Origin of the sequence: Aneurinibacillus sp. REN35 (assembly GCF_041379945.2) — a bacterium.
In the GTDB taxonomy this organism is placed as follows: Bacteria; Bacillota; Bacilli; order Aneurinibacillales; family Aneurinibacillaceae; genus Aneurinibacillus.
Map to the genome: position 1 here is coordinate 1 of NZ_JBFTXJ020000009.1, position 57671 is coordinate 57671.

Annotated in this window: 63 protein-coding genes (1 of these 63 running past the window's edge); 2 read left to right on the forward strand and 61 right to left on the reverse strand. The window is 47.4% G+C overall.

The genetic code is table 11. The annotated features are described in order from the left end of the window. The 28 genes from AB3351_RS16005 to AB3351_RS16140 form a co-directional block, all read right to left on the reverse strand. A partial coding sequence (locus tag AB3351_RS16005) for an aminotransferase class I/II-fold pyridoxal phosphate-dependent enzyme (protein WP_371148159.1) occupies positions 1 to 370 on the reverse strand: 370 nt, incomplete at its 3' end. Positions 371 to 389: 19 nt separating this feature from the next. After that, entirely contained in the window at positions 390 to 1442 is a 1053-nt protein-coding gene (locus tag AB3351_RS16010; RefSeq protein WP_371148160.1) for a Gfo/Idh/MocA family protein, read from the reverse strand. A gap of 106 nt (positions 1443 to 1548) precedes the next feature. Next, positions 1549 to 2337, reverse strand: coding sequence for a tyrosine-protein phosphatase (locus AB3351_RS16015; RefSeq protein WP_371148161.1), 789 nt, complete (start codon positions 2335 to 2337; stop codon positions 1549 to 1551). Positions 2338 to 2373: 36 nt separating this feature from the next. Next, the gene (locus AB3351_RS16020) at positions 2374 to 3066 is read right to left on the reverse strand and encodes a CpsD/CapB family tyrosine-protein kinase (protein WP_371148162.1); all 693 of its coding nucleotides are present in this window, start codon (positions 3064 to 3066) and stop codon (positions 2374 to 2376) included. Then, on the reverse strand, positions 3063 to 3824 hold the full coding sequence (locus tag AB3351_RS16025; RefSeq protein WP_371148163.1) for a YveK family protein: 762 nt from the start codon (positions 3822 to 3824) through the stop codon (positions 3063 to 3065). The genes AB3351_RS16020 and AB3351_RS16025 overlap by 4 nt, the downstream gene beginning before the upstream one ends. Before the next feature lie 570 nt (positions 3825 to 4394). Continuing rightward, a complete protein-coding gene (locus tag AB3351_RS16030; protein ID WP_371148164.1) occupies positions 4395 to 5573 on the reverse strand; it encodes an aminotransferase in 1179 nt (392 codons plus the stop codon). Continuing rightward, on the reverse strand, positions 5570 to 6067 hold the full coding sequence (locus AB3351_RS16035) for an Lrp/AsnC family transcriptional regulator (protein ID WP_371148165.1): 498 nt from the start codon (positions 6065 to 6067) through the stop codon (positions 5570 to 5572). Before AB3351_RS16035 ends, AB3351_RS16030 begins: the two co-directional genes overlap by 4 nt. A gap of 82 nt (positions 6068 to 6149) precedes the next feature. Continuing rightward, complete coding sequence (locus AB3351_RS16040) at positions 6150 to 6419, reverse strand: DNA-directed RNA polymerase subunit beta (protein ID WP_371148166.1); 270 nt, start codon at positions 6417 to 6419, stop codon at positions 6150 to 6152. Between the two features lie 4 nt (positions 6420 to 6423). Then, entirely contained in the window at positions 6424 to 7257 is an 834-nt protein-coding gene (locus tag AB3351_RS16045; protein WP_371148167.1) for a flagellar hook-basal body protein, read from the reverse strand. A gap of 16 nt (positions 7258 to 7273) precedes the next feature. Then, a complete protein-coding gene (locus tag AB3351_RS16050) occupies positions 7274 to 8158 on the reverse strand; it encodes a flagellar hook-basal body protein (RefSeq protein ID WP_371148168.1) in 885 nt (294 codons plus the stop codon). Positions 8159 to 8265: 107 nt separating this feature from the next. After that, positions 8266 to 9291: a rod shape-determining protein gene (mreB, locus tag AB3351_RS16055; protein ID WP_371148169.1), complete on the reverse strand. Its 1026-nt coding sequence runs from the start codon at positions 9289 to 9291 to the stop codon at positions 8266 to 8268. A gap of 77 nt (positions 9292 to 9368) precedes the next feature. Further along, positions 9369 to 9656, reverse strand: a complete 288-nt coding sequence (gene spoIIID / locus AB3351_RS16060) for a sporulation transcriptional regulator SpoIIID (protein ID WP_040304706.1) — start codon at positions 9654 to 9656, stop codon at positions 9369 to 9371. Positions 9657 to 9787: 131 nt separating this feature from the next. Further along, positions 9788 to 10525, reverse strand: coding sequence for a peptidoglycan DD-metalloendopeptidase family protein (locus AB3351_RS16065; protein WP_371148170.1), 738 nt, complete (start codon positions 10523 to 10525; stop codon positions 9788 to 9790). A gap of 139 nt (positions 10526 to 10664) precedes the next feature. Beyond that, positions 10665 to 11687 (reverse strand): stage II sporulation protein D, encoded by a 1023-nt coding sequence (gene spoIID, locus AB3351_RS16070; protein WP_371148171.1) that lies wholly within the window; start codon positions 11685 to 11687, stop codon positions 10665 to 10667. Between the two features lie 159 nt (positions 11688 to 11846). Continuing rightward, on the reverse strand, positions 11847 to 13190 hold the full coding sequence (gene murA / locus AB3351_RS16075) for a UDP-N-acetylglucosamine 1-carboxyvinyltransferase (RefSeq protein ID WP_371148172.1): 1344 nt from the start codon (positions 13188 to 13190) through the stop codon (positions 11847 to 11849). Positions 13191 to 13213: 23 nt separating this feature from the next. Beyond that, positions 13214 to 14008 carry a YwmB family TATA-box binding protein gene (locus AB3351_RS16080; RefSeq protein ID WP_371148173.1) on the reverse strand — a complete coding sequence of 265 codons (795 nt, stop codon included), beginning with the start codon at positions 14006 to 14008 and terminating at the stop codon, positions 13214 to 13216. A 75-nt stretch (positions 14009 to 14083) separates the two neighbouring features. Further along, entirely contained in the window at positions 14084 to 14305 is a 222-nt protein-coding gene (locus AB3351_RS16085) for a DUF1146 family protein (RefSeq protein ID WP_371148174.1), read from the reverse strand. A 96-nt stretch (positions 14306 to 14401) separates the two neighbouring features. Then, the gene (nuoN, locus tag AB3351_RS16090; RefSeq protein ID WP_371148175.1) at positions 14402 to 15943 is read right to left on the reverse strand and encodes an NADH-quinone oxidoreductase subunit NuoN; all 1542 of its coding nucleotides are present in this window, start codon (positions 15941 to 15943) and stop codon (positions 14402 to 14404) included. Positions 15944 to 15949: 6 nt separating this feature from the next. After that, positions 15950 to 17470, reverse strand: a complete 1521-nt coding sequence (locus tag AB3351_RS16095; RefSeq protein ID WP_371148176.1) for a complex I subunit 4 family protein — start codon at positions 17468 to 17470, stop codon at positions 15950 to 15952. Then, positions 17443 to 19344, reverse strand: coding sequence for an NADH-quinone oxidoreductase subunit L (nuoL, locus tag AB3351_RS16100; protein WP_415708684.1), 1902 nt, complete (start codon positions 19342 to 19344; stop codon positions 17443 to 17445). Before nuoL ends, AB3351_RS16095 begins: the two co-directional genes overlap by 28 nt. An 18-nt stretch (positions 19345 to 19362) precedes the next feature. Then, positions 19363 to 19674: an NADH-quinone oxidoreductase subunit NuoK gene (gene nuoK / locus AB3351_RS16105; RefSeq protein WP_371148177.1), complete on the reverse strand. Its 312-nt coding sequence runs from the start codon at positions 19672 to 19674 to the stop codon at positions 19363 to 19365. Continuing rightward, the gene (locus tag AB3351_RS16110) at positions 19671 to 20177 is read right to left on the reverse strand and encodes an NADH-quinone oxidoreductase subunit J (RefSeq protein ID WP_371148178.1); all 507 of its coding nucleotides are present in this window, start codon (positions 20175 to 20177) and stop codon (positions 19671 to 19673) included. The genes nuoK and AB3351_RS16110 overlap by 4 nt, the downstream gene beginning before the upstream one ends. Further along, positions 20177 to 20593: an NADH-quinone oxidoreductase subunit NuoI gene (gene nuoI, locus AB3351_RS16115; RefSeq protein WP_371148179.1), complete on the reverse strand. Its 417-nt coding sequence runs from the start codon at positions 20591 to 20593 to the stop codon at positions 20177 to 20179. Before nuoI ends, AB3351_RS16110 begins: the two co-directional genes overlap by 1 nt. A 12-nt stretch (positions 20594 to 20605) precedes the next feature. Next, positions 20606 to 21607: an NADH-quinone oxidoreductase subunit NuoH gene (gene nuoH / locus AB3351_RS16120; protein ID WP_371148180.1), complete on the reverse strand. Its 1002-nt coding sequence runs from the start codon at positions 21605 to 21607 to the stop codon at positions 20606 to 20608. Next, the gene (locus AB3351_RS16125) at positions 21607 to 22722 is read right to left on the reverse strand and encodes an NADH-quinone oxidoreductase subunit D (RefSeq protein ID WP_371148181.1); all 1116 of its coding nucleotides are present in this window, start codon (positions 22720 to 22722) and stop codon (positions 21607 to 21609) included. The genes nuoH and AB3351_RS16125 overlap by 1 nt, the downstream gene beginning before the upstream one ends. Before the next feature lie 4 nt (positions 22723 to 22726). Then, positions 22727 to 23860, reverse strand: a complete 1134-nt coding sequence (locus AB3351_RS16130) for an NADH-quinone oxidoreductase subunit C (protein ID WP_371148182.1) — start codon at positions 23858 to 23860, stop codon at positions 22727 to 22729. Beyond that, positions 23857 to 24375, reverse strand: a complete 519-nt coding sequence (locus tag AB3351_RS16135; protein ID WP_371148183.1) for a NuoB/complex I 20 kDa subunit family protein — start codon at positions 24373 to 24375, stop codon at positions 23857 to 23859. Before AB3351_RS16135 ends, AB3351_RS16130 begins: the two co-directional genes overlap by 4 nt. After that, entirely contained in the window at positions 24366 to 24734 is a 369-nt protein-coding gene (locus AB3351_RS16140) for an NADH-quinone oxidoreductase subunit A (RefSeq protein WP_371148184.1), read from the reverse strand. Before AB3351_RS16140 ends, AB3351_RS16135 begins: the two co-directional genes overlap by 10 nt. A 188-nt stretch (positions 24735 to 24922) precedes the next feature. Here AB3351_RS16140 and AB3351_RS16145 point away from each other — a divergent pair, with 188 nt between their 5' ends. Then, entirely contained in the window at positions 24923 to 25408 is a 486-nt protein-coding gene (locus tag AB3351_RS16145; RefSeq protein ID WP_371148185.1) for a low molecular weight protein-tyrosine-phosphatase, read from the forward strand. Positions 25409 to 25575: 167 nt separating this feature from the next. Here the strand turns inward: AB3351_RS16145 and AB3351_RS16150 are convergent, their stop codons facing one another. From AB3351_RS16150 to AB3351_RS16305, 32 genes are all read right to left on the reverse strand, one after another. Further along, complete coding sequence (locus AB3351_RS16150) at positions 25576 to 25980, reverse strand: F0F1 ATP synthase subunit epsilon (protein WP_371148186.1); 405 nt, start codon at positions 25978 to 25980, stop codon at positions 25576 to 25578. A gap of 31 nt (positions 25981 to 26011) precedes the next feature. After that, on the reverse strand, positions 26012 to 27415 hold the full coding sequence (gene atpD, locus AB3351_RS16155) for a F0F1 ATP synthase subunit beta (RefSeq protein ID WP_371148187.1): 1404 nt from the start codon (positions 27413 to 27415) through the stop codon (positions 26012 to 26014). A gap of 30 nt (positions 27416 to 27445) precedes the next feature. Next, entirely contained in the window at positions 27446 to 28306 is an 861-nt protein-coding gene (gene atpG, locus AB3351_RS16160) for an ATP synthase F1 subunit gamma (RefSeq protein ID WP_371148188.1), read from the reverse strand. Between the two features lie 68 nt (positions 28307 to 28374). Then, a complete protein-coding gene (gene atpA / locus AB3351_RS16165) occupies positions 28375 to 29886 on the reverse strand; it encodes a F0F1 ATP synthase subunit alpha (RefSeq protein ID WP_371148189.1) in 1512 nt (503 codons plus the stop codon). A 21-nt stretch (positions 29887 to 29907) separates the two neighbouring features. Then, positions 29908 to 30447, reverse strand: a complete 540-nt coding sequence (locus AB3351_RS16170) for a F0F1 ATP synthase subunit delta (protein WP_371148190.1) — start codon at positions 30445 to 30447, stop codon at positions 29908 to 29910. Further along, a complete protein-coding gene (gene atpF, locus AB3351_RS16175; protein ID WP_371148191.1) occupies positions 30444 to 30929 on the reverse strand; it encodes a F0F1 ATP synthase subunit B in 486 nt (161 codons plus the stop codon). Before atpF ends, AB3351_RS16170 begins: the two co-directional genes overlap by 4 nt. A gap of 114 nt (positions 30930 to 31043) precedes the next feature. After that, positions 31044 to 31262: a F0F1 ATP synthase subunit C gene (gene atpE / locus AB3351_RS16180; RefSeq protein ID WP_206248335.1), complete on the reverse strand. Its 219-nt coding sequence runs from the start codon at positions 31260 to 31262 to the stop codon at positions 31044 to 31046. 75 nt (positions 31263 to 31337) lie between these two features. Then, the gene (gene atpB, locus AB3351_RS16185) at positions 31338 to 32129 is read right to left on the reverse strand and encodes a F0F1 ATP synthase subunit A (protein ID WP_371148192.1); all 792 of its coding nucleotides are present in this window, start codon (positions 32127 to 32129) and stop codon (positions 31338 to 31340) included. A 28-nt stretch (positions 32130 to 32157) separates the two neighbouring features. Then, a complete protein-coding gene (locus AB3351_RS16190) occupies positions 32158 to 32535 on the reverse strand; it encodes an ATP synthase subunit I (RefSeq protein ID WP_371148193.1) in 378 nt (125 codons plus the stop codon). Between the two features lies 1 nt (position 32536). Next, entirely contained in the window at positions 32537 to 32755 is a 219-nt protein-coding gene (locus AB3351_RS16195) for an AtpZ/AtpI family protein (protein ID WP_371148194.1), read from the reverse strand. A 258-nt stretch (positions 32756 to 33013) separates the two neighbouring features. Next, positions 33014 to 34204 carry an acetyl-CoA C-acetyltransferase gene (locus AB3351_RS16200; protein ID WP_371148318.1) on the reverse strand — a complete coding sequence of 397 codons (1191 nt, stop codon included), beginning with the start codon at positions 34202 to 34204 and terminating at the stop codon, positions 33014 to 33016. Positions 34205 to 34301: 97 nt separating this feature from the next. After that, positions 34302 to 37106, reverse strand: a complete 2805-nt coding sequence (locus AB3351_RS16205; RefSeq protein ID WP_371148195.1) for a phosphodiester glycosidase family protein — start codon at positions 37104 to 37106, stop codon at positions 34302 to 34304. Between the two features lie 171 nt (positions 37107 to 37277). After that, positions 37278 to 38006: a CsxC family protein gene (locus AB3351_RS16210; protein ID WP_371148196.1), complete on the reverse strand. Its 729-nt coding sequence runs from the start codon at positions 38004 to 38006 to the stop codon at positions 37278 to 37280. Between the two features lie 150 nt (positions 38007 to 38156). Further along, positions 38157 to 39323: a non-hydrolyzing UDP-N-acetylglucosamine 2-epimerase gene (gene wecB, locus AB3351_RS16215; protein WP_371148197.1), complete on the reverse strand. Its 1167-nt coding sequence runs from the start codon at positions 39321 to 39323 to the stop codon at positions 38157 to 38159. 17 nt (positions 39324 to 39340) lie between these two features. After that, positions 39341 to 39970 (reverse strand): uracil phosphoribosyltransferase, encoded by a 630-nt coding sequence (upp, locus tag AB3351_RS16220; protein WP_371148198.1) that lies wholly within the window; start codon positions 39968 to 39970, stop codon positions 39341 to 39343. A gap of 192 nt (positions 39971 to 40162) precedes the next feature. Then, positions 40163 to 41413: a serine hydroxymethyltransferase gene (locus AB3351_RS16225; protein ID WP_371148199.1), complete on the reverse strand. Its 1251-nt coding sequence runs from the start codon at positions 41411 to 41413 to the stop codon at positions 40163 to 40165. A 35-nt stretch (positions 41414 to 41448) separates the two neighbouring features. Then, on the reverse strand, positions 41449 to 41991 hold the full coding sequence (locus tag AB3351_RS16230) for a TIGR01440 family protein (RefSeq protein ID WP_371148319.1): 543 nt from the start codon (positions 41989 to 41991) through the stop codon (positions 41449 to 41451). A gap of 55 nt (positions 41992 to 42046) precedes the next feature. Further along, positions 42047 to 42490, reverse strand: a complete 444-nt coding sequence (rpiB, locus tag AB3351_RS16235) for a ribose 5-phosphate isomerase B (protein ID WP_371148200.1) — start codon at positions 42488 to 42490, stop codon at positions 42047 to 42049. 253 nt (positions 42491 to 42743) lie between these two features. Continuing rightward, positions 42744 to 43637: an intracellular short-chain-length polyhydroxyalkanoate depolymerase gene (gene phaZ, locus AB3351_RS16240; protein ID WP_371148201.1), complete on the reverse strand. Its 894-nt coding sequence runs from the start codon at positions 43635 to 43637 to the stop codon at positions 42744 to 42746. Between the two features lie 18 nt (positions 43638 to 43655). Continuing rightward, positions 43656 to 44945: a methyl-accepting chemotaxis protein gene (locus AB3351_RS16245; protein ID WP_371148202.1), complete on the reverse strand. Its 1290-nt coding sequence runs from the start codon at positions 44943 to 44945 to the stop codon at positions 43656 to 43658. Positions 44946 to 45036: 91 nt separating this feature from the next. After that, positions 45037 to 45735 (reverse strand): low molecular weight protein arginine phosphatase, encoded by a 699-nt coding sequence (locus tag AB3351_RS16250; RefSeq protein ID WP_371148203.1) that lies wholly within the window; start codon positions 45733 to 45735, stop codon positions 45037 to 45039. A 112-nt stretch (positions 45736 to 45847) separates the two neighbouring features. After that, positions 45848 to 46600 carry a ZIP family metal transporter gene (locus tag AB3351_RS16255; protein ID WP_371148204.1) on the reverse strand — a complete coding sequence of 251 codons (753 nt, stop codon included), beginning with the start codon at positions 46598 to 46600 and terminating at the stop codon, positions 45848 to 45850. 11 nt (positions 46601 to 46611) lie between these two features. Then, positions 46612 to 47175: a manganese efflux pump MntP gene (locus AB3351_RS16260; RefSeq protein WP_371148205.1), complete on the reverse strand. Its 564-nt coding sequence runs from the start codon at positions 47173 to 47175 to the stop codon at positions 46612 to 46614. Positions 47176 to 47253: 78 nt separating this feature from the next. Next, positions 47254 to 48312, reverse strand: a complete 1059-nt coding sequence (locus AB3351_RS16265; protein ID WP_371148206.1) for an L-threonylcarbamoyladenylate synthase — start codon at positions 48310 to 48312, stop codon at positions 47254 to 47256. A gap of 111 nt (positions 48313 to 48423) precedes the next feature. Then, entirely contained in the window at positions 48424 to 49878 is a 1455-nt protein-coding gene (locus AB3351_RS16270) for an MATE family efflux transporter (protein ID WP_371148207.1), read from the reverse strand. Positions 49879 to 49972: 94 nt separating this feature from the next. Further along, on the reverse strand, positions 49973 to 50572 hold the full coding sequence (spoIIR, locus tag AB3351_RS16275; RefSeq protein WP_371148208.1) for a stage II sporulation protein R: 600 nt from the start codon (positions 50570 to 50572) through the stop codon (positions 49973 to 49975). A gap of 111 nt (positions 50573 to 50683) precedes the next feature. After that, complete coding sequence (gene prmC / locus AB3351_RS16280; protein WP_371148209.1) at positions 50684 to 51574, reverse strand: peptide chain release factor N(5)-glutamine methyltransferase; 891 nt, start codon at positions 51572 to 51574, stop codon at positions 50684 to 50686. 2 nt (positions 51575 to 51576) lie between these two features. Then, positions 51577 to 52650, reverse strand: coding sequence for a peptide chain release factor 1 (gene prfA / locus AB3351_RS16285; protein ID WP_371148210.1), 1074 nt, complete (start codon positions 52648 to 52650; stop codon positions 51577 to 51579). Between the two features lie 153 nt (positions 52651 to 52803). Further along, positions 52804 to 53334 (reverse strand): YhcN/YlaJ family sporulation lipoprotein, encoded by a 531-nt coding sequence (locus AB3351_RS16290; RefSeq protein WP_371148211.1) that lies wholly within the window; start codon positions 53332 to 53334, stop codon positions 52804 to 52806. A gap of 72 nt (positions 53335 to 53406) precedes the next feature. Beyond that, complete coding sequence (locus AB3351_RS16295) at positions 53407 to 54003, reverse strand: thymidine kinase (protein ID WP_371148212.1); 597 nt, start codon at positions 54001 to 54003, stop codon at positions 53407 to 53409. Positions 54004 to 54121: 118 nt separating this feature from the next. Next, on the reverse strand, positions 54122 to 54322 hold the full coding sequence (rpmE, locus tag AB3351_RS16300; protein WP_206248427.1) for a 50S ribosomal protein L31: 201 nt from the start codon (positions 54320 to 54322) through the stop codon (positions 54122 to 54124). Positions 54323 to 54435: 113 nt separating this feature from the next. Then, the gene (locus tag AB3351_RS16305; protein WP_371148213.1) at positions 54436 to 55710 is read right to left on the reverse strand and encodes a radical SAM protein; all 1275 of its coding nucleotides are present in this window, start codon (positions 55708 to 55710) and stop codon (positions 54436 to 54438) included. A gap of 178 nt (positions 55711 to 55888) precedes the next feature. Between AB3351_RS16305 and AB3351_RS16310 the strand changes: the two genes are divergently transcribed. After that, positions 55889 to 57256: a TrkH family potassium uptake protein gene (locus AB3351_RS16310; RefSeq protein WP_371148214.1), complete on the forward strand. Its 1368-nt coding sequence runs from the start codon at positions 55889 to 55891 to the stop codon at positions 57254 to 57256. Between the two features lie 65 nt (positions 57257 to 57321). Here AB3351_RS16310 and AB3351_RS16315 read toward each other — a convergent pair whose 3' ends face one another. After that, positions 57322 to 57671 carry the end of an undecaprenyl-diphosphate phosphatase gene (locus AB3351_RS16315; protein WP_371148215.1) on the reverse strand. The gene runs 436 nt beyond the window's last position, so the window shows 350 of its 786 coding nt (coding positions 437-786); the start codon falls outside the window, past its right edge; it ends in the stop codon at positions 57322 to 57324.

Sequence of the window (57671 nt, forward strand, 5' to 3'; positions counted from 1 at the left end):
CTTCTAGCTTCGCGGGGTCGATATTATATGTCTTCGGATCAATATCGGCAAATACCGGTGTGGCACCTACTTGTGAGATGACTTCCGCTGATGCGAAAAACGTAAACGGAGAAGTGATAACTTCGTCCCCCGGTCCGATGCCGAGCGCATCAAGCGTCAGAAGCAGCGCGTCGGTTCCATTGGCGACACCAATCGCATGCTTCGTACCACAGTATTCCGCTACGGCCGCTTCAAAGTTTTTCACATACGGTCCCATAATGTAGTTGCCGCTTTCAAGCACATTATCAATTGCTTGCTTAATTTCCGGCTTGATGTCTTGATATTGAGCGGTTAAATCCAGCAAAGATACTTTTCTCATTGTTTTTTCCATGTTTCCCATGCTCCTCTCACTAGTGCGTACTAACTGCTTCCTTGTTGTCGTCCCATGTAACGGGCGCGTGTCTCTCTGCCGCTTCGTATACGGTTAGGACAAGCTGCAATGCATTGCGGCCATCCTGTCCAGTAACGAGCGGTTCTCTATCTTCGCGAATGGCCTGGGCCATATCGGCGATGATATGTTGGTGTCCTGGCGTACCGAATGGGTCCTGCTCTATCTGATTGATGAGCTGTGCCGTCTCTTCCTCCGACATGCCTTCAAAAATCAGGTGCTTTATCCAATTCGCTGTACGACCGGAGATAACGGCTGTGCCTCTTTCCCCAAAAATACTCAGTGACTCTTCATAGTTTTTCGGGTAGATCGTTGCTGCCGCTTCGATGATGCCAAGTGTACCGTCTTTGAACTTGAGTACAGCAACCGATACATCTTCAGCTTCAATATTGCGCAGGCGCGTAGCATTATAAGCCTGCACTTCCTCCACCGGCCCGGTCAGCCAGTACATCAAGTCCAGGTTATGAATGGCCTGATTCATCAGCACACCGCCGTCCATCTCTTTCGTTCCGCGCCAAGGCGCCTGGTCATAATACGCCTGATCTCGATTCCAGCGCACTGTCGCGTTGACGTGGCTGAGTTTACCGAAATGCCCTGCATCTTTGAGCTTTTTAAGCTCCATTACAGCCGGGCGGAAGCGATTGGGATGCACGACCGATAGCTTGACGCCATTCTCTTCACACGCTGTAATGATACGGTCCGCATCCTCAAGTGTCAGCGCAATCGGCTTTTCCACAATGATATGTTTCTTGGCTGCGGCAGCCTGTACCGCCAACGGCGCATGCAGTCCACTTGGCGTGCAGATGCTTACCACATCAAGCTTGTCTTCTTGCTCCAGCATGTCATCGAGTGATAAATACCCGCGCACACCGTGCTGTTCTGTATACTCGTTCAACCGTGTAGGATTGGTGTCGCAGACTGCGATAAGCTCGGCATTCGGAATATTCCGAATCGCTTCGATGTGCTTATTTGCGATATGCCCGCACCCAACAATAGCAAATGAAATGGTAGACATAGAGCCACTTCCTTCGTCAATAATCTGAATGATTGTAAAGTAATAGGATTGCTTATATAATTAAGTAATACTCTGTATAAATAAGATATAATGGGTGATTTTTTGCCTAAAAAATCCCTAAGAATTTCTTTCGTTTTTTCTTTTTCTCAAACGAGCGCGGAACCGGCGCTGCAATATCCTGACCGGAGACGAGCCGCCGCGCATTCTCTTGAAAAAATCGCGTGTACTCCGGCCCTATCTCCTCATCGATCCAATCATACGCCGCCTGAAGAGCAAACCCTCGGCGCGTAACATTATGTGCATCAGAGGCAATAAAATGTATCAAATCATGTTCAATGAATCTGCGGGAAATCGTGCGGTATTTCGCGCTGAACTCTCCCGCGACGCTTGCCGCCGTCAACTGGGCGAGCGCCCCTTTCTCTACCATGCGGTATAGAATAGACGGGCGTTCCCTTATGTCATGATTGCGCTCCGGGTGTGCAATGATCGGGACGTAGCCTTCGACCTGCAAATCGAACAGAAGCTGCTGTGCATAGGCAGGTACATGATCATACGGGAACTCAAGCAGCACATAGCATTCTGTCTCATTCAATGTCAGAAGCGTCCGTTCTGCCGCCCGAAAATCCGCCACAATATCCCCGTACAGATGCAATTCCATCCCCGGCAATATCGTTAAGTCAATCCCTCGCTCTGTAAGCAGGTGATTCGCTTCTTCTACCCGCTGAAGAATAACGGAAGCGGGATTCTCATATTGGCTATCTTTGTGGTGTGGTGTCGCGATCACATGCGTGATGCCGTTGTGTACCGCATCACGCGCCAGCGCAATCGTATCCTCCGGGCTTTTGGCTCCGTCATCAAGCCCCCACAAAATATGATTATGAATGTCTACATTCATCTCCCGCTCCCCCTTCCTTCGCAGCCTGACATACTCCTATTGCTGGTAGTAATAATAATAGTCTTCGTTCTTCTTTGCCTTCTTGTTGTTGAGCACAATGCCAAGCAGACGGGCATGCGCATTCTCCAACTGCTGCTTCGCTTTCTTCGCCATATCACGGTTCGTCTTACCTGAGTTAACCACCAGGATGCAGCCGTCCACCATCCTTGCCAGGATAGTGGAATCCGCTACAGCCAGCGTAGGCGGCGTATCCAGAATAATGAAATCAAAATGAGTCTGCAGTTCTTCTAAGGCTGCCCGCATCTTCTTCGATCCCAGAAGCTCCGATGGATTCGGGGGAATCGGCCCGGCCGTCATGACGAACAAATTCTCAATGCCCGTCTGCTGTACCGTATTCTCCAATGCGGTCTGTCCGGCGAGAAAGCTTGTCAAGCCGCGACGGTTTGACACATAAAAGGTCTGATGTCCGGTAGGCTTCCGCAGGTCTGCATCAATATACAGCGTACGCTTGCCCGCCTGTGCGGTTACTACCGCTAGATTTGCCGATGTCGTCGACTTCCCTTCTTCCGGAGCAGTACTTGTCACAAGAATGGTTTTGATTTCCTGGTCCACACCTGCGAATTGTATATTCGTACGCAGGGTTCGGTACGCTTCTGATACTGGGGATTTCGGGTCCCAGTGTGCTATTAGCTTTTCATACCGCTTGTTTAATACGCCAATTGTACTCATGATCTCTCACCTGCCGCCGCCACTTGGGCTGTTTTTTCTGCCGCCTTGTGGACGCCTGCCTTCTCATCGGCTTCAATTACAGCAATCGAGCCAATAACCGGAAGACCGAGATGCTTTTCGATGTCCTCTTCCGTCTTCAACGAATTGTCCAAGTATTCAAGCAGGAACGCCAGCGCTACAGAGAAGATAAGACCAACAATGAATGCAACGGCCAAATTCACAAGAGGCTTCGGCTGTACAGGACCGCCGATCGCATTCGCTTTCGCCGTTGTCAGGATCTGTACGTTATCGACTTTCATAATGTTTTTGATCTCTTGTTGAAATGTTTCCGAGACCGTATTGACGACTTTGGCTGCCCGCTGCGGATCTGGATCCTTCGCTTCGATGGAGATGACCTGCGAATCCTTGACGGCTGACACATTAATCTGTCTTGTCAACGCTGCACTTTGATCTGGCTCTCCCATCTTCTGTGCTACCTTATCCATTACACGCGGACTTTTCATGACGACACTATATGTCTCAATTAATTGTAGGTTAGATTCAATATCATTACGGGAAATCGATCCTGCCTTCTCCCCCACTTGGGATTTGTTCACCAATAACTCAGCTTTTGCCTGATAAACAGGGGTCATAAACAGATACGTAATCCCTGCGCTCGCCGCGACAAAGAATAGCGTGACGAGAACAATCATCCAGAATCGCTTACGAAGAGTAGTAACAACTTCTTGTACATTCATTGTTTCTTCTTGTTGTGGCATCCTCCAATTCCTCTCTTAAGTTTTCTGTTGATGTCCTTCACGTACAACACTATATACCAAGGCAATGGAATGAAAAATGATACAAAGATTGTATTTTGTCTTACTGTTGTTGGTCATTTCATACCAACCTATCTTTTTTAATTTTCTATTTATCATTTACAATTTAATTGATTTACTAACGTTCCATTGTTTTTCTATGATCAATTTGTTAAAAATGTATGAAAAGCGTTTTTATGCATTTTCATGCAAAATGCATGTCTAGACTGATATAACAGGCAATTCAACACTTTCGACAACAAATGACAGAAAATACAGAAATATAATTCCTACTTTTTTCCTTGACACCTATTTTTTTATGTAATTTATCCCATTAAAATCCAGGCATAAACAGCCAAAAAAATTTGCGATTTTCTGTGTTTTTTTGGCTGTTTTTGCTTTTATTGTCGATTCTCAACAAAAAAAGAGAGGCGGTATACGCCTCTCTTTTGCCTGGTCCGGGGTAAAAAGCAGGAGATAAGCAGCGAAAAAACTTATACTATCTCCACCCGTTTGACCTTTTCGGTGTTATTTTTACTTGTGTGCTTGAAGAAATGCATCCATGCGATCAATGGCAATTTCCAAGTTTTCTAGCGATGTTGCATACGAGCAGCGGATATGCTTGGCTCCGCCTTCACCAAAGACATGACCTGGTACAACGGCCACTTTCTGTTCGAGAATTAGATTCTCGGCGAATTCCTCCGCTGTCATCCCCGTAGACTCAATAGACGGAAACGCATAGAAAGCACCCTGCGGTTGATGACAGGACAGACCAATCTGCTCAAACGACTTCACAATATAATTCCGCCGCTGACGGTAGCTCTCTACCATGCGGTCTTTCGCTTCCATGCCATGACGCAGCGATTCGAGTGCTGCTACCTGCCCCATAATTGGCGCACACAGCATTGTATATTGATGAATTTTGACCATTGCTTGGATAATATCCTCCGGTCCTGCCGCATATCCAACCCGCCATCCGGTCATTGCGAAGGCTTTAGAGAATCCTGAAAGCAGGATGGTCCGGTCTTTCATACCTGGAAGAGAGGCAAAGCTTGTATGGTTTGTATCATACGTTAACTCCGCATAGATCTCGTCAGAAATTACGATCAGATCATGTTTCTCTACTACACCAGCAAGCGCAGCAAGCTCTTCTCTCGTCATAATCGATCCGGTCGGATTGTTTGGAAAGCAGAAGATAATCGCTTTTGTTCGGTCTGTAATTTTTGCCTCGATATCTTCCGGCTTTAATTTGAACTGCTGCTCGATTGATGTTTGGATCGCAACAGGAACTCCGCCTGCCAAACGAACGGACGGATCGTATGATACATAGCACGGCTCGACCACCAGCACCTCATCACCTGGATCGAGGATTGCGCGCAGTGCGAGATCAATTCCTTCACTGGCTCCAACAGTAACTACTGTTTCGTTATCCGGATTGTAGTGCACATCGAAAGACGATGCTAAATACTGACAAATCGCTTCACGCAGTTCATACATGCCGCTGTTAGACGTATAAGCAGTATATCCCCTCTCAAGTGAAGTGATGGCTGCTTCGCGCGTGCTCCATGGTGTAACGAAGTCCGGCTCCCCTACTCCAAGTGAGACGACACCTTCCATTGAAGATGCCAATTCGAAAAAGCGGCGGATACCGGATGGTGGAATCGATTGAATCGTACGGGACAGACGACTGTTAGCAACGTGAGACATACTCATGGCGTAACAACCATCCTTTTGTCATCTTCCGGCTGTTCTAGAATTACACCGTCATGTTTATATTTTTTTAGAATAAAATGTGTCGTTGTCGAAAGAACGGAATCAAGCGCAGACAGCTTCTCAGATACGAACTGTGCTACCTGACGCATCGTCTTGCCTTCGATGACGACAGACAGATCATAGGCACCAGACATTAAATACACGGATTGTACTTCGGGAAAACGATAGATACGTTCTGCCACGTCATCGAATCCGACTTCACGCTTTGGCGTTACTTTGACATCGATCATAGCCGTAACAAGATCGTCCTCATCAACCTTCTGCCAATTTACGATGGCAGGATACTTGATGATCACCTTCTCTTGCTCTAATTTTGCAACCGTTTCTTTAACCTCTTCTACGCTGGTATCTAGCATCGTCGCAATTGTATCCAAAGAGCGACGGCTGTTTTCTTCTAGAATATGCAGCAGCTCCCGCTGTTTATCTCTCTCCACTTTTATCCATCCTCTCTATTTTCTTTCTACTATGACATTTATATCAATTTTCAGTATATTGCTCATAAAAAAAGGTGTTCATTTACCCGAACACAAGGTTATACATATGCTTCCATGTATTCATATCAAACACGTCAAGAGCTGAACCGTTTCCTACAATGCTGTATCCTGCAATCAGTCCAGCAAGCAGAGCTATAAAAAGCAGAAACGGAACCAGCATAATCTTAAGCAACAGCGGCATTCCGCCTCTTCGCTTTGCTCTCTTTTTTACAGCCGCGTTCTTTTCTTTACCTTCCTGTGCCACCGCACCTGAAGCGGTAGCCCGTTGGGATGTTTTACTCTGTTCCGACATTCTATCAACCTCTAAAAATTCGATTGGTGATGTCCGACATCTGATCATTATACGAAAGAGCACGCGCATTGAATTGAAGGGCGCGCTGCGCTTCGATCAATGTCGTCATTTCTTTACGCAGATCGACATTGGACATCTCAAGTCCTCCTTGATGTACAGCGATACCCTGCGGGATCTGTGCACGCCCCGGATTGCTTAGCTGGGTATATTCCTGAGGAACCTGATAATAATTTTCCCCGACTTGCGACAGCATATTCGGATTCTGGACGCTATATACGCCAATACGTGCACCAAGCTGCTCGCTTCCGTTCAACCGATACAGGATTTGTCCGTCCGCCTTAACCGTGAAGTTAGTGGCTCCAGCCGGAATCGTAACCGGTTGCGGGTTGTCTCCGTTATTCATAACAAAATCGCCTGTCTCAGTAACCAGTTGCAGGGCGCCGTTCATCGGCATGAGCTTGAAATTACCATTTCTTGTGAACAATGATGCCTGTTCGCCGTTCGCCTGCATGCGCTGAATACGAAAAAATGCCTGCTCGCCTTGCAAATAAAGGTCGGTTGGCACATCTGTATTCTTCACTGCGCCCTGATTAAAATCCGTCTGCAGTATCGCTTCCTTCGCTCCAAAACCAGGCCGTGTACCTAATGGAGTAAGCCGGTTCGGTTCCTTTGAAGCATACGGCTGGTTATCGAGGTGACGAACCAGAAGGGAAGCAAACGCTGTATCTTGATTCTTGTATCCTACCGTATCAGAATTGGCGATATTGTTAGCAATCGTATCTACACGCAGCTGCATCGCGCGCATACCGGCGGCGGAGTTAATCATAGAATGGTTCATTGCTTACACCTTCCCGTTACAATTTCCCGACTTCATTTAACTTCTGAAGTGTCATATCATATGCCTGCAGTACGCGCTGATTGGACTCGTAGCTGCGCAGTACCGTCATTAGGTTAATCATCGTCTGTCCGCTATCTACATTAGAACGCTCAATATACCCTTGCCTTATCGATACAGGCGTATCGTTTTGTGGGTTATATAATGCCGGAGCTCCCTGCCCAGTATAGCGGAACGTCGTATCGGCTTCCTTCATAAGCGTGCCAGCCGGATTATCGATACGATGCAGTCCGAGCTGTATAGGAGGTGCGGTCGGATTGCCCGGCGCAATCAACTGTCCAGAAGGTGTCACCTGCAAATTCTGTTTATTCAACGGCGCATTGCCAAGAAGCGCCCGTAAATTAATGGGCTGTCCATTAGCAGCCAGCACGGGATAGCCTTCTAGCGTGGTCAACTGTCCCTGCGCGTTCATTGTCCAGTTACCGCTACGCGTATAGTACGTCCCTTCTTCTCCGGGCTTTTGAATGGCGAAGAACATGCGAGGCTGCACCTGTTCTCCATTCGCTTCCACCATCGGCAGACCTTCATCAACCAGTGCCACGTCAAGCACTTTACCGGTTTCAAGCACATCTCCCTGGAGGAAGTTCGGCACCAGCTCCTGATTGTACACTCCATGGGAGAGGCGTCCAATCATCTGCTTAGGTCCAGGAAATGCAGGCAATCCAGCCACTCCGGCTTCATTGTCGCGAATCCTCTCTAACAGTAGCTCAGGAAACGTACGGAAAGTGGAATGATCGGCTTTATAGCCTGGCGTATTCACGTTCGCCAGATTGTTCGTCAATGCGTCCTGCCGCGCCTGATTGGCAATCATACCAGAGGCAGCAGCATCTAATCCACGCAGCATTTTCTTCACCTTGCTTTCTTAACGTACACATGACCGGCAAAAAATTGGAATCAAAGCTTCTCTCTATTATAGCAACATGATACCAGAAAAAGTAGAGGATAGGATACCTAAGAGAACATCTTTTTCCGTAATTTACGTTGCGCAATTTGTGGGGACTTGTCCAAATTCTCAAGCATAATGCCTGTTCCCATTGCTACGCAGGCCATCGGATTCTCTGCCACAAGCACCGGAACTTTTAACTCGTTGGCAAGCAGATGATCCAATCCGTGCAGCAAAGCTCCGCCGCCCGTAAGCATAATTCCGTGATCAATAATGTCAGCAGACAGCTCAGGCGGCGTACGCTCCAGCACGGACTTTGAAGCAAGAACGATTGCCTGTGCTACCTCCTGCAGTGCTGCGCATACTTCTTCCGAGGTAATCGTAACCGTCTGCGGCAATCCAGTGACCATGTCGCGGCCGCGAATATCGATCTCGTCCTTACGTGATCCATGAAAAACGGTACCGATCTGAACCTTAATATCTTCAGCGGTGCGCTCGCCGATTAGAAGCTTGTACTTGTCTTTAATATACTTCATAATCGCAACATCACACTTGTCCCCGGCCATCTTAATAGAAGAGGCGGTGACGATGTCTCCCATAGAAAGCACGGCTACATCGGTTGTTCCACCGCCCATATCGACCACCATATTGCCGTACGGTTGAAAAATATCCATTCCGGCCCCTACAGCAGCCACTTTAGGTTCTTCTTCCAGGAACACTTCTCGCGCTCCGCATCGCTGTGCCGCTTCCCGAATCGCTTTCTGTTCAACGGACGTAATGTTAGTTGGAGTACAAATCAAGATGCGCGGCCGCGCCATGAACCCTTTTACACCTATTTTCTTCACAAAATGATTCAGCATTGCTTCTGTAATGTCAAAATCCGCAATTACCCCGTCCCGAAGCGGACGAATGGCGACAATATTCCCCGGTGTGCGGCCGACCATACGGCGCGCTTCTTCTCCTACAGCCAACACTCGCTTCGTCATGCTATCAATCGCTACGACCGATGGTTCATCAAGCACAACGCCGCTTCCCTTGACATAGATAACGACGTTGGCCGTTCCCAAATCAATTCCAATATCTTTGCCCAACATGTGAGAGCCTCCCTGTAACTGGTATATCATCAGAATATTGTACTATGCATATTGTCCTGTAACAAGGAGAATTTTACCTATGCAAGCTCTTCCGCTTCCTCCTTCCGATAAGATTTGCTCTTTCTTTTGTACTTAATTTTTGTCGCTTCTCCTCCCCGCAGATGACGGACCGATTTGTGATATTCCAGAATTTCTTTGACTTCGTTCGCCAGCTCGGGATTAATCTCAGGCAGTCGTTCCGTCAAATCCTTGTGCACCGTACTTTTCGACACGCCAAACTCTTTGGCAATCTTGCGAACGGTATTACGGGTTTCCACAATGTAGTGGCCGATTTTCATCGTCCGCTCCTTGATGTAATCGTGCACGCCTCTCGCCTCCTAAGCTAATTGGTCAGTGGTCTGATACATATATATTGGGGCAAGGGCTCATATATGCGAAAAAAGGCTGATAGCATGTACTATTCAGCCTTTTTTCTGCATTTTCTCTTATTTTCGTTTTATTTTGCCTGGGCTGCATTCTCCGCCTGCGGCAAATACTTCTCAGGCTCGACTGCTTCCCCGTTTTTGTGTACCTCAAAATGTAAGTGAATACCAAGATCTTTTTCGAAGACATTGCGGCCGGCCATGCCGAGCACTGCACCACGATCCACGTTGTCACCAACATTCACTTTCGTATCCTCAAGGCTCGCATACACGGTGGAGATTCCATCCTTGTGCTCAATTTCTACCTGATAGCCAAGCATCGGATCGCGCTCTGCCTTAACTACCTTCCCTGCTGCTGAAGCTGTGACTTCAAATGTTTTTTTGTCTTTGGCTGCAATAGCGATACCGGTATTCGGCCAGTAGGAGTTGTCATATTGGACAAGCGCCGCTTCCTGATCCTTCTTATCAGACATATCATCGAAGAAGCCCATTACTTTCTTAGTTGTATCTTGCTTGGCTGGCCATGCCAGCTTATCGTCAGATGCTTGTACCGGAACGGCAGGCTGTTCATTGCCGCCTTGAGCAACTTTCATCGGCTCAGAACTCTGCTGCGGTGCAGCTTGCGGTTTCGCTGGGGTAGTTGAAAAATCCTTGCTGCTCTGATACCACATTACACCCGCGAGAATGATAGCTGCTGCGCCTAGATACATTGCGGGAAAAATCCAAGTCTTACCTAATACACGTCTCCATCCACCGGCCTTCACTTTTTGGACAGGTGAGGAGGATTTAGTTGATTTTTTTTGTTCATCCATTGTTTTATCACCTCAGCAATCAGTGTTGACAGGAAGTGAGCCGGATAAACATAGGAGAATAGTTTTTTGTATAAAAAGTTTATACATAGGGTACAGAAAGAAAAAAAGGGCATACGTCGGCGCGTACCCCTTTCTTTTTTTACTTGAACCACTTCTCTCCGCTTTCGATGGTAATGCCTTTATAGAAATACGCCACAATTTCTTGTGCTGTCTTTCCTTCTTTGGCCATGCCGTTCGCTCCCCACTGACTCATGCCCACTCCATGCCCATATCCAAGCGTACGAATCACAACCTTGCCTTTTTCTACACTCATCGAAAAATGGGAAGAATTCAAACCCAGCTTGGTACGGACTTCCCGTCCAGTAAAGGTTTTATCTCCGATTTTGATTTCTTTCACCCGCTGGCCTACGGTACGTGACAGCACCTTCTGCCATGTGCCGTCTCCTGCGGCAGCCGGTTGTGCAATTTTTGTTTTAAGCCGTTTCTCCAGTTGGTCTACCGTCATCGTGATACTCTCTTGATAGCGCGGTGAAACAGTATCCCACGGTACTTTTACGCTGCGCAAATACGGAATTTTATTTTCCCAGTATTCCTCTGAATTCTCAGTATATCCGTTGCTCGTAGAGAAGAACGTGGCATTGATCGGCTCCTGCTGATAGGTGAGAACTTGTCCGATCGTTTCATCCACCGCCTGCTGGATTCGCGCCTTCTTCCATGTATAGGAACTTCCCCATGCTTCCTTGCGCTGTCGGTCGTCCATATATACTTGGTGCTTGACTGTATCTGTAACATGGGCGCCTTTAGGCACATCAGTAACGTCTTTTTTCAAAAGGCGCAAAGCCAAATACGTTCGCGCAGCGAGCGCTTGCGCTTTCAGCGCTTCTATCTCAAACTCAGCAGGCATCTCTCCCGATACGACTCCTGCCACGTAATCCTCTAAGGGTACCGAGTCGATTTTTCCTGTCTCGACCCGAAACACACGCACCGAGAAATCAATAACATTCCCACTGATCTTTGGCATAGAAACAGGGGGTACGGCCGTCGTAACCACCTGCTGCTGTGGCGGCATTCCGGTTGATTCCGGATAGATCAGTACGAGCACAGACGGAACCACAAGTAAAACTGCAATCATAGCGGCAATCGTATAAAAGATCGGTTTCATACCCAACTCCTCTCAGCTACCTGTTGGACAACTTACTTTATCAATCTATGCTAGGTGAGGGAAGAGTATGCGCACGCACAAAAAAACCTCCCTCGGAGCAACGCTCCCGGGAGGTTTTTTAAAAGACATACATAAATAATATAAATACGAAAAAACACGTTAGGCAAGTGATGCTTTGGAAGAAGAAGCCGTTACAGCCATTTCATCATTTGCCTCATCTTTAACAAGCTGTACAACCGGTGTATTATGACGTTCAATGTCAGCACCCAAACCACGCAGCTTGCTGACGATATCAACATAGCCACGGTCCACATGGTGCAGCTCAGTTACTTCCGTCTCACCGTCCGCAATCAAGCCCGCCAAAATGAGTGCTGCACCTGCACGCAAATCGGTAGCTTTTACTTTAGCCCCAGTCAAACGAGATTGACCGCTAATGATTGAAGTACGTCCCTCAATCTTAATATTAGCACCCATCCGTTTGAATTCATCAACATGCATAAAACGGTTTTCGAATACCGTCTCCGTAATCATGCTGCTGCCTGTTGCTGAAAGCATGACAGCCATGAACTGCGCCTGCATGTCTGTTGGAAAACCTGGATGCGGCAGTGTCTTGACATCCACACATTTAAGTTCAGGACTGCAATATACACGTGCACCGTTTTCCATCTCTTCGATCGTTACACCCATCTCCCGCAGCTTCGCTACAACCGGCTTCAAGTGGTCCGTAATGGCATTCTCGATAAATACATCACCACGCGTAATGGCTGCAGCTACCATGAAAGTTCCCGCTTCAATCCGATCTGGAATTACGCTATGTACGGCCCCAGTCATGCGTTCTACCCCTTCAATGCGAATGGTGTCCGTTCCGGCTCCGCGCACACGCGCTCCCATGGCATTTAAGTAGTTCGCCAAATCAACGATTTCCGGCTCCTGAGCAACATTCTCGATCGTGGTCGTACCTTCAGCAAGCACGGCCGCCATCATAATGTTCTCTGTTGCACCTACACTTGGAATGTCGAGATAAATTTTTGTACCCTTTAATCTTCCCTCTACACTGGCATAAATATAGCCTTGACCGATCTCGACTTTGGCACCCATAGCTTCAAAGCCTTTCAAGTGCTGATCGATGCCTCGCGAACCAATCGCACATCCGCCCGGCAGTGGAATTCGTGCCGCTCCTTTACGTGCCAGAAGTGAGCCCATTACAAGGAAAGAAGCCCGCATTTTGCGAACCCATTCATAAGGCGCCTCTACCTTGGATAAGGCGCTTGCATCCACGGTCAGTGTTTCAGCTTTGCTATCGTATTGTATATTTACATTTAATGCGCGAATCACTTCGCTAATTGTATACACATCATCTAAACCAGGCACTTCATGAATGGTACTCGTGCCTTCTTCTGCCAGAATGGATGCTGCAATAATGGGAAGTACGGCATTTTTTGCGCCGTGTACCCGTACCTTTCCGGATAGACGTCGTCCACCGCGGATAATAATCTTGTCCACGTTACATTTCCCCCCGCGTCCTGCTAGTATTCCGCTGTAATAATTGGTAGTCCTGCTGTTATTACTGTTCCCTGCATATACGTATCGTAATGCGCGGCAACTTGCAAGTTCATGGATCGATGGTTTGTTGCAATAACTGTGTGAAATAGGGGCGAATAAGCTGAATAGCTAAGGACCGTTTCTTCTTCCAGACTTTCAACCATTTTTCCTCCGAGAGAAGCCAATAATTGGTTGGCTTTCTTCTTTTGCAAGTCATTTTCCAGTTTACCATTATAAATTCCTCTAACACAAGAGATAATTTGCGGTAGTTCGGAACTATTTCCAGAAATCCGTGCGTAATTCACAGTTATGCCTTTCATTAACGCCACCTGCTCTTCTTTACCCCGGAACGTGACACCTAAACCACCGGCAATTTCGTCCGTATGTTCAACTGGACGTAGATGTACATAAATTTCCTGTTCGATGCCTGTACGATCTTTCGTTTCCCCACGATAGATATGAATTCCGTTCCGCACTTGTTCTTTCCAGACAGTAATGTTAGCGGCCCTGGCAATGGTTTGCAAAAAAAGCTCTGCTTGCTGCTGATCATGAAAACGAATTGTATCCCACTTTACACGCACCTGTACTTCCTGTACATGGGCCTCTATGCCCTTTACGGCTGCAAGCAGCGTATATGCATCAGCAAATGAATTGTCCAACGCTTCCTTTTGGCTTAATGATGACTGGGTCGTTCCTGCTATTACAGGGTACCCTACAAACAGAATCAGGCCCATTACTGTAAGCAATAGCGCATGCTTCCATGTTTCCTTTATTTTCATTTATATCCCTCTCCCGTTTCTCTCATTTTACTATTCATTCTGTGCGAAAAACGGGAGCCCTATACTGTCATATCCTTAGAAAAATTGTCGCAGCATCTGCGTCCAGCCAAAATAGTCGCTAAAGAATGAAGCGATGCCGTGACCGATAACAATAGATAGAAAAATTTGTAATAACTTAGCCTGCGCTCCCTTCGGATTGACTGTAAAAAGATCAAAGCGGAACGCCTGCAGCGCCCAAAAACTCAATCCAATAAACACAAGCGAAAGTAGAATATTAATCATTCCCGCTACCGCCATTATCGTATTCCTCCTTATTCTCAACAAAAAAATGTTCCCCGCTCATTGTATCACAATCAGCATTGGGGAACATTTTTGAAAGGTAATTCTCTATCCTTACTGTCCGCCTGCCTGGAACATTTGCTGCAGCGGGAAATTGCTGTGAATGTACTGCATAACCGGGTCCGGCATAATTCCAACCGCTACCGTACCAACCAGTGCAATAAGTACCACCAGCATAATCGGGAACGGAACCTTGAGCCGCGTCTCGGTTTTACCTGGCCGCATGTACATCTGGCGAACGATGCCAAAATAGTAGTAATAAGAAACTACGCTCGTTGCCAACATAATACCTGCTAACCAGTAGCTGCTGTGCACAATTGTACTTAAGAAAATGTAAAATTTCCCAAAGAAACCTGCACTGATCGGAATACCGGCCAGCGATAACAGGAAGAACGTCATAGCAATGGCCAGCCACGGAGCACGATGATACAGACCTGCAAACGATTGAATATCTTCTGTATTCTGATCACGATTGACAATCATAATAATCGCAAAGGCGCCCATATTCGCCAGCAGATAAGCGACAAGATAGAAAATCGTCTGCTCGAACATCAATACCGTAAGCGTTGCGAACGGTACAAGCAAATATCCAGCCTGCGCGATACCTGAGTAGGCCATCATCCGCTTTACGTTCACCTGGCGCAGGGCGAGCGTGTTCCCGATAATCATGGAGGCGGCTGCGACAATAGCAATGTACAGCGATAGCGTATCTACAAGCACCGAACTTTGTTGTCCAGATGCCATATCCAGATTCACTAGATTTCCAAAAACAATCAGGAAGATTCGCAGAAGTATCGCAAACCCTGCCGCTTTTGAGACAACAGATAGAAAAGCGGTAATCGGTGTCGGTGCGCCCTGATACACATCTGGCGCCCACATATGATAGGGAACCGCCGAAATCTTAAACGCAAGACCAACGATCAATAAGAAGAATGACAGATAGACTAAGAAATCAAATCCGCCCTGAAATACATCAGACAGCCGCTCTGCAATCACATACAGATTGGTTGAACCTGTCATTCCATAAATGAAGGACATACCATATAACGTAATCGCGGAAGCAATTCCTCCAGAAATCACATATTTGAATGCCGATTCATTTGATTGAATATGTTTCTTCCTTGTCCCAACCAGAATATAAGAAGAAATGGAGAGAAGCTCCAGTCCAACGAATAGGGTAATCAGATCAGAAGAAGAAGCCATAAACATCGCGCCAAGCAGCGCACTAAGAATTAAATAATAATATTCGCCTGAGTACTTAACATTGCGCTCCTCATCCACGTAGCTAAGCGAGATCAGGAATACAAGCGCCACACCGCTGAGGAAAATCAGCTTAAACGCGTTGGCAAAGCCATCTAAGCGATACATATCATGTAAAATGGAAACAACATCTTGACCGGTGTTCTTTACTACAAAATATCCCGCAACAATAATTCCCAAAAGACCGATCCAGGCAAGAATACGCCGATCCGACTTTTCTTTCATTATTAAATCGAGCAGCGAGAGGAGTGTAGCGACACCTAGTATGGTAAATTCAGGGGCCATCACCGACCAATCGTATTGCGCCAGGTTTCCCCATTTATTAACACCATTCATCGGCTTTTACCCTCCTATCCTCGGCACGATATTTTGCAGCGTCGTCTGGAGCGGCTCACTCAATACGGCTGGATATACGCCGATTAAGATAACCAGGCTCAGCAGAACAACCATAGGCACGACCTCGATGGCCTGCGCATCGGAGAGCGATTCATGCTTCTGCTGAATCGGACCGAACGTAGTTCCAAGTGTCGCACGCAGCAAATATACAGCCGTTAGAATAATACCGAGTGCACCGATGGCAGCAATGATTGGTTTTGCGCCGAACAGGCCGACGAATGCAAGGAACTCACTAATAAACCCTGACATCCCCGGAAGGCCGGCAGACGCCATCATCGCTGTCAGAAAAATACCGCTGATAACCGGCATAGACTTCGCAAGTCCACCCAGTTCACGAATGTTGCTCGTGCCGGTACGTTCATGAATAAGTGATACGATATAGAACATCAGCGCGGCAATCAAACCATGTGATACCATCTGGAATATCGCCCCTTGGAACCCTTCGGCATTCATCGCCGCCAGACCCAATAGTACAATTCCCATATGGCTGACACTAGAGTAGGCCAGCATCTGCTTTAATTCATCCTGTGCTAATGCCAGTACAGCACCATACAGAATATTAATCACCCCAAGCACTGCAATCAGCGTCGAGAGTTCATTCATCCACTCCGGAAAAAATCCCGCGTTCATGCGAATGAGTGCATATCCCCCGATTTTAATTAATACGCCTGAAGAAATCATAATCACAGCCGGGTGACCTTCTTGATACGCTTTAAGCATCCACGTATGGAACGGAACGATTGGGATTTTGATCGCAAAAGCCAGAAGCAGCGCGATGAATAATCCAAAGCGAAGTGTATCCGGAATAAAGCCAGGCATACCCGACACATTGCGCGGCGACATCGGGTCCGTCAGCAGCTGACGAATCTCTTCAATATTCAGCGTACCCATGATAATAAACAAAGCGACGAACACAATCAGCATAATCGCTGATCCCACACCGTTATAGAGTAAGAACTTCATGGAAGCCTTCTCGCGATCTTTATATCCCCAGATCCCCATCAAGAAGAACATCGGAATGATCGTAAACTCAAAGAAAATAAAGAATTGGAACAGATTCGCTGATGTAAACACGCCCAGCATGCCCATCTCGACGATAAGAAATAGGATATAAAACTCTTTCCAACGCTTGTTGATAGTCAACCCTGCAACGGAAGCCATCGTAGCGATTACAGTAGTCAACACGAGCAGAGGCATCGATAGCCCATCCACTCCGACTTCGAATTTAATCGGAACCGCTTGCTGACCTACCGGAATGTTAATCCAATTCCACTGCTGTACAAGCTGTAAGCCTTCTGCCGCTGAATTAAAATTAACATACAGCATGATGGCTAGGACAAGCGGAACTAGTGTTGCAAGAATACCGAGAGCTTTCACTGTACCAGGCAGGCTTCTTGGAACAAAGGCGAGCAACAGCACACCTAGAAGCGGTGAAAACGTTAAGATTGTAAGAAAATAGTTCGCCATTGCTCCACGTACCCCCCTGCTATTGTTAAACCGGCAAGCAGAAGCACAAGCCCGATAAAGGCAATCGCTCCATATGTCTGTATCTGCCCGTTCTGCACCCGTGCTCCAACACCACCAATTCCTCGTGTGAAGGCCGCAACAAGGCGCACCAATCCATCCACTACCCATACATCAAATATGTGCAGCCCTTTACCTAACATGCGCAGCGGCTTTACAAACACTGCATCATAGATCTCATCAATATAATACTTGCGGAAGGAAAGACGATACAGCGGACCGCCTTGCCCTTGCGGAACCGTACCTTTTCCATACATGTACCAAGCCAGCGCAATACCTGCAACCGATACACCTACGGCAACAATGGTGACCCAGATTGGGGCAGCATGTTCAGCACCATGCCCACCTGCAAATCCGTTCGTCAGCCATTCGCCGAGCACCGGCTTCCACGGCGTATTGATCAGACCGGCTACAACTGCCAGTACAGCCAATACAAGCATCGGCATCGTCATAACACCAGGCGATTCATGAGCGTCCGCTCCACCGCGCGCCTGTCCGCTAAATGTCAGGAAGAACAGGCGGAACATATAAAATGCGGTAAATGAAGCGGCAACAAGCGCAATGATGAACAAATCAATATGCCCGGAAGCAAGCGTTGCAACAAGAATTTCTTCTTTAGACCAGAAGCCTGCAAACGGTGGTACGCCTGCAATCGCTAAGCACCCGATTAGGAAAACAATGCCTGTGATGCGCATCTTTTTCCATAAGCCGCCCATCTCAAAAATATCCTGCGTGTGCACAGCATGTATAACACTGCCCGCCGCGAGGAATAATAGAGCTTTAAAGAATGCGTGTGTCATTAAATGGAACGTACCCGCTACATAACCTGCAGCGCTTGCTGCGCCAAGCGCCAGCATCATATAACCCAACTGACTTACGGTAGAGTAAGCCAGCACACGCTTAATATCCCGCTGCGTCAAGCCGATTGAGGCAGCAAAAATAGCAGTAAAACCACCTACATACGCGATTACATCCGTTGCTATCGGAGACGCCAGATATAAATCGTACATCCGCGCTACGAGGTATACACCCGCGGCAACCATCGTTGCGGCGTGAATCAGCGCACTGACAGGAGTCGGACCTTCCATGGCATCCGGCAACCATGTATGAAGCGGGAATTGACCGGATTTACCGACGGCTCCAATAAAGACCAGAATACCAACCAGTGTGATCTTCCACTCTTCGACAGTACCTGTTTCGATTTTGTTGAAAATATCGCTATAGTTAAAGCTTCCCATCCACCAGAAGGTCAGTGCAAGTCCGATAAATAGCCCAACGTCACCAATACGTGTGACGATAAAAGCTTTCTTGGCTGCAGCTTTTGCTTCCGGCTTATAGAAATAAAAGCCGACCAGCAAGAATGAGCAGACCCCTACCAGTTCCCAGAATATGTACAACTGCAGGATGTTAGGCGACAGCACGACACCCAGCATAGAGAACGTAAACAGAGCCAGATACTGATAGAATACCGGAAAACGTTCATCGCCCTTCATATAGCCACGCGAGTAGATATTAACCAGCATACTAACTAAAGTAACAATCACAAGCATCATTGCATTCAACTGGTTTACTTCAAAGCCCATTGTAATCTCGCGGCCAGCGAACGTAATCCAGTGGAAATCGTTATTGATATAATCCTTAGCACCTTCGGCAAACCGCTCAAAGAAGATTAGCAGCGCCACCGCAAACGAAGCGGCTGTGGCGAGAATACCGACGTACGCCGCCGATTCTTTCAGCTGGCGTCCGAATGCTACAAGCAGCACGAAAGCTAAAAGCGGAAAGAGCGGCACAAGCCAGGCGTTCGCTATCATTTCCATATTCACCAATCCTTTTCTCTATCGCTTCATTAAATCCATCTCATCCACCTGCACGGTATTACGGTTGCGGTACAGAGAGATTAGAATGGCCAGCCCTACGGCTGCTTCGGCTGCTGCCACCGTAATGGTAAACAACGAGAAGATTTGTCCTGAAATATTAGGAAACATGCCATACTTGGCGAACGCAACAAGATTGATATTGACCGCATTGAGCATCAATTCAATCGACAGGAGAACGACAACAGCGTTACGCTTCGTCAACGCACCATACAATCCGATACAGAACAAAATCAAGGCCACCAACAGATATGAGGTAATGGGTACACTCATTCGTCTTCCGCCTCCTTCTTAGCCAGAATAATCGCACCAATCAGCGCAACCAGCAGAAGGACAGACACCATCTCAAATGGAATCACATAATTGGTAAACATCTGAATCCCGATTTCCTTCACATTATCCTGCTTTGTGAAATCGGCCGCCTGATTATTCCACTGGACACCTTGAATTCCGAAGAAAACGAGAAGAAAGAACACAACAATCCCAATACGAACAAGCCATTTTGCGGGGGTTTTCTTCTCCTGAACTTCCGTAGCATCATGGCGCGTAAGCATGATACCAAATAGCATCAGAATTGAGATTGCACCTGAATACACAAGGATCTGTGTCATACCGACAAACTCGGCCTCAAGCAATATATAGAGACCAGCGATACTCAAGAACGTGAAGGCTAGAGCTACAACCATATGTACGACGCGGGTGAAGCTGATCATGAAGACCGCTCCCCCGATCGTCAGCAGGGCGAGAACGAAAAAGGCAATAAATTCACCGCTCATTATGCTTCTCCTCCCCGTACATTCGTATTGTTCTGATCAAGCCACTCCAAGTTCTTAAACAATTCGTCACGGCTATATGCAGCCAATTCGAAATTCGTCGTCATAACAATCGCTTCTGTCGGGCAGACCTCTGTACATAGATCACACAAAATACAGATCTCGAAGTTAATATCATACGTGTCAATTACTTTTCCTTTTTTGTTCGGATCTTCGCTTTTCTTTCCAACCAAATCAATACAGTTTGTTGGACAAATCCGCGCACACTGGTTACATACAATGCATTTTTCGGGTGCAAAATGCTGAATGCCGCGGAAACGCTCCGGCCAAACCATTTCTTGATCCGGATACATATGGGTAACTTTCTTCTTGGTCAACTGTTTAAATGTATAAGCCATACCCTTGGCAAAGCCTAGCATAGTATCACCTCTTTATAGCACCGTTTTCAACACAGCGGTGACCAGGATATTAATCAGCGAAAGCGGAAGGAGCACTTTCCAGCCCATCTGCATGAGCTGATCAACACGCATCCGCGGGAATGTCGCCTGAAGCCAGAAGATAAAGAAGACAATTGCACAGAATTTCAATCCGAACCAGACAATTCCTGGAATGAACCCGAGGAATTCAAATGGCGGAAGCCAGCCACCTAAGAACAATACTGTCGTTAGAGAGGCCATCGCAAAAATATACACATACTCCGTCAGCATAAAGAACGCCCAGCGGAAGCCGCTATACTCAACGTGATAGCCGGAGATAAGCTCAGACTCGGCTTCCGTTAAGTCGAATGGCGTCCGACTCAATTCGGCGAGCTGTGCAATAATAAAGATAATGAATCCAAGAAACTGCGGAATAAAAAACCACATGCCCATCTCTTTTTGCTTCTCTACGATGTCGATCAAGTTCAAGCTGCCTGTCATTAGAATAACTCCGACAACAGACATAACGAGTGGAATCTCATAGCTTATCATCTGAGCAGCGGAGCGCATGGCACCAATCAGCGCCCATTTATTATTGGAAGCCCAGCCCCCTGTAAGCACACCAAGCACCGTAATGCCAGAGAGCGCAATATAAAACAGCAGGCCGACACCGATATCGGCGAAATGCAGGTTCTCGGTAAACGGCATTACCGCCAGCACGCCGAACGCCGGCATAAAGGCGATCACCGGAGCGATAATAAAGAGCGGTTTATCGGCTGCTTTCGGGATGATATCCTCCTTAATCAAAAGCTTTAATACGTCGGCTACCGTCTGCAGAAGACCGAACGGACCCACCCGATTTGGACCTAGGCGAAGCTGCATCCAACCGAGAATTTTACGCTGGAAATAAATCGCATAGGTTACAAATCCCAGTACGATAGCCAACAGAACAACAGCAGACAGAATAAAAACCAGACTGTTCTGAAGCCCCAAACTTTGTTCGAGATACGCTCCCATTATCCGTCGACCTCCCCTAGCACGATATCAATACTTCCGAGAATCGCGACCATGTCAGCGATATTCTGCCCTTCGACAAGCTTCGGAAGCACCTGTAGGTTGGCAAAGGATGGACGACGGAACTTAATGCGATACGGCTTATCTTTTCCGTTGCTTGAGATATAACAGCCGATCTCTCCACGCGGCGCTTCAATTCTTGTATAAGCTTCCCCTTGCGGCGTACGAAGCACACGAGGTACCTTAGCCATAACTTCACCGTCTTTTGGAAATTGTTCAAGAGCCTGCTCGACAATGTTAAGCGACTCTTCCATCTCTCGGAAGCGAACCTTGTAGCGGGCGAAGCAATCACCTGCCGTCTCCGTAGGAACCTCAAATTGAAAACGATCATAAATAGAGTACGGCATATCTTTACGCAAATCCCATTTGATGCCCGTAGCACGAAGCTGAACGCCACTCAATGAGTAATTAATGGCATCTTCCTGTGTAATGACACCAATGCCTGTGAGTCGATTGATCAGGACTTCATTGCCTGTTACAAGCTTGTGGTAATCTTTAATCTGATTGCGCATATAAGGGACGAATTCTCTTACTTTATCAAGCCAGCCTTCAGGGGCATCCCACTTTACGCCGCCTACGCGCATATAGTTATACGTTAGGCGCGCACCGCTCAGCTCATTAAAGAACCCAAGGATCTTTTCCCTGTCTACAAAAGCATACAGCAGCGGACTTAATGCGCCCAAATCCATCAGGTACGTACCAAACCACAGCAGATGACTTGCCACCCGCTGAAGCTCCAATACCACGATGCGCAAGTATTCCGCACGCTCCGGAATCTCAAGCCCCATCATTGTCTCAACTGTATGCACCATCATGTAGTTGTTCGACATTGCCGAGATATAATCCATGCGGTCTGTATACGGAATAATCTGCGTATAGTTCAGATCTTCGGCCAGCTTTTCTGTGCCGCGGTGTAGATACCCGATCACCGGAATCGCTTCTGTAATCGTTTCGCCGTCGATTTTAACAATCAGGCGAAACACCCCGTGTGTACTCGGGTGTTGAGGACCGACATTGAGCAGCATTTCTTCAGTTCGGAGTTCTGTGCCTGAGCTCATGTCCTCACACCTCCTCATCATATTGTACATAGTCTTTGCGAAGCGGATGACCAACCCAGCTTTCTGGAAGCATAATACGCTTCATATTGGCATGGCCTTCATATGTAATTCCAAGCAGGTCATACGTTTCCCGTTCGAACCAGTCAGCACCCGGCCAAATGTCCATAACAGATGAAACTCTGGCATTATCCCGATCCACTTTTACCTTTACGCATACATTATTGCGATTCTTATAGGAATACAGATACACAAGCGACTCCATATAAGTCTCGTAATCGACACCAAGGCTTAAAGACAGATAGTCAAAAGCCAACTCTTCATGATCATGCATCAGACGGGCAACATCATGCCACTTCTCTCTTTTGACAACCAGCGTGGGTACATGTTCGCTCAGTTCATTAATATACGAGTCTTCCAATACATCAGAACCAAATTTTTCTGTTATAACTTTCACAATCTTATCTAGTACAGGTTGTTTTGGTGATGGCTGTTTCGGTTCTTCCTCAGCTTCCGCACCCGTACCACCAGCCGCTTTCGCTTTTGCCGCAGCAGCGGCAGCAGCTTTCGCCTTGGCAGCTGCAGCAGCCTTTGCTTTAGCATCCGCGTCTCCACCATCTCCACCAGCCGCTTTCGCTTTTGCCGCAGCAGCGGCAGCAGCTTTCGCCTTGGCGGCTGCGGCGGCCTTTGCTTTAGCGACTGCATCCGCATCGCCTGCGGCCGGTTGTTCCTCCGCACCTTCAGTCTCCATACGCTTGCGCTTCGCTTCAGCCGCTGCTTTGGCGGCCGCGGCAGCTTTTGCTTTAGCAGCTGCATCTGCCTTCGCCTTGGCTATATCGTCGGCACCTGCAGCTTCTTTAGGACTGTCTTCTTGTGCCGGCTTGGCACCTTCTGCTTCCATACGCTTGCGCTTCGCTTCAGCCGCTGCTTTAGCCGCTGCGGCAGCCTTTGCTTTAGCGGCTGCATCTGCCTTCGCCTTGGCTACATCAGCAGCACTATCCGCTTCAGGAGGCATGTCTCCCTGAGCTTGCTGGGCTGCCTCGGCTTCCATCCGCTTACGTTTCGCTTCAGCAGCAGCCTTCGCTGCTGCGGCTGCTTTTGCCTTTTCTTCCGGTGTAGGCTTCTTTTTTTCTTCACTCATTCACCGGTCACCTTCTTCCCGGTTTTCGCTTCATATCGAATTTTTTCTTGTAATTTATTAATGCCATAGATTAATGCAGGCGGACTTGGAGGACATCCCGGGATGTACACATCAACCGGTATAATCTGGTCCACTCCTTTTACTACCGCATACGAATTGACATACGGACCACCGGCTGTAGCACAGGAACCCATAGCAATAACCCACTTTGGCTCTGCCATCTGATCATACAGGCGGCGCACAAGCGGGGCCATTTTCTTCGTTACTGTTCCTGAGACAATCATGCAATCAGACTGGCGCGGCGAAGCTCGGTAGAATACGCCAAAACGGTCCGTATCCCAGTTCGCGCCACCTGTCCCCATCATCTCAATCGCACAGCATGCTAAACCGAACGTAAGGGGCCAGATAGAGTTACTGCGCGCCCAGGCTTTCAACTGCTCTAGCGTACTAAAAAATACGCTGCGCTCAAGCTCTCTACGTTCTTCTAAGCTGATATTCTCCAAGTTCAGTTCCATTCCAACACCTTCTTTTTCCAGGCATAGATTAACCCTATTACCAGCAGTACAATAAAAATAAGCATTTCGACTAGTGCGAATAATCCAAGGCTGTCATATGCTACTGCCCACGGGTACAAAAATACGGTTTCTACATCAAATACTACAAACAACAAAGCGAAAATGTAGTATTTTACATTGAACTGTACCCAACTGGAACCAACCGGGTCGACCCCGCTCTCATAGGTTTTTCTCTTTTCCTCTGTCGGATTGTTCGGACGCAGCAGACGTCCCGCTGTAAGCGCAACCACGGGCAAGAGAACACCTAACAAGAGAAAAATGACAACAATCAAATAATTATTTGCATACAATGTCGCCATAACTTTCCCCTACCTTACTCTATGAATTTTTTATGATAAAATTAGTAAAAAACAAGGAACCTATGGAAACCCCACACAATTATACCAAAAGGCTTGGGTACTGTCTAATAGTGGAACCTTGAATTTTATAGTACATTTGTATAGTAAGATGCATTAAAATAACCAACTAAATATAAGGAAGTGATTATTTGAAAACAAAGAAAATTCATGTTATTTTCGTTTGCTTAGGGAATATCTGCCGTTCTCCTCTTGGTGAAGGGATATTCCGGCATCTTGTCAAAGAAAAAGGCTGGGAAGAATACTTCCATATCGACTCCGCAGGTACTGCAGGCTACCATGCTGGAGAGATGCCCGATATCGGCTCCATATCCGTTGCAGAACAATATGGAATTTCATTGGATGGGCAATCTGCCAGACAATTTACCGTAAAGGATAGCAGCCAATGGGATTATATTATTGCTATGGACTCTTCCAACCATAAAAACATTCAAAAATTAGGTGCACTTACAGGAAACATTCACCTTATGCGAGAGTTCGACCCAGAAGGCTGTGGTGATGTACCCGATCCATGGGCGCGCGGCGATGAAGCCTTTTTAGAGACATATACAATTATCCGCCGCTCATGTGAAGGACTGCTGCACCATATTATGCAGAAGCATCCTTTACCTGTATAATTTCCCTCCCTACAGTATAGCATATCGTGTAAACTGAAACGTAAAACATAAAAAAAGGCTCTCTTCGATCATCTCGAAGAGAGCCTTTTCATCGTAGTGGAAAAAAAGAGAGTGTCAAAGACAAAGCAGGAGAAAAAAAGGACTAGCCTTCTCTTCTCTCTCCTTCTTTATTTTCCAGCAACATTAAGACGTGTCATAGCACGCTGCAACGCCAACTGAGCACGATTAAAATCAATATCATCTTTTCCGCTATCAGCCATACGGCGTTCGGCACGTTCTTTGGCCGCTGCAGCACGATTTACGTCAATATCTTCAGCAAGTTCAGCGGATTCAGCAAGGATTGTAATCTTATCCTTACGAACTTCCATCATACCGCCGCTGACTGCAATCTTGTCATCTGCGCCTTCGTGTTTCTTCACCAGAACCGGAGCAATCTTCAGCGGTGTAACCATCGGAATGTGATTCGGCAGAATACCCAAATCCCCTTCAGCACCTCTGGCTACGACGATGCGAGCGTCTCCGCGGTAGACAACCCGTTCTGGAGTAACGATTTCGACTGCAATTGTATTCATTTACGAAACCCTCCCCATCATCAGGGTTGAACTACTGCATGCTCTTCGCTTTTTCAACCGCTTCTTCGATTGTTCCTACAAACAGGAACGCTGCTTCCGGAAGATCATCGTGCTTGCCTTCCAGAATTTCTTTGAAGCTGCGTACTGTTTCTTTTACTGGTACGTATTTTCCAGCGAAGCCTGTAAACTGCTCAGCAACGTGGAACGGCTGGGACATGAAACGTTGGATTTTACGCGCACGGTTAACCGTTTGCTTATCTTCATCAGACAACTCGTCCATACCAAGGATCGCGATAATGTCTTGAAGCTCTTTATAACGCTGCAGGATCGACTGTACGCTACGAGCCACATCGTAATGTTCCTGTCCTACAACCGCAGGAGTCAGGATACGAGAAGTAGAAGCAAGCGGATCTACCGCAGGATAAATACCAAGCTCAGAAATACCACGGTCAAGGTTCGTTGTGGCATCCAAGTGAGCAAACGTTGTTGCAGGCGCCGGGTCAGTGTAGTCATCCGCCGGTACATAGATCGCCTGGATGGATGTTACAGAACCTTTTTTCGTAGATGTAATACGCTCTTGCAGCTGACCCATCTCTGTTGCTAGTGTCGGCTGGTAACCTACTGCGGACGGCATACGTCCAAGCAGTGCGGATACTTCAGAACCGGCCTGTGTGAAACGGAAGATGTTGTCAACGAATAGCAGTACGTCACGGCCCTCTACATCACGGAAATACTCAGCCATCGTCAGACCCGTCAGCGCTACGCGAAGACGCGCGCCCGGCGGCTCATTCATCTGACCGAATACCATAGAAGTTTTGCTGATAACGCCTGACTCTACCATCTCGTGGTACAGGTCATTCCCTTCACGCGTACGCTCACCTACACCTGCGAAGATGGAGTAACCACCATGCTCCTGCGCGATGTTGTTGATAAGCTCCTGAATCAATACGGTTTTACCTACACCGGCACCACCGAACAGACCAATCTTACCACCTTTTGCATACGGTGCAAGCAAGTCTACAACTTTGATACCTGTCTCAAGTACTTCATCTGCTGTAGATTGCTCTTCGAATGCTGGAGCTTGACGATGAATCGGATGATATTCAACATCTGTTGGCGCTTCTTTCAAATCGATTGGCTCACCTAGTACGTTAAATACGCGACCGAGTGTTTTCTCACCAACCGGTACAGAAATAGCTTTGCCTGTGTCGACAGCTTCCACGCCACGTACCAGACCATCTGTTGAGGACATGGCAACCGTACGTACGACGTTGTCTCCTAAGTGAAGAGCAACTTCAAGCGTCAGTTCCATTTTCTTACCGTTCTCAAATGTTTCGTTAATTTTAATAGCGTTATAAATCTCAGGCAGTTGGCCGCGTTCGAACTGAATATCTACGACCGGACCCATAACCTGAAGTACGCGTCCCTTGCTCATCTGTTTCCCTCCTATCAAACGCATCGAATCCTATTCGAGCGCGCTGGCTCCGCCAACGATTTCCGCAATCTCTTGTGTAATCGCCGCCTGGCGGGCACGGTTATAGAACAGTGTATAACGTTCAATCATATCTGTTGCGTTATCTGTTGCGTTGCCCATTGCTGTCATGCGGGCACCATGCTCACTGGCTTTAGCGTCCAGCAGTGCGCTGAAAATAAGGGTTTCCGCATATTTTGGCAGCAGGTCGGCAAGCACTTCATCCGCGGACGGCTCGAAGTCGTAGGTCGGTGTTTCTTCTACCTTCTCAACATCAGCCAGCGGAAGCAGACGCAGCTCTGTCGGATCCTGCTGAATCGCACTGATGAATTTATTGTAGACAAGATACAGTTCATCAATGCCACCATCGGCAAACATTTGGACAGCGCCACGCGCTACATGTCGAATGCTTGCAAAAGTCGGTGTATCGGACATATTCACGAATTCTTCCGCAATCGGATAATTGCGCTTCTTAAAGAAATCGCGACCTTTGCGTCCCAATACGAAAAGCGTATATTCATCCGGGCTTTTATGGCGTTCCGCAATGGTACGAGATACCATGCGGAGCACGTTTGCGTTATATCCGCCTGCAAGACCACGATCTGATGTGATAACAACATATCCTGTTCTCTTTACCGGACGGCTATCAAGCATCGGATGCTTCGCACCTGATGTGCCAGCCGCGATACTCATAACGACTTCACGCATTTTTTCCGCATAAGGTCGTGCCGCTTCTGCTCGCTCTTGCGCTCGACGCAGTTTTGCAGCGTCAACCATTTTCATGGCTTTGGTAATTTGCCGTGTATTCTGCACGCTTTTGATGCGCGCTTTTATTTCACGAAGTCCTCCGGCCACGTTTGTTCACCACCTTTGTTCCTTGAATTAGTCGTACTACATCGTTGTGTGACGCAGTCAAATACCTATTACTCGGATACAGCGAAGCCTTTTTTGAACTCGTTAATTGTCGCGTTCAATTGGTCTTCTGGTGGCAATCCTTTTGTGTTAACAATCGTGTCGAAGATTTCTTTCTTATTATGGTCAATGTAAGCGTGCAGTTCTTTCTCAAAACGAAGCACATCTGCTATTGGAATATCATCCAAGAAGCCTTTTGTTGCCGCATAGATAGAAACAACTTGCTTCTCTACCGGCATTGGCTCGAATTGACCCTGCTTCAGAATCTCCGCTGTGCGCTCACCACGGTTCAGACGAGCTTGCGTCGCTTTATCCAGGTCCGACCCGAACTGGGAGAACGCTTGAAGCTCACGGAATTGAGCGAGGTCAAGTTTTAGAGACCCGGAAACCTTCTTCATCGCTTTGATTTGGGCAGAGCCCCCTACACGCGATACAGAAATACCTGTGTTAACCGCCGGACGTTGGCCGGAGTGGAACAGGTTAGATTCAAGGAAGATCTGTCCATCAGTGATGGAGATTACGTTTGTAGGAATGTATGCGGATACGTCTCCCGCTTGTGTCTCAATGAACGGCAGCGCAGTCAAAGAACCGCCGCCAAGATCATCACTCAGCTTCGCAGCGCGCTCTAACAGGCGGCTGTGCAGGTAGAATACATCCCCTGGATATGCTTCACGACCCGGAGGACGACGGAGCAGAAGGGAGAGCTCACGGTATGCTGCCGCTTGCTTGGAAAGGTCATCGTATACGCACAGTACGTGCTGACCTTTATACATGAAATATTCACCCATTGCTACACCTGCATACGGAGCAAGATACAGCATTGGTGCCGGATCAGATGCCGTTGCAGACACAACGATTGTATATTCAAGTGCACCGTGTTTGCGCAGTGTTTCTACTACGCCAGAAACGGTTGATTGTTTTTGACCGATGGCAACATAGATACAAATCATGCCGTTGCCTTTTTGGTTGATGATCGTATCAAGAGCGATCGCCGTTTTACCTGTTTGACGGTCACCGATAATCAACTCACGCTGTCCGCGGCCGATCGGAATCATCGCATCGATTGCTTTGATACCTGTTTGCAGCGGTTCATGTACGGATTTACGTGCCATAACACCAGGAGCCGGGCTTTCAATCGGACGGAATGCTGTCGTCTCAATCGGGCCAAGGCCATCAATTGGTTGACCGAGTGGATTTACTACGCGGCCAAGCATTGCTTCCCCTACCGGGACCTCCATGATGCGTCCGGTACGTTTTACTTCATCGCCTTCACGGATATCCGTATATGGTCCGAGAATAATGACACCTACATTATCTTCTTCCAGGTTTTGCGCCAAACCCATGATGCCGTTTGAGAACTCAAGAAGCTCACCGGCCATAACGTTTTGCAAACCGTGAACGCGCGCGATACCGTCACCAACCTGGATAACAGTACCCACATCCACTACTTGGATGTCAGATTTATATTTTTCAATCTGTTGTTTAATCAGAGAACTAATTTCATCTGGTCTGATTGCACTCACCTTATGGTTCACCCCTATCTATCATACTTGGGCTTGCTTGATTTGCTGTGTAAAGCGGGCTAATTTGCCTTTGATGCTGCCGTCATACAGACGGTCACCAATGCGTACGATAATGCCGCCAACAATAGACGGATCTACCTTGGTTGTTACCCGCAGTTTCTTGTTAACTTTCTGGCCGAATTGTTCGGCAACCTTTTGCAATTCATCTTCCGTCAGCGGCTTCGCAGTAATTACGGTTGCTTCTGCATAGCCACGTGCTTCATTCGAAAGATCTGTGAAATGCTTTGCGATATCATTCAATTCCTCTTCACGGCCACGCTCGAAAAGCAAGTTGAGAAAATTCAGTGTCGTTTCAGAAGCTTTGCCACCGAACAACTCGCTAATCATCTCTTTCTTTTCCTGCGCTGTGACCTTCGGATGAGTTAAAAGCATGTTTAATTCATCACTCTGGTTGATAATATCGGTAATCTGAAGCAATTCCGTTTCCGTTACATCAATCGCCTGTTGTTCACTGGCTACTTCATAAAGGGCTTGGGCATAGCGCTTTGCAACAGCACTCATACTTGACCGCCCACCTGTCTCATAAATTGTTCAATCGTATCCTGCTGTTCAGCTTGCGACATTTCTTTTTCAATAATCTTGGATGCAAGCAGCACAGAAAGACCCGCTACTTGGTCGCGTACAGAAGCGAGCGCTTTTTCTTTCTCGCGGTTGATTTCGATTTTAGCTTCTTCAACCAAACGCTCTGCGCGAGCTTGGGAGGCAGTGATGATCTCTTGTCCTTCTACATCCGCTTGCTTCTTCGCACGCTCAAGAATGCCTTGTGCTTCTTCGCGTACTTTCTTTAATTCAGCGCGTTGCTGCTCGATCATTGATTGAGCTTCTGCATTCGCTTTCTCAGCAGAGGCAATTTGTGCCTCAATATGCTCCTGGCGTTTTTGCATGATCGACATCGCTGGCTTCAATGCAAACTTGGAAACAAGCGCCAACAGAATTAAAAACATTATCACTTGAAACAGCATGGTGCCGAATTGGATATCCACAGTCCGTCAACTCCTTTCCTGTATCAGGAGAATTCATCTAAGTACAATAAGGAAGGCGAAGGATAATGGCCCCCGCCCAGGTAAAAATGTGCAATTACCGACGTCTTGTCTCTCTTACAGACGTCCGAACAGCATGAAGCCGATAGCAACTGCGATAATCGGAACCGCCTCAACAAGACCCAGACCTAAGAACATCAGACCCATCAAACCACCACGTGCTTCTGGTTGGCGAGCAACACCTTCAATCGTACGAGAAACTACAAGACCGTTTCCGATACCTGCGCCGACAGCGGCCAGACCAAAAATTAAACCTAGTGCAATTGCGAAATCCATTATGATTTCCCTCCTCAGAGAATGATTCAAATCCATAAAATTTTATCAATAAAAAGGTTACTAGCGTGTGATTGCTTAGTGATCATCCACAACTTTTTGTGAGATGTACACCAAGGCTAAGGTAGTAAAGATGTAAGCTTGTATCGAACCAACGAATACTGAGTAACCCAACCAGATAATCAGCGGAAGGCTTACTGCTGCAACAGAACCTGCCAGAAGGAAGGCAATGAGCACCTCACCCGCGAAAATGTTACCGAATAGACGAAGCGGGAGCGTCAACGGCTTGATAATAAATTCTTCCATTACATGTAGGATAAACATTAATGGATGCGGTTGGAACCAGTGCTTCACATAACTGCCTGGATCTTTTTTGATGCCCAGGTAGTGTGCATACAGAAGCACCATCAAAGCTAGACCGAACGTTACACTCGGCGAGGCTGTTGGTGATTTAAACCAGACAACACCCAGCATTTTTTCCATTTTTCCATCATGTTCGACCTCATGACCGTGTTCATTGATCACTTCTTGGGTAATACCTAATGAAGGGATCGGATTGCTGTGTTCAATCGTTATGTTTGCCGCAACACCCAGCTGGTTTCCTATAAAGATATAGAGGAAAAGCGTAAGAGCGAGTGAAACAAATTTGGTGCTGGTTTTGGCATCCATAAACTGACCGGCAATTCCACGAATAAAATCGATGACCCATTCAAAGAAATTTTGTTTACCTTTAGGCACACCGGTCGTCATGTTTCTTGTGCAAAGCACCACAACGATAAGTACCAGAATAGAAGTTAAAACAGTCATCAGCATAACAGGGATATCAAAGCGCATTCCTGCAAACTGAATAATCGGAGAGTAGTGTTCCATTTTCTCATTCACCCCTTTCGTAAGCGCGTTATTTTTTTATCAATAAATATTGAAAGATAGCGAATAGAAGCGTCATGACTGGCACAACCATGAGTCCGATAACAACCCCGTAGAAGGAAAACATATGAGGCAGCTTAAAGGAAACGTACACAGAAAAGCCGGCAAGCAAAAATCGCGGTAGCATTCCGATTCCCCGCAATTTCTTACCCGGGGTAATCGCCGCTTCTCCAGCCTGCAAGGTCTTGACGTACAGAATAAAGCCGTTCGCCATACTCACCAGCATTCCCAAGATTAACCCTTGAAAGAACACGCGCTGCGGCATAAACAGCCATAGCAGAACGACAGCCGTAAACAATAAAAATATGTACCTAGCTATGTGTTTAATCGATGAAGCAAATGGTTCCATATTAGTCTCCAAAGAACTGTTTCACCAGGAAATAGACTCCTAGCACTCCTACTCCTAAACCGAACAATAAACCGACTAACAAGAACCATGGTTCGGTTCCTAACCATCTGTCTACTGCTCTTCCGGCCCAAAAGCCAAAAATAACAGAGGCAGCTAATTCTACCCCTATCGTTCCCACTAATGCAAAAGCTCGTAAAGGTCCGTTCTTTTCTTGCTTCAAACACGGCACCCCTCTCGTTTTATGCTTTCACACGCTTCCAATTTCTTCATAAAAACCTGACAAAAAACGACAATTTACTCAAGAAAAGGTTAGGAACAATGCGTCATATCAACATATGATCTATATTGTCCCTAACCATAGTACTTAAGCATTTATCGTTTGTCAACAATATGAAAACAGATTGTCACTTTTTCGACAAAACCAAGAGATTTTGCCTAATTAATTTGTGGGAATTACCTACTTGCTCCTTGACAGCGCTTATTTCTCCATCTCGACGATGGTTGCTACACCCTGGCCTCCACCGATGCAAAGGGTCGCTAAACCATAGCGAGATCCGCGGCGCTTCATTTCGTGCAGCAGCGTAACAAGTACACGCGCACCACTTGCACCTACCGGATGACCAAGCGAGACAGCTCCGCCGTTTACATTCAGCTTCTCATTCGGGATGCTAAGCTCGCGGCCTACCGCAAGCGATTGGGCGGCAAAAGCTTCATTGGCTTCTACAAGATCAATATCATCTATAGAAAGACCTGCCTTCTCAAGTGCCTTCTTCGTAGCAGGAACCGGACCGATTCCCATAATTGCAGGATCAACTCCTGCGCTTGCATTGGATCGAATTACAGCCAGCGGTGTCACACCAAGCTGCTCTGCACGCTCACGGCTCATCAGCACAAGCGCAGCGGCTCCGTCATTAATACCCGAGGCATTACCTGCCGTTACCGTTCCATCCTTCTTGAAGGCTGGCTTTAACTTGCCCAACTGCTCTGCAGTCACACCGGCACGCGGGAATTCGTCTGTAGCAAACAGAACCGGTTCACCCTTGCGCTGCGGGATTTCTACCGGAACGATCTCACCTGCAAACTTATTCTCCTTCATAGCCGCTTCTGCCTTCTGCTGGCTCCATGCAGCAAACGTATCCTGTTCTTCGCGTGTAAGACCGTATTTCTCAGCAATATTCTCAGCAGTGATACCCATGTGACAGTCATTAAAGGCGCACATCAGACCGTCTGCGAGCATGCTGTCTACAACCTTCTGATCTCCCATACGATAGCCGGTACGTGCTTTTGGCATGAGATACGGAGCTAAGCTCATGTTCTCCATTCCGCCTGCCACGATAATATCGGCATCGCCCAGCATAATCGCCTGCGCACCTAAATGCACAGCCTTCAAGCCTGAACCACACAGCTTATTAATCGTCGTGGACGGAACCTCATACGGAAGCTCGGCCTTAATGGCAGATTGACGCGCAGGCCCCTGGCCAAGTCCTGCCTGAAGAATATTCCCCATGATCACTTCATCTACTTGATCGCCTGAAACATTTGCCCGTTTCAGCGCTTCTTTAATAACGATGGCTCCCAATTCTGTAGCGGGAATGTTACTTAACGCTCCCATAAAGCTTCCAATCGGGGTACGGACAGCACTTACGATTACAACATCGCGGTTACTCATCATTCGGTTCCCTCTCTCTCACCTTTTTTAACGCATACCCGTACTATATTCGTTTGAAAAAAAGCGAATTCCTGCTAAAGAGTGAATTTAACACAAATTAAAAACTTTTCATCATACGCTCTAATACAACAAGGGATTCAGCGCGGCTTGTGGTACGTTTCGGGCCGAAATTCCCTTTTTCATCGCCTACCAAATACCCGCGTGCCGAAAGGAAGTGAATGCTATCTCCTGTGTAGGATGCAAAGGACTTCTCATCATGGAACACCGGATTACTCGTAGCTGGCTTGTTGATATCACCATACCCCTGCTTTAATGCATTATGCATGATGACTGCCATTTGCTCCCGGCTGATCGGCTCGTTTGCTTTGAACGTATCATCATCATATCCCGTTACAATCCCCTTCTCTGCGGCAAATAGGATGGCTCCCTTCGCATACTCTGGCAGTTTATCCTTAAATGGGGATGTACCTGTTGCAGGCTTTCCTTTCGTCCAGCCAAACGCTCGGTCCATAAAGGACACGAACTGCCCGCGGGTAACCGGAAGATTCGGCCCCATTTTGGTTGGCGTAATACCGCTCACAATGCCCTTCTGATGCATTTCCTTCAGTGTCGCCTCTGCCCAGTGTCCTTTAGTATCAGTAAATCCCTGAGCAGTGCCTGGAGTTGGAGCTGGCGGCGGGGTAACAGGTGCCGCCCCTGCTGCATATTCAAGAGAAATCTCATCGAAATACACTTCGCCGCTTTGTTCAAGTGTAGAGTCCTCTAAATCTACTACATATAAACTTTTCAATGAAACAGGGTACGCCATGCTGGCTGGGAAACTGGCTTCGATTTCCTTCCAATCGCTCCAGTTAATTTCTTTAGCCAAATCAACATAATGCACCTTTCCATTCGCATCCTGTAATTCAGCTCGCAACCAATGACGACTATTATCTCCATATACCCACAGCTTCATACCAAGCGGCTTGCCTGGCAGCGCAATTGCAGAGGAACCAAAACGCCCATAAGCGAATCTTGCATCTACATTTGAAGCGCCGGCAAAGTTATAAGCAAGTCGCAGCGCTTTAGCAGATGCCTTAACAGGCTCACTGCCTGTGGTCTGACGGAATGAGCCATTCGCGCTTATGGAAGCTGGAATCGTCACATAGCTAAACGACGTGAGGTTATCTGTGTTGTTCCAGAATGACCATGTTGTGCCTACGCTTACCGGAATTTTACGAACGATATTCTTATACGTAAAGACCATCTCGCCAGCTTTGTTCTCCTGCCCTGCTGTTAGGGTGAAGCCCTGCAGCGAGCCGATGCCCGGTGTGACTGATGCTTTTACCATATCCGGTGAAGCAGGAAGAACCTGCCCGCTCTTTGTTTTTACAGAAACAGCAATCGTTGCCTGTCCTCCCTGGCGAACCGCAAGCGAAGACGGCGACACGATAACATCCACGATCTCAGGATCGGCAATCGTTAGGTTCATACTCTTTTTGATCCCCTGATATTCCCCAGTAACCGTAATGGTACCGCTGCGTTTAGGCGTGAATACATTCTTATTGAACGTGCCATCTGCGGGATTAGCTGACCAAGTGATATCCGCAGGTTTTAGAGAAAACGGATTGTAATGCTTGTCATATGCTTTTACTGTTAGTGTAATCGGTTTGCCAACCATCCCTTTACTATCTGAGGTGAAAAGGAAATTCGCAAGTTCAGCCGGCGGTGCTGTGTTGAATACAGCAAGACCGGTTGGTACTGCGCGCAGTGTACTGCCAAGCTTCGGTACATTGAGTGTCGTAGTCTGCGTATCTCCCGGATAGCGAGCTACCATCGTGGTCGAGCCGCCACCATCTAGGTTAGCCGCATTGTAAGCACCCAACTGCTTCATCAGCTGTGCCAATTCATCTAAGTTCACACCACGGCTTTGGTTCGGTCCCTCTACAACGACCATGTACAGTGTTTTACCGTTTTGCGAGACACCAAATGCCGTACGCGGTTGGTTCCCGCCAATGTAATCGGACGGAATCTTCGTAAGCGCTTTTCCTTCTTTTACAAGCAGCATGTGTCCGCCCAGTGCGCTCGTCAATTCACGTTCACCTATCGGAAAATCTGTAGTCGTCTGGAGAGTAACGCTCACAGGGTCCCCAACCTTGAAGTGACTCAGTAAATATTGCTTGCCAACACCATGCCCCCAAAGGACGTAACCGCCTTTTGGAATGGCATAGCCTGTCTTGCTGCCTATCTGCACACTTTGCACTTTATCATCGACAATCAGCATCTCAACTGCATCCGGATATTCCTTGATCGCCCCAAGGCTTGTCTTACCAAAATCAGAAGTATAGAGATTGATTTTTCCAAGATGACTCTTGTCGTTTGTCGGATTGTATTCTTCCTTATTGACCCCTTGAATAATGGCGGTTGTTCCATCAGGCGCCTGTAATGTTCCTTTGAATCCCATGTGGGCAACAATCGCAGTCTTATCATTCAGCAGGCCAAAAGAGTACCAATTATTGATTTTACCCATGGAGGATACTAATTTACCCTCATCAAGTACGATGCCGAACGGAGCGCCCTTTCTGTCCATACGGAAAAAGTCGGCATTTGTCGCTGCGATGGCTTTATTTTCATCGGCCATCTTTTTGACATTTTGCCTCTCTGTTAGCTTTCCGTTTGTACCGTATATCGGACCTACTTTTACATACGGATTATTCAAATCGACACGCGTAACAAATACATTGGAAGATTTCCCGCCAATTACATGCCTGTATTTAATCAGTGTCGTGCCTTCTCCAAGCGGAGATTCAGACAATTTCTGGAGGGACGCACTAGCAGCCATTCCCTGATACGGCATGTATACAAGCATCGCTATGAGTACTGCGGTAAACAAAGCGGCCACTTTGCGTAAATACTTACTCATCACCCTTCTCCTCTCTTAATTTATATACATAGTTTTTCCCAATTAGTTTAGACGCCCTGGAGTGGGGATTAGTTTCTAAATTTCTTGCTTTTCTTTTCACGAAAGTTCCAAATGAAGGAAAAAAAAGAAGAGGAGACAGCGCTCCCCGCTATCTCACTCTTCTTGGTCCCTTCAACGAGCATTGACACGCACCTGCTGGTTTTGCAGTACTTTTAGCGTAAGGTCAAGCACCATTTTTTCAATAAGTTCTGTAAACACACCCTCTTCAAACGGACCATTGTGCAGCGGCTTACGGTTGGTCGCTTCATCCCATTCGGTGATGTCGCTGCGCACCAGCTCACAGAAGACGATTTCGTTAAAGAACTCCGTACTTTGCTGATGGTATTGTGATAAATCATTAGCCATTAATTCGTCTTTTTCCGGGAATCCGGATGGAAGCGGCTTGTGTACAAGGAAGTCGAACTCTCGACGCACATTGAAGAACGGCCCAACAGGCGGTGTGAGGAATTCTTCGATCTCAATAACCGTATCGAATGGCACATCCACTGTCAGTGAGCGCAGGCGCGAGAATACTTCATCCCGATCTGACCCGTATGGTGTTGCGTATTGAATATTCTTGCGAACAAAGCCGCTTAAGAACAATTTGCCACGCGGACCTCGGCTTGTGCGCGGCTGAACAAGACGGCACTGTGTTACCTTTACACGTTTCTTGATTTTTTTGATTTCAAGCACCGGATCAGGAAATTTAATTCGCGCTTTCAGCGGAATTTGTACCGAAAGTTCCTGCAGAAGCACAGGTACTTTTACGATACGATGTCCAGATGGTGTGAGATTCTGCGGCGTTACGATGGTGCCATCGCTTTCGTTAATATTAGCTGAATCGTCAAAACAGATAGACATGACGAATTCCCTCCTTAAAATTTCGCATACTGCATAGTATGAAGCAAAAGAAAATTCGCTTGGACAATGCGCCTAGGACAGAAGCGGATTTTCTTAGCGGTACCACGCCAAAAAGCGCATTCTCTAAGGAGAATGCGCTTTGCCCATTTTTTATACAAATGATTGCTGCGAGCCGCCTGGCAGGAATGGCTCCGGTCTTTTAGCACGCAGATTAAAATAATGCAGAATCGCTTCACAAATGCGGCGAGACGCTTCCCCATCACCGTATGGGTTGGCTGCTTTCGCCATTTTGTCATAGGCTTCACGATTCGTAAGCAACTCATCGGCTAGACCAAATATCTTATCTTCGTCTGTACCCGCAAGCTTCAGCGTTCCGGCTTCGATTCCTTCCGGACGCTCTGTCGTGTCACGCAGGACGAGGACAGGCACACCAAAGGCCGGTGCTTCTTCCTGTACACCACCGGAATCTGTGAGAATCAAGTGAGCACGGGACATAAAATTATGGAAATCAACAGCACCAAGTGGAGCAATCAGTTGGATGCGGCTGTGTTCGCCCAGGTATTGATTCGCTGCTTCCTGTACAACCGGATTTAGATGCACCGGGTACACTACGGCAATATCTTCATGCTTGTCTACCAATCTGCGAATCGCACGGAACATACGCGCCATCGGCTCACCAAGATTCTCACGGCGATGGGCGGTCATAAGCACCAGCTTCTTGCCGGCAAACGCCTCAAGCACGGGATGCTTATAATCATCTCGCACGGTTGTCTTCAATGCATCAATGACGGTATTTCCCGTAATATGAATCGCATCATCCTTCTTATCTTCCCGCTTCAGATTCTCTGCCGCCTGTGCAGTCGGAGAAAAATGAAGGTCAGAGATCACACCGGTCAACTGACGGTTCATCTCTTCAGGATACGGTGAATATTTGTTCCACGTACGCAAGCCCGCCTCGACATGGCCGACTGGAATCTGATTATAAAATGCTGCAAGACTCGCGGCAAATGTCGTTGTCGTATCCCCATGTACAAGCACCATATCAGGCTTCTCAGCCTTCATCACTTCATCTAGCCCTTCCAATACACGGGTCGTAATCTGAGTCAGCGTCTGCCGATCTTTCATGACGTTGAGGTCTGCATCTGGTGTTACCGAGAAAATCTCAAGCACTTGATCAAGCATCTGTCGGTGCTGTGCTGTAACGCAGACAAACGGCTCAAGCTCTTCATATTGACGCAGTTCATGTACGAGCGGCGCCATCTTAATCGCTTCCGGCCGTGTACCGAACACAGTCATAATTTTTTTCCTGGTCAACATTACACCCCATTTACACGTTACTTTGTTCCGTATAGACGGTCTCCGGCATCCCCAAGACCCGGCACAATATATCCATGATCATTCAATTGCTCATCCACAGAGGCTACATAGATATCAATATCCGGATGAAGCTGCTGGAACTTCTCGACACCTTCCGGAGCGGCAATCAAGCACATAAGCTTCATATTGTGGGCGCCGCGCTTCTTCAATGCTTGTACAGCAGCAGCAGCAGATCCACCTGTAGCAAGCATCGGATCTATAACAATCAGCTCACGCTCATTAATATCGCTCGGAAGCTTCACATAATATTCCACTGGCTCTAACGTTTCTGGATCACGATACAAGCCGACATGGCCAACTTTTGCGGCAGGGATCAGCTTCAGCATCCCATCTACCATTCCAAGTCCTGCACGGAGAATCGGAACGAGGCCGACTTTCTTCCCGGCAATTACATTCGTCTTACAAGTCGTAACCGGTGTTTCAATCTCGATTTCTTTCAGCGGCATTTCACGTGTAATCTCATACGCCATCAACATGGCGACTTCGTCTACCAGTTCGCGGAACTCTTTTGTTCCCGTGTTTTTATCCCGAATATACGATAATTTGTGCTGAATTAAAGGATGGTCAAATACGTACACTTTTCCCATCAGGTGAGCCTCCTGTCTGCTTATGAAGATATGTCATTACTATTCACTGTTTTTTACACTGCGATATATTATAACAGACTGAAGTGCGAGATGCACCTGTCATTAAAAAAATCAAAGAATTGATACATATTATGTAAAAAGGCCCCGAATGAACATATAGCTCATTTGGGGCCTTACTATCATGTACGAACATTACATTTGCAGTTCTGGATACATTGGAAACTTCTCGCAGATAGCAGCGACGCGTTGACGCGCTTCTTCTTGCTTTGCTTCATCCTGCGGATTTTTCAGGCATAGAGCCATAATCGCAGCGATTTCTTTCATCGCTTCTTCGTCAAAGCCGCGGCTTGTAATCGCTGGCGTACCAATACGGATTCCGCTTGTAACAAACGGACTTGCCGGATCGTACGGAATGGTGTTTTTATTGCACGTGATACCTACTTCATCTAACAGATGCTCGGCTTCTTTTCCTGTTAAGCTCATGTTACGCACATCAATCAAAATCAGATGGTTATCCGTACCGCCGGAAATTAACGTGAAGCCTTGTTCTTTTAACGACTCGGCTAACTGTTTCGCATTTGCAACGACACGAGCGCTGTATTCTTTGAATTCAGGCTGCAGAGCTTCACCGAATGCTACCGCTTTTGCTGCGATTACATGCATGAGCGGACCACCCTGGATACCAGGGAATACAGACTTGTCAATCGCTTTTGCATATTCTTCACGGCATAAGATCATACCACCACGCGGGCCGCGAAGTGTCTTATGTGTAGTCGTTGTTACGAAATCGGCATACGGTACCGGATTTGGATGATGACCCGTAGCTACAAGACCGGCAATATGTGCCATGTCTACCATCAGGTAGGCACCTACGCTATCGGCGATCTCGCGCAGCACAGCAAAATCAATTTCACGCGGATAAGCACTTGCGCCTGCTACGATCATTTTTGGCTTATGTTCCTCCGCCTTTTTGCGAACATCTTCATAGTCTAGCACCTGCGCTTCTTGATCCACACCGTATTCCACGAAATTGTACAGCGTACCGGAGAAGTTTACCGGGCTACCGTGCGTTAAATGTCCGCCATGGGATAGATTCATACCAAGCACGGTGTCTCCCGGCTTCAAGAATGCAAAATACACGGCCATGTTTGCTTGTGCACCAGAATGCGGCTGCACGTTGGCATGTTCGGCACCGAATAATTCCTTGGCACGATCACGTGCAAGATTTTCTACAATATCTACGCATTCGCAGCCACCGTAATAGCGCTTGCCCGGATAGCCTTCCGCATATTTATTGGTCAATACTGTACCCATCGCTTCCATAACCGCTTCACTGACAAAGTTCTCGGAAGCAATTAACTCGATTTTTGTGCGCTGACGGCCCAACTCCAATTTAATGGCTTCTGCTACTGCTGCGTCTTGTTTTTTAACGTGTTCAAGCATTCTCTCTTCTCCTCCTCATATTAGCTGCATCTATACTAGCGACAACTCTCCTCGATAGGCGTGCGTTCATACACAGCACGCGCTCCCCCGATCAGCTTCGGCCGAGTAACCGCCATTGTTACATGCGCTTCTCCGACCTGCTTGATTCGAGGGCGAACGGGTACAGCTACCGGCTTTAGGTGCATCCCGATAAACGTGTCACCGATGTCAATCCCAGCATCAGCTTGAATTGACTCCACCACTACAGCATCCCGCATTTGCTGAAAAACGTGAGCTGCCATGGCACCGCCGGCACGTGGAACAGGGACAACCATGACCTCAGGCCAACCCAAACGTTCAGCAATCTCTCTCTCTACTACAAGCGCCCGGTTCAAGTGCTCGCAGCATTGAAATGCTACGGAAAATCCGTATTTCTGTCTTACTTCTTCAATGGAAGCATACAGAATATGTGCAACATCTCCGCTACCTGCCGAACCGATTCGTTTCCCGATAATCTCGCTCGTGCTTGTCCCGAATACGACTACATGCTTTTCGCCAAGCGGCTTAGCTGACAATAAATCTTCTATAATGGTGGTGATGTCTTGCTTTATTTGTTGAATCTCCACAGGTTTTCACACTGCCTTTAATCGAGGTTTACTGATTGTTCTCGATGTTTTTGATTTTTTCCACACGACGCAGATGACGCCCTGCGGAAAATTCTGTTTCCAGCCATATTTTTGCAATCTCCAATGCCAGACCTGGTCCAATAACGCGTTCGCCCATCGCAAGAATATTCGTATCATTATGCTCGCGAGTTGCTTTTGCCGTAAAGCAGTCGTGTACGAGCGCACAGCGAATGCCTTTGACTTTATTTGCCGCAATCGACATCCCAATTCCTGTACCGCAAATGAGAATGCCGCGATCGAATTCACCCGCCGCCACTTTCTTTGCTACTGGAAGCGCATAATCTGGATAGTCGACCGAATCTTCACAATTACAGCCGAAATCTTCATATTCAATCCCTGCAGACTCCAGGTACGTTTTAATTTCTTCCTTTAACCGGAAACCGCCGTGATCGGCGGCAATTGCAACTTTCACGTCTAGATTCCTCCGTTTCTGTTATCCATAAGCTTCTCCTGTATTATAACCCATGATTAGCAAATGCATAGAGGATTTTGTTCGGCAAAAATATAAAACCTGTACATTAATGATTATATAACAAAAAACGTTCGGAAATAAAGGGTTTATGGTAAGAAGTTTTTCTCGACATTTCCGGCAATGTTTCCCGGGAAATCGACGAGAATCGACCCCTTAGTAAATAAAAAGCGGGAGATACATATCCCCCGCCCCTTTATTCCTCTATAAATTCCGTAACAACCTGTACCAGTGCACCAAGATCATCAACTAAAGCAGAATGCCCTGTATCAAGATAATGAATACGTGCATTCTCGCCAATGTCTTCTCGTATATCCAACGCCATCTGCTCCGGCACAACTCGATCTTTTCGCCCGCTTATCACAAGGGTCGGCATTGAAATATTCCCAGCCTTGCCATTGCCTTCTCCCATGATCGTAGTCTTATTACTTATATTAAACATCGCAAGCGCATAATCAACATCCACCAGATTGCGCTGTGTAAGCATATCATCTAGATACTTATCATACTGCGCTTCATCCGGTTTCGTATTATGGTAGATGAGCATTTCCCATACCTGCCGCAGCGTCGCTTTATCCTTTGTTTCATATGCGCGTAAAATCGGCAGCACTTGTACAAGATCCTGTGAGATTTCTTCTTTGGTCCGCAGCGGCTGCCTCATATCAGGCTGTCCGTGTTCATCCTTCTTAAATATCGGATAGCCTCGTGTTCCAACAGACGCAAGCAAGATCAGCTTTTCCACCTTATGCGGATGGTCTGCGGCAAAATCCATGCTCACTCCGCCGCCCGTTGACCAGCCCATCAATATAAAAGACGGCAAGCCCACTTGCTGAGCCCATTCATGCAGATCGTCGGCAAAATCATGCAAAGAATTAATCGGTGTATGATAGCTTGATTCTCCAAATCCCCGCAAATCAACAGCATAGATCTTATATTCTGGAGGCATAGCCTCCATCAATACGTCCCAATGCACAGAAGACGTCATATTCCCATGTACAAGTACAAGCGGACGGGTACCCCCTGCACGCTCTCGATAGGCAATTGTTTCTCCGTTTCTAAGTTCCACATAATGTAAAGAGATGTCTGCCATCACGCATTCTCCTCTCTGTTACAGCTGGAATTTCGATACATACTCCTTCAACTGCTCCGATTGCGTACGCAATACCTGTCCTGCCGCCGCAACCTCTTCCATGAATGCAGTCTGCTCTTGAGCCGCATGCGAGATCACTTCCGCACCGCGTGATGTCTCATGCGCTACCTGAGCCACATCACGGGCATCGCGCATCATAACCTCCATGCTCTGGCCCTGCCGCTCAATCAACGCTGCGATTCGCTCTACAGAAGCCACAACTTCGTTTACGGAACCAGAAATATTATGCAGCGCCTGGGTCGTCTGCTCACCACGCTTGGACTCTGTATCCGCAATCGCAACCTGCTCTTGAATCTGCTTCACCGCGTTCGTTACTTCACGCTGCATCTCATCAATCAGTGCGGTAATATTGGAAGCCGCCTTGCCGCTCTCATCAGCAAGCTGCCGTACTTCATCGGCCACTACCGCAAAACCCTTTCCATGCTCACCTGCACGGGCCGCCTCAATGCTTGCATTGAGTGCTAATAGGTTGGTCTGACCAGCTAGTTCACTAACTACTCGAGTAATATTTCCAACCTGGGCCGCATTTTGCTCTAGACGGCGTACGGTAGCAATAGATTGTTCGTTTTCTTTTGCTAATTTATGCATACCTTCCACAAGTGATTCTACGACTTTCCCGCTCTCTGACAGCGTCGTAATCATCTGCTTAGATAATTTCCGAGAACCTTCCGCATGTTCAGTCGCTTCCCTGCACAGCTCGCCGACCGCTTCGACAGACTCCGCCATCGCTTCGGTGTGCTGCGCTTGATTATCTGCGCCATGCGCAATCTGATCCATTGTAATGCTGATCTGCTCAATCTGAGCGGCCGCTTGATCTGATGCAACCGTCAGCTCTGTAACGCTTGCTGCCGCATGCTCAGAAGAGAGGTTAATATCATGAATCATCGTCCGCAAGTTTTGAATCATCGCAGCGAACGAACGAGAAAGCGCAGCAATCTCATCCCTGGAGTTCATCTCCTTAATATCCACGCGCAGATCTCCCGCCGATGCGCGAGAAGCTGCCTGTTCCAATTCAACAATAGGCTTTACAAGCCAACGCGCTACCAGCCAGCCGAATAATCCAGACCAGAAAACACCGAGTGAAAGCGTTACTAGCGTGAATAACCAATGCGGCATAAAATCTGTAACATAATCGCTTATAACAAAAATGAAAAAAGCACTTACACTATACGTAATCGCTGACAAGCCACCGATTCCAAGTACAAGTTTTTTTACCAAACCAAATGAATGGGTCGATCTAGTACTCATATTGCTCCCTCCTGCAGTCAAACAAGATAATATGTCCTTATCTTGTTTATCGGATGGAAGCTATTCTATTTATTAATAAATTTATCTTTTATTATGATGAAAATTTTGCATCCCTTTCAATGATAGTGACCAGGCGAATGAGCGCCTCTTCAATTTCCTTTGCACACTCTTCATACGTAGTAAGGTCTGCACCGAACGGATCTGCTACATCATAATCAGGTGTCTGCCTCTCCAGAATAGCGATTTCATTACGTTCTTCTAGCGTTGCCTGCATAATGCGGTCCCGCCAATCGTCAAGCTTCTCGCGCACCGACTCAAGTCTCGTATAGAGCTTCTGGTATTCATCTTCGAGCGCACGAATTTCTTCACGGTGTTCATCCATGAATGCCTGCTGCTTTGCCTCAAGACGATCATACAACGCATCTAGCTTGCCCAATCGCTCCCCGGTCTCTTCTGATGTATCCGCATATTCTTTTAAGGTATATACTTTCTCCTGGCAATCAGGGAATTGCTGCAACAGCGTATTTTTATGGGACTGTGTCATTGTAATGATCAAATCAGCCCAATCCAGCAACTCATCCGTCACTGTCTGCGACATGTGCTTCTCCGTTATGCCCTTCCGCTCAAGAATTGCAGCGGCATGGCCAGAGGCAGCCGAACCTGCGGACGCAAACAGCCCGGCAGATTTCGCTTCCGCTTTTATTCCTTTATCGGCGGCAATCTTCTTAAAAAGTTTCTCTGCCATAGGACTGCGGCATGTGTTACCGGTGCATACAAACAAAATACGCATCAAATTCTCCCCTTTCCTGCTTTTCACTTACATTGTCGTCTGAATTCTAAAAAATTGCAAGCACCCAAGCATAGTCTGTATTGTTACCCTACCCTTTATCCTTCCTAATCACTCACATAAGTACGTGAAGCAGCGCCATTGCAAGCAAGCTTACAAGCATGCCGGACTGCGCGCTTAATGCATGCATCGCAAGGCCAGCCGGTCCCAGCTCTCTAAAGACAAGATATCCCATCGCACCGATCGCAAATGACATACCGAACGTAACGGACGCAGGACTGGCTACAAAGTATATTCCACCCAGCCAAGCACCCACCGGAATGCATAGACTAATCAGGAAGGCGAGCAGCAGGATATAACGCCGCTGCATCCTGCCAAGCAAAAACGGAGCAGCAAGGCCGACTCCTTCTGGAATGTTATGCAGGGACATCGATAGAGCTATCAACGTACCTGCATGAGGATGCGCTTGGAAACCAGCACCGATTGCCGCCCCTTCCGGAACATGGTGAAAAGCAAGCGCCGCTGCCATCAGCCAACCGGCATTGCGCCAGCTTACCGCCGTGCGCTCCATGCTCGTAAAAGATCCAGAATAATGAGGAGTGCTGTGATGCCCTATAAAATGATGGAGGATATGCAGGAGCAATACACCGAATGAGATACCAAGCACAACACCGTACCACTCCTGTTCACGCAAAGCGGCAGGCAGCAGATCAGCCAGAATCACCAAACCCATAATACCAGCCGACATACCAAGATAAAATGCCATCAGTTTCCTTCCAGGCATTCCGGCAACCAATGTTACCAGCGCACCGACTACAGTCGTCAGACCGGTTCCCATGCTGATTAGCAAAAGTTCGTTCATCATCATACGCCGTGCCTCTACAATAAGAACTTAATCCCGAAGCCTAGCAGGATTAATGCTCCAAAGATTTCACTATATCCTCCCAACCAGTTACCTACCCGACGACCGAGAAGCAGTCCCATTGCTGCAAGTACAGTTCCAAGCACACCAAAGATCAGAACAGCCAGTATGACATTCACCTTAAATAGACCAAATGAAAAACCGACGGAAAGCGCGTCAAGACTTACGCTAAAGCTAAATAGCAAAAGCCCCCAGAATGTTGTTTTCAATAGGGGGCTTCGTTCTTCGTCGCTGAAAAATGAACTCCAAAACATATGAAGCCCCAGCGCCACGAGGATGAATCCTCCAATATACGAAGCGACGTTGCCTACATACGCTGTGAGGAAAAGGCCTAAGCCAATCCCAATCAGCGGCATAACAATATGAAAAAGGCCAATTGTCAAGCTTACTTTTAAAATGGTCAGCAGGCGGATACCGCCCATTCCCATGCCGATACCAAGCGAAAAGGCATCCATCCCCAATGCAACTCCGATCATCAGCAGTGTAAAGAGTTCTCCCCACTGCAGTGCTTCCCAACCCATACCGATTCCTCCTGTCTATAGACGCATGGCTTTATATAGACAAGATATGCGGATGTGGACAGGATATGCGCAGTAGCGTTACAGGTATCGTCCCCCAGCTGCTTTCGCCAAACGATTCATGATCGCAGCGCCGACACCGCTCTCCGGAAAAGTCTCCGCAAAAATCGTATCAACACAGGCTTGATCAAACTGGCGCAGCACGTCATAGAGTCGCCGTGCCACGCTGATCTGATCGCTTCGCGCACCGCAGGGAACAACCGTATATCCACCTTTGTAACTTGGAAGCGATTCTTCTGTCGCTAAAATCCCAACCTTCTTTCCCTCTGCTGCCGCTTCCTTGGCAAAGCCACTGATGCGTGCAGCCATTTCCTCTGGACTATCCCCGCGAACAAGCCACATTTCTCCTTTTGGCGCATAATGCCGATACTTCATCCCCGGTGATTTAGGAGCTATTCCTTCACTGAGCATACCAGGATCAATCGCAACCTCCCCTGTGATCTCGGCAATCTGTTCAGCCGTCACGCCGCCCGGTCTAAGAATGAGCGGCACATCGCCTGTACTATCCACAACCGTTGATTCTACACCGATCCCTGTCGGCCCTCCATCAAGCACACCCGCAATGCGCCCGTCCAAATCTTCGAGTACATGCTGAGCTGTTGTCGGACTCGGTCGGCCTGACAGATTGGCACTTGGCGCCGCAATAGGAAGGCCGGCACATTGAATCAACGCCAATGCAAGCGGATGGTCCGGCATCCGAATCGCTATCGTATCTAGGCCTGCTGAGGCACGCTGAGCTACGCCCGGTTTCTTCTGAAAGACAATGGTCAGCGGACCGGGCCAGAATGCTTCCATTAGCGCTTCAGCCATAGGCGTAACCTCGGCCACAAGCGCATCAAGCTGCGCCCGGTCGGCAATATGAAGAATCAACGGATTATCGCTTGGCCGCCCTTTTGCTGTATAAATTTTTTCTACCGTATCATCGACAAGCCCATTGCCACCAAGGCCGTATACGGTTTCTGTAGGAAATGCAATCAGTTCATTTTGACGCAGCATATCGGCTGCTTCATGCACCTGTGGATAATCTTCTAATCCATCCACAATATTATCCACATTCCAGTATTTTGTCTGTTGATTCATAATATAACCCTCAGTTCTACTAGTTTCTGCTTTCAATCACTCTATTAATGTATCCATCCACTTGTAGATAACTACATATCCACAGCCTGTGGATAGAATGTTAATAACTTATTATATTAATTGTGTATGACTCTTCTTTTTCCAGAAAAATTGATAATAACCAAGCTGAAGCAGAAGATTGGCCGCAAACGCAATCGGATACGCAATCCAGATACCTTCGATCCCAATGCGGTAAGAAAGAATATAAGCGATAGGAACCTCTACGCCCCAGATGGAGATAATCGATAACGCTGTCGGCCAGAACACGGTACCGCTCGACCGCATGATACCCGACATCACACTTCCATGCCCAAAAATAAGGTAACTCCATAGTGTGATACGCAACAATTCATGCGCTAACGCAAGTGTATAGGTCTCAGAGATGAACAGTTTCAGCACTGCATCAGAAAACAAATACGTGAGCGTGATAAGTACACCACCAATCACATAATTCAACACAATACCTGAACGCAGGACCTTCTGCAAACGATCGAATAAACCTGCACCAATCGCCTGTGCTCCGAAGATGGATACAGCCATACCAAGGCTCATCGCAGGCATCATTACGTAACTGGCAATCTGGTTGACCGCCCCATAGGCCGCCGTCGCCAATGAGCCGAATCGGTTAACAAATGAAATCACCGCAATCGTAGCGAGTGAAATCAATACCATCTGTATACTTGTTGGAATCCCGATCTTTATTAATAGTTTAAAAATATCGCTATCAATTTTCAAATGGTGCAGCGCTCTGCGGTTGAAGCGTAGCGGATGATCAACTCTGTGCAGATAGATAAGAAAGATAAGAAACGTAACAAATGAGCCGATCACATTCGCCCATGCCGCTCCATTAATGCTCAACTGCGGGAATCCGAACAATCCAAGTACGAGCAGCGGAGTTAACGCAACAGTCAATACCGTACTAATAATCAAGAAGTAGAAGGGAGTCTTCGAATCTCCCGTTCCCCGAATAAACGTCGTATATGAAATATATAAGAACAGCACCGGCATTGCATAAAAAAAGACACGGGCATACGACGCAGAATCTTCTAAAATATTAGCAGGTGTACCAATAAGGCGCAGTATATCTTCTGCAAAAACGGCACCGATCACAGAGAGCATACCGCCTAAGATAAATGTCGATGTCAGCGTTGTACCCATAATTGCGCGAACTCGCGTGAAGTTCTGCGCTCCGTATGCCTGACCAATCAATACGGAGCTGGCGCTGCCTAGGCCAATAACAAAAGAAATCAAAAAGAAAAACATGGGGAAAAACGCTGATACTGCCGCCAGTGCATTTACACCAATAAAACGTCCAAGCATAATGCTGCTGACTGTACCGCTGATCGATTGCAAAACATTGCTTAGCATAAGCGGAACAAGAAAAAGAAACAGAACACGCCATACCGGCTTGCTGTTATCCACACTACTCTTCCATACTTGCTTCGCACCGCCTTCTTCTGTATCACCAACGATTCCTTTATTTTGCTCCGTGTCTCCGCCTTCGAATTCGGGTTTGTTTCCTTCCATGTTTTCCACTCCCTATCCCGAGTTGTTCCTGATTATCATACCCGCTTTCCCAGGAAAAAAAAAGAAACTCTGCCGCTTTGACAGGGTTCCTTTGTTACGCAAATAACTTATGAAACCATTCAACTAAAAAGAACCGAACTTGAATTTGATCTGTGTCACCGTCTCTGCGGTCAGCACCCGCCTGATTATCCTGTGCCGCCGTATCACCACTGCCAATATCGACAAAGCAAAGTGCCGGAAACAGAACACACCACCAATTCTTTCCTTCGGCATTCCCGATCGTGATTCGTACCGCTTCATACTGGCCCGCCGGAAAAACCTGCGTTCCGTACATCTTCGTTGGAAATTCTGTTGCGGCAAGCTCTACACGGGAAGAATACGAAAATCCCTTTTCTTTGATCGTTTCATCGACAAGCTGTTGCAGCTGCGGCAGATGACTGCCGATTACCGCGCGTGCGTCGTCGATATCCTTCATCTTACCCGCCCATTCTTGAACCGAAACAATCACACGATCACGTATCTCACGCTTTAATTGCTGATCTTCCGGTGTATCGCTGTTCGCAAGAATCCGCAGGCGAATCGACTGCTTAGGCACCATTGTATCAGCAAAGACTGCCAACGCTTCTTTTTGACTCTCCCAACTCATCAATAAAAGAAATAATATAAAAAATAGCAGATAATATCTTTTCATCATTCCCTGTCCCCTTCCCTCTTCCCATGTTCACAGTATGGGCAGGGATGTTAGAGAATAAACCCGCTATCGTAAAAAATACGAGAGAAAAATGATAGAGTTGAGCCTCCGATATTATGCCTGCTTTTCGGAACGCACACCAATCACATGTCGGCCAATACCTGCGAGATCCTTCACAATGTATGCTTCTGAGAATAATCCTGTCTCATCCAACCAGTCTCGAATCATTTCAGCTTGATGAATGCCTACCTCAAAGCCGAGCAGTGCATTTCTTTTCAACACACGAGCCATATCCTGTATCATGCGTCGATAGAATACCAAACCGTCTTCTCCACCATCCAACGCACGAAGCGGTTCATGTCCCTTCACCTGAACATCGAGCTGCGTTACATCATAGGATGGAATGTACGGCGGATTGGACACAAGAATATCCACGCTTCGTCCGCCTTGCAGCAGCGGAGCAAGCAAATCGCCCTGCCTAAATGCAATCTTTTGTTCTACGCCGTGTCGTATCGCATTGCAGCGAGCTGTGGCAAGCGATTCTTGGGCAATATCTGTGGCGGTCACATGCCAATTCGGGCAGCCGAAAGCAGCCAGTGTCACTGCGATCGCACCGCTTCCCGTACCAATATCAGCAACCTCAAGCACAGCTTCCTCAGACCAGATCATACGCGCGCGACGTATAATCTCCTCAACCAACAGCTCCGTTTCCGGGCGCGGAATCAGCACGGAGGGATTCACCTCGAATGCGAGGCCATAAAACTCCTGTTCACCAACAATATACTGCATCGGCTCTCCGGCTGCACGCCGTGCTATTACTACTTGAACCTTCTCCCACTCCGTTGTCGTTAGTCGATACGACATCTGTGAGATAAACTGTGTACGATCCCAATCCAATGCATGGCGAATTGCATATTCCGCAAGAAACGCCGCGTCTTCAATCCCTTTCTCACGTAAAAAACGAGAAGCCTTCTGCAAGGCTTCCCGTACCGTTATGCCGTCCATCCTTACGCCCCTTCGGCGTTACGCATCAATTCCGCCTGCTCATGCAGAACCAGCGCATTAATGATTTCGTCCATCTCGCCGTTAAGGATTTGCTCAAGCTTATGCAGCGTGAGGCCGATACGGTGGTCGGTCACACGACTTTGCGGGAAATTGTACGTACGAATACGTTCGCTTCGATCCCCCGTACCTACTGCGGAACGGCGGGCATCCGCATATTCCGCATGCGCTTCCTGCTGATATTTATCAAGCAGGCGGGCGCGTAGTACGCGCATCGCTTTGTCTTTATTCTTATGCTGCGACTTCTCATCCTGGCACGTTACCACAATACCTGTCGGAACATGCGTGAGACGCACCGCTGATTTGGTCGTATTAACGCTCTGGCCGCCTGCACCACTAGAGCAGAACAAATCTACGCGGATGTCGTTTTCGTTCACATCCACTTCCACTTCTTCCGCTTCCGGCAGAATCGCAACCGTAGCTGTAGATGTATGAATACGACCGCCGGATTCCGTGCTTGGCACGCGCTGTACACGGTGTGCGCCGCTCTCAAATTTAAGACGGCTGTACGCACCTTTACCGTTTACAGAGAAAATAATTTCTTTATAGCCGCCAATGTCCGTTGGAGCCGCCTCAAGAATTTCTACTTTAAACTTATGTTTCGCTGCATAACGTGTGTACATCTCAAATAAGTCAGACGCAAACAACGCAGCCTCATCACCGCCGGCTGCACCACGAATCTCAACGATCACGTTCTTGTCATCGTTCGGGTCCTTCGGCAGAAGCAATACGCGAATTTGCTCTTCGAGTTCTTCCTTCTTCTCTTCAAGCTCGCCAATTTCCATCTTGACCATCTCGCGCATCTCATCATCGAGCTTCTCTTCAAGCATGTCTTTGGCGTCCTGCCATTGTTGTGTTATCTCTTTATATTCGCGATACGCTTGTACCGTCTCTTCTATGTCGGATTGTTCCTTGGAATATTCACGCAGCTTAACCGGGTCATTCATGACTTGCGGGTCGCATAGCAGCTGCGTCAATCGCTCATACCGCTCAACAACCGATTCCAATCGCTGTAGCACGGTTCTTCACCTCATTTTTTAATTCCATAGCATAACAGTATAATTATAGTCAAAATTCTATAGAAAAACAAGATATTCATGCTTTGGTAAATGAGAAAAACGAAGATAAAGCAAACAGGCACGCATTTGCGCACCTGGCTTCCTCTTCTTCTGTTACTTCATTTTGCCGCCTAGATCATTCATGTGGATGCGATAGTTGTTAATCGGTGTGCCGCTGCGAATACCGTCTCCAATATCCTGAATACGAGTGAAGATACCTGTATCCGAACTGACACGTACATCATAGCGCGGCATTTTCTGCTGCACACGCTGGCGGACACGCTCTTTAATATCAGCAGCCTCTTTAGACGTACGCACCGTATCAGCAAGCGTGATTCCTACATATGCATGGCCTCCGTTAATCACTACGCTTGCACGCTTCACCTTAGCTACCTGCACAGCTACATTAGCCATGCTATCGGCCTCTGCCTGCACATCGCGCACATCATTGCGCCCTGTCACCAGATTCGGGTTAAGATCGCTTCCGACGAGTACACGAGTCGTTTTCTCCGGCTTTGTTCCGTTATATTCATTCACCTGCACCCCGTTCTCTCTGGGGGCTGCACCTTGTTTCTGATTCGTATTACAGCCTGTAGCGAGCAGCAGGCTAAGCCCTAAGATGGCCACATGCACTATTTTCTTCATAACTGTAAGCCCACCTCCTCATCTGTAGTGTTTGCTAAGAGGTGGTGGGCTTATGCGCCCTTCTTATATAAGCTACGGGAGTGAAATGTTACCGTGCATGCTATGCGGATGCTTGTAGCACTTCCGGCACACAGGCATATAGCTGTCATTGCCGCCAATCTGGATCTGCTCGCCTTCATATACAGGCTCTCCTTCTTTTACACGCAATACCATCGTCGCTTTGCGATCGCAGAACCAGCAGACGGTCTTGATCTCCTCTATTTTGTCGGCATACAAAAGCAATGCTTCACTGCCTTCGAACAGATGATTGGAGAAATCATTTTTCAACCCATATACAATGACCGGCACCTTAAGGTCATCTACAATTTCGGTTAGTTGTAGAATATGATGCCTGCCTAAAAATTGTCCTTCATCTACAAGGACGCAATGCGGCAGACCGCCCTGATTCCTCTCAACAATCGTCTTCATATTGGTCTCTTCGCCGACAACAATGGCCTCACGCTTTAGTCCAATGCGGGAAGCAACATATCCTTGTCCGTATCGATTATCAACCATAGATGTGAAGATTATGACTCGCTTGCCCTGCTCCTCATAATTATGTGCTACCTTTAGGATTTCCACCGATTTACCGCTGTTCATTGTACCATAACGAAAATAAAGTTGTGCCATGCTGAATCTCCTTCCAACCTATCCATCTTATCTCGAAAGAAAGGTCGGGAAAAGAGGGAATAAAAAGGCATTAAAAAACAGACAGGCATGACGGCCTGTCTGTTTTGGTAACATACAATTACTTGATGTTGTATTTCTTTTTGAAACGATCTACACGTCCACCAGCGTCAACAAATTTTTGTTTACCAGTGAAGAAAGGATGGCACTCGGAGCAGATCTCCACGCGCAAGTTTTCTTTCACTGAGCCGGTTTCGAACTCGTTACCGCAAGCGCAAGTAACTTTAGTCAATTTGTAGTCAGGATGAATATCCGGTCTCATTTCGTTCACCTCTTTCTGCCCTGAATCTTTACGAAACAGAGTTACAATCAAACACAATATAGAAGAATTATATCACGCATATATCCACTTTGCAATTACTGTTACAGAAATTTTTATACCGTTAATGTCTTCTTCCGAAGCTCTTGAAATTCCACTGGAGGGATGTGCGTATAGGAACCGATGATAACATCCGGAAGCTCTTGACGGTAAATATCAAGCGCCTGCTTCATGCCAAATACTTCGCCTTGAGCTGGTGGAATCATAGCCAGATAACTCTCTGGATCAATGTTTAAGTTACGCATCTGAATCAAACGAATGCCATTCTTGCGAATAAATTCAATCATCGCTTCCATCTCTTCCTCTCGGTCGAATACTCCCGGGAACACAAGATAGTTGATGGACGTATACACACCTTTGCCGCTCGCATAAGAAGCTGACTTCGCTACGTTCTCTAGCGTATAGGCACGAGGACGATAGTAGGCATTATAATGCTCATCGATGGCACTAATGGTACTGATGCGCATCAAATCAAGACCAGCATCTACAATCGCCTTAATATGATCCGTTAATCCGGCGTTCGTGTTAATGTTAATAAAACCTTCTCGGGTCTTTTCACGGACACGGCGCATCGCCTGTGTAATGATCGCAGCCTGTGTAGACGGCTCGCCTTCACAGCCTTGTCCGAAGCTAATGATGGATTCAGGTGTCTTGAGGTGATGAAGCATGACTTCCACCAGCTCGTCTACCGTCGGCTTGAAATTCATCCGGGTCTGCGGCGCAGGGAATCCGCTGTCATCCGGCTGTTCAGAGATACAGCCATAGCACCCTGCATTGCAGGAATACGATACCGGCAGCCCCGCCTCCCAGCGATTGAAGAATGTATTGGATGCCGTTAAGCACCCATAACCAAGCGTACAGTTGCTTAAATGGGTAAATACGCGGTTCTCCGGGTATTGCTGTACTGTATTTTTGACCAATTTTTCTTTTTCGTCTTCGGGAAAATTCAACGGGTTCCACTTATGCGTAGCATCCGATTGCTCCCCCGCTACATAAAACGCATTATTGTGCCACACCACAGCCGTGTAGCCAAAAAGCGGGAGCTTATCATCCTTGTTAGCTTTTACATATCCGGGAAGCATAAGACGAGTGAATCCCTGCGGCATCAGCGCACCTACCGCCTGATACTCATTTAATCGAATCATCTCACCAGTTGCAGGGTCCATACCAACCGGGTGGCAATTCGGCAGACTGACTAACGTAGCGCCTTCCGGAAGCGGGATCAACTCCTCTTCAAGAAGCTCCATGATAGCGTCACCGCCCCGGCCCAGTCCGAACAACTCGGGATGATCATAGACCTGCCCCTGCTGATCTGCATATACAAGATACATATATCAATGCTCCTTAGCTCTCTTTGTTCGTAAGCACGTCACTGTCAATACATCCGAAACATTATAATTCACACGCAATAAAAAAGTCAAAGATTGTACTCTTAGCAAATTTCCCTATAATTATATCATTACATCAAATGAACGTAATCCTACTTTATGCTAAGGAGATGGACAGTGTATGGCACCATCACAGCCAAACAGAAAAAAAACTCTGTTATCACTGGAGAATATCAGCCCGCCTCAATTGCTTGTCATCGGATTTGGCTTCATTATTTTCCTTGGCACTTTCCTGTTAACCCTGCCCATTGCGACCGTAGACGGCCAAGGCCTCTCCTTCATCAATGCGCTGTTCACAGCTACGTCCGCAACCTGTGTGACGGGACTCGTTGTTGTCGATACCGGCACGACATTCACAACGTTTGGACAGTTGACCATTCTCAGCATGATTCAAATCGGCGGCCTTGGCTTCATGACTGTGGCCACATTATTTACCATCCTGCTCGGCCGCAGAATTTCATTGCGCCAGCGCTTACTCATCCAGGAATCGTTGAATCAGATCAGCTTAGAGGGCATGGTACGGCTTGTAAAAAGCGTTCTGCTGTTTACATTCCTGTTCGAAACAGCAGGTGCCATCCTTCTTACGATCCGCTGGTCTTTTGATACAGACTGGCAGAGCGCCTTATATTTAGGTATTTTCCATGCGATCTCAAGCTTCAATAATGCCGGGTTCGATATTATGGGCGACTTCAAAAGCATGACCGAGTATGTAAGCGACCCTACCGTAAATCTTGTCATTATGATACTGGTTATCTTTGGCGGGCTTGGATTTATCGTCATTGCGGAGCTGATGCAATTCCGCGAACGGCGAAAGCTCTCTTTACACACCAAGGTCGTACTGTCTTCTAGCGCGCTGCTTATTGTGATAGGTGCGCTGGTGATCTTTCTTATCGAATTCAACAACGCTAAAACGTTAGGACCACTCAACTGGTCAGGAAAAATCCTCGGTTCGTTTTTTCAATCTGTGGTTGTGCGCACAGAAGGCATGAACTCCCTATCCATTGGAGATCTGCACCAATCCTCGCTGTTCTTTATGATTATTCTTATGTTTATCGGTGCTTCTCCAAGTTCAACCGGGGGCGGTATTAAGACGACGACATTCGTTACACTACTTGGTGCGGTATGGTCCATGATTCGCGGAAAGGGTGATGTGGTGTTTTTCAAACAGCGCATCGAAGAAGATAAGGTATACAAAGCGCTAACCATTACTATGGCATCCATGCTCCTTGTCATCACTTCAACGATGATTCTCTGCATTACCGAGACCCAAGATGATTTTCTGACCATACTGTTTGAAGCCACTTCCGCTTTCGGGACGGTTGGTATATCTATGGGCTTAACACCTCATCTCACAACCGCAGGCAAGGTGATCCTCTCTATCCTCATGTTCGCCGGTCGTCTCGGGCCGCTAACCGTCGCATTCGCTCTTAGCTGGGATCGAAGAAAAAAGCATTTCCGCTATTCGGAAGGAAAAATTATTATCGGATAATCCTTCTTTCAGACGAAACCGTCCCGAAGTTGCCGATCTACAGCAGCCAGGGACGGCTTGTTTGCTTAAAACATACCCATCCACTGCGCTCCAAGAATGAATAAGCCAAGCACCCAGACATACATAGCAAAGCCCTTTAACGAACCACGCTTCAGCAGGCCGATCATCCAGCGCACCGCAACATAGCCGAACAGCGCAGAAAAAAATGCGCCGAATAGAAGGGGGGAAAGTCCAATAACTTCCCGGCTCTCTCCGGTTACTACCTTCACGCTCTGCAGCAGTACACCTCCCCCTATTGCGGGAAGGGAGAGCAAAAAGGAAAAGCGGGCCGCAGCCTCCCTGTCCATACACCGAAACAGCGAAGCCGCAATCGTAAGACCGGAGCGAGATAATGCAGGCAGGATCGCAGCCGCTT

Coding starts and splice junctions, on each gene's coding strand:
- nuoK (WP_371148177.1), bottom strand. CDS start 19,674: ATGAGTGTACCCATTACCTCATATCTGTTGGTGGCCTTGATTTTGTTC.
- AB3351_RS16065 (WP_371148170.1), bottom strand. CDS start 10,525: ATGGATGAACAAAAAAAATCAACTAAATCCTCCTCACCTGTCCAAAAA.
- wecB (WP_371148197.1), bottom strand. CDS start 39,323: ATGTTGACCAGGAAAAAAATTATGACTGTGTTCGGTACACGGCCGGAA.
- atpD (WP_371148187.1), bottom strand. CDS start 27,415: ATGAGCAAGGGACGCGTACTTCAGGTTATGGGTCCGGTCGTAGATATT.
- nuoN (WP_371148175.1), bottom strand. CDS start 15,943: ATGAATGGTGTTAATAAATGGGGAAACCTGGCGCAATACGATTGGTCG.
- upp (WP_371148198.1), bottom strand. CDS start 39,970: ATGGGAAAAGTGTACGTATTTGACCATCCTTTAATTCAGCACAAATTA.
- AB3351_RS16125 (WP_371148181.1), bottom strand. CDS start 22,722: ATGAGCTCAGGCACAGAACTCCGAACTGAAGAAATGCTGCTCAATGTC.
- AB3351_RS16095 (WP_371148176.1), bottom strand. CDS start 17,470: ATGGCGAACTATTTTCTTACAATCTTAACGTTTTCACCGCTTCTAGGT.
- atpE (WP_206248335.1), bottom strand. CDS start 31,262: ATGGATTTCGCAATTGCACTAGGTTTAATTTTTGGTCTGGCCGCTGTC.
- AB3351_RS16030 (WP_371148164.1), bottom strand. CDS start 5,573: ATGAGTATGTCTCACGTTGCTAACAGTCGTCTGTCCCGTACGATTCAA.
- AB3351_RS16010 (WP_371148160.1), bottom strand. CDS start 1,442: ATGTCTACCATTTCATTTGCTATTGTTGGGTGCGGGCATATCGCAAAT.
- mreB (WP_371148169.1), bottom strand. CDS start 9,291: ATGTTGGGCAAAGATATTGGAATTGATTTGGGAACGGCCAACGTCGTT.
- AB3351_RS16245 (WP_371148202.1), bottom strand. CDS start 44,945: ATGAGTACTAGATCGACCCATTCATTTGGTTTGGTAAAAAAACTTGTA.
- spoIIR (WP_371148208.1), bottom strand. CDS start 50,572: ATGATGAAAAGATATTATCTGCTATTTTTTATATTATTTCTTTTATTG.
- AB3351_RS16310 (WP_371148214.1), top strand. CDS start 55,889: ATGGCACCATCACAGCCAAACAGAAAAAAAACTCTGTTATCACTGGAG.
- nuoI (WP_371148179.1), bottom strand. CDS start 20,593: ATGCTAGGCTTTGCCAAGGGTATGGCTTATACATTTAAACAGTTGACC.
- AB3351_RS16250 (WP_371148203.1), bottom strand. CDS start 45,735: ATGCGTATTTTGTTTGTATGCACCGGTAACACATGCCGCAGTCCTATG.
- rpmE (WP_206248427.1), bottom strand. CDS start 54,322: ATGAGACCGGATATTCATCCTGACTACAAATTGACTAAAGTTACTTGC.
- AB3351_RS16260 (WP_371148205.1), bottom strand. CDS start 47,175: ATGGGTTGGGAAGCACTGCAGTGGGGAGAACTCTTTACACTGCTGATG.
- nuoH (WP_371148180.1), bottom strand. CDS start 21,607: ATGGGAGCGTATCTCGAACAAAGTTTGGGGCTTCAGAACAGTCTGGTT.
- phaZ (WP_371148201.1), bottom strand. CDS start 43,637: ATGGCAGACATCTCTTTACATTATGTGGAACTTAGAAACGGAGAAACA.
- AB3351_RS16040 (WP_371148166.1), bottom strand. CDS start 6,419: ATGTCGGAACAGAGTAAAACATCCCAACGGGCTACCGCTTCAGGTGCG.
- atpB (WP_371148192.1), bottom strand. CDS start 32,129: ATGGAACACTACTCTCCGATTATTCAGTTTGCAGGAATGCGCTTTGAT.
- AB3351_RS16110 (WP_371148178.1), bottom strand. CDS start 20,177: ATGAGCGGTGAATTTATTGCCTTTTTCGTTCTCGCCCTGCTGACGATC.
- AB3351_RS16170 (WP_371148190.1), bottom strand. CDS start 30,447: ATGAGTGCTGTTGCAAAGCGCTATGCCCAAGCCCTTTATGAAGTAGCC.
- AB3351_RS16080 (WP_371148173.1), bottom strand. CDS start 14,008: ATGAAAATAAAGGAAACATGGAAGCATGCGCTATTGCTTACAGTAATG.
- prmC (WP_371148209.1), bottom strand. CDS start 51,574: ATGGACGGCATAACGGTACGGGAAGCCTTGCAGAAGGCTTCTCGTTTT.
- AB3351_RS16085 (WP_371148174.1), bottom strand. CDS start 14,305: ATGGCGGTAGCGGGAATGATTAATATTCTACTTTCGCTTGTGTTTATT.
- nuoL (WP_415708684.1), bottom strand. CDS start 19,344: ATGGAAATGATAGCGAACGCCTGGCTTGTGCCGCTCTTTCCGCTTTTA.
- AB3351_RS16210 (WP_371148196.1), bottom strand. CDS start 38,006: ATGTCTATCTGTTTTGACGATTCAGCTAATATTAACGAAAGCGATGGC.
- AB3351_RS16265 (WP_371148206.1), bottom strand. CDS start 48,312: ATGAATCAACAGACAAAATACTGGAATGTGGATAATATTGTGGATGGA.
- AB3351_RS16050 (WP_371148168.1), bottom strand. CDS start 8,158: ATGCTGCGTGGATTAGATGCTGCTGCCTCTGGTATGATTGCCAATCAG.
- AB3351_RS16225 (WP_371148199.1), bottom strand. CDS start 41,413: ATGCTTGAACACGTTAAAAAACAAGACGCAGCAGTAGCAGAAGCCATT.
- AB3351_RS16255 (WP_371148204.1), bottom strand. CDS start 46,600: ATGATGATGAACGAACTTTTGCTAATCAGCATGGGAACCGGTCTGACG.
- AB3351_RS16290 (WP_371148211.1), bottom strand. CDS start 53,334: ATGAAGAAAATAGTGCATGTGGCCATCTTAGGGCTTAGCCTGCTGCTC.
- AB3351_RS16135 (WP_371148183.1), bottom strand. CDS start 24,375: ATGGAACTGAACTTGGAGAATATCAGCTTAGAAGAACGTAGAGAGCTT.
- AB3351_RS16295 (WP_371148212.1), bottom strand. CDS start 54,003: ATGGCACAACTTTATTTTCGTTATGGTACAATGAACAGCGGTAAATCG.
- AB3351_RS16305 (WP_371148213.1), bottom strand. CDS start 55,710: ATGTATCTTGTATATGCAGATCAGCAGGGGCAGGTCTATGATCATCCC.
- AB3351_RS16270 (WP_371148207.1), bottom strand. CDS start 49,878: ATGGAAGGAAACAAACCCGAATTCGAAGGCGGAGACACGGAGCAAAAT.
- AB3351_RS16140 (WP_371148184.1), bottom strand. CDS start 24,734: ATGGCGACATTGTATGCAAATAATTATTTGATTGTTGTCATTTTTCTC.
- AB3351_RS16200 (WP_371148318.1), bottom strand. CDS start 34,204: ATGAGTAACCGCGATGTTGTAATCGTAAGTGCTGTCCGTACCCCGATT.
- AB3351_RS16045 (WP_371148167.1), bottom strand. CDS start 7,257: ATGAACCATTCTATGATTAACTCCGCCGCCGGTATGCGCGCGATGCAG.
- AB3351_RS16025 (WP_371148163.1), bottom strand. CDS start 3,824: ATGCCACAACAAGAAGAAACAATGAATGTACAAGAAGTTGTTACTACT.
- AB3351_RS16150 (WP_371148186.1), bottom strand. CDS start 25,980: ATGAATACAATTGCAGTCGAAATCGTTACTCCAGAACGGGTTGTCTAC.
- AB3351_RS16205 (WP_371148195.1), bottom strand. CDS start 37,106: ATGAGTAAGTATTTACGCAAAGTGGCCGCTTTGTTTACCGCAGTACTC.
- AB3351_RS16015 (WP_371148161.1), bottom strand. CDS start 2,337: ATGAATGTAGACATTCATAATCATATTTTGTGGGGGCTTGATGACGGA.
- spoIID (WP_371148171.1), bottom strand. CDS start 11,687: ATGAAACCGATCTTTTATACGATTGCCGCTATGATTGCAGTTTTACTT.
- AB3351_RS16190 (WP_371148193.1), bottom strand. CDS start 32,535: ATGGAACCATTTGCTTCATCGATTAAACACATAGCTAGGTACATATTT.
- AB3351_RS16130 (WP_371148182.1), bottom strand. CDS start 23,860: ATGAGTGAAGAAAAAAAGAAGCCTACACCGGAAGAAAAGGCAAAAGCA.
- AB3351_RS16020 (WP_371148162.1), bottom strand. CDS start 3,066: ATGAGTACAATTGGCGTATTAAACAAGCGGTATGAAAAGCTAATAGCA.